This window comes from Bradyrhizobium sp. SPXBL-02, from assembly GCF_051853065.1.
Taxonomy (GTDB): Bacteria; Pseudomonadota; Alphaproteobacteria; order Rhizobiales; family Xanthobacteraceae; genus Bradyrhizobium.
This window is the reverse complement of the sequence record NZ_CP182474.1, coordinates 3,167,720-3,222,835: the sequence shown is the minus strand read 5'-3', so window position 1 is coordinate 3,222,835 and position 55,116 is coordinate 3,167,720. Positions and strand designations below refer to the sequence as shown.

General features: G+C 65.1%; 52 protein-coding genes, 2 tRNA genes and 1 pseudogene (2 of these 55 only partly in view). 27 read left to right on the top strand and 28 right to left on the bottom strand.

What is annotated here, in order from left to right; translation table 11 throughout:
* Positions 1 to 1,417, bottom strand: partial view of an ABC transporter substrate-binding protein gene (locus tag ACNJYD_RS14755; RefSeq protein WP_439366753.1) — the 5' portion only. The gene continues 191 nt to the left of window position 1, outside the view; only the first 1,417 of its 1,608 coding nucleotides appear in the window; it begins with the start codon at positions 1,415 to 1,417; the stop codon falls past the left edge of the window.
* Between ACNJYD_RS14755 and ACNJYD_RS14750 the strand changes: the two genes are divergently transcribed.
* The 9 genes from ACNJYD_RS14750 (at position 1,404) to ACNJYD_RS14710 (ending at position 12,050) form a co-directional block, all read left to right on the top strand.
* Entirely contained in the window at positions 1,404 to 1,682 is a 279-nt protein-coding gene (locus tag ACNJYD_RS14750) for a hypothetical protein (RefSeq protein WP_172783062.1), read from the top strand. The genes ACNJYD_RS14755 and ACNJYD_RS14750 overlap by 14 nt on opposite strands.
* Position 1,683: 1 nt before the next feature.
* Complete coding sequence (locus tag ACNJYD_RS14745; protein WP_439366752.1) at positions 1,684 to 2,814, top strand: M20/M25/M40 family metallo-hydrolase; 1,131 nt, start codon at positions 1,684 to 1,686, stop codon at positions 2,812 to 2,814.
* Positions 2,815 to 3,039: 225 nt separating this feature from the next.
* On the top strand, positions 3,040 to 3,981 hold the full coding sequence (locus ACNJYD_RS14740; RefSeq protein ID WP_172783060.1) for an ABC transporter permease: 942 nt from the start codon (positions 3,040 to 3,042) through the stop codon (positions 3,979 to 3,981).
* Positions 3,982 to 3,999: 18 nt separating this feature from the next.
* Positions 4,000 to 4,887 carry an ABC transporter permease gene (locus ACNJYD_RS14735; RefSeq protein ID WP_439366751.1) on the top strand — a complete coding sequence of 296 codons (888 nt, stop codon included), beginning with the start codon at positions 4,000 to 4,002 and terminating at the stop codon, positions 4,885 to 4,887.
* A 133-nt stretch (positions 4,888 to 5,020) separates the two neighbouring features.
* Complete coding sequence (locus tag ACNJYD_RS14730; protein WP_439366750.1) at positions 5,021 to 6,670, top strand: ABC transporter ATP-binding protein; 1,650 nt, start codon at positions 5,021 to 5,023, stop codon at positions 6,668 to 6,670.
* 214 nt (positions 6,671 to 6,884) lie between these two features.
* Complete coding sequence (locus tag ACNJYD_RS14725; RefSeq protein WP_439366749.1) at positions 6,885 to 8,390, top strand: M81 family metallopeptidase; 1,506 nt, start codon at positions 6,885 to 6,887, stop codon at positions 8,388 to 8,390.
* Positions 8,391 to 8,403: 13 nt separating this feature from the next.
* Positions 8,404 to 9,576: a M20 aminoacylase family protein gene (locus ACNJYD_RS14720; protein ID WP_260379807.1), complete on the top strand. Its 1,173-nt coding sequence runs from the start codon at positions 8,404 to 8,406 to the stop codon at positions 9,574 to 9,576.
* The gene (locus tag ACNJYD_RS14715) at positions 9,569 to 10,990 is read left to right on the top strand and encodes an amidase (protein WP_212258100.1); all 1,422 of its coding nucleotides are present in this window, start codon (positions 9,569 to 9,571) and stop codon (positions 10,988 to 10,990) included. Before ACNJYD_RS14720 ends, ACNJYD_RS14715 begins: the two co-directional genes overlap by 8 nt.
* A 169-nt stretch (positions 10,991 to 11,159) precedes the next feature.
* On the top strand, positions 11,160 to 12,050 hold the full coding sequence (locus ACNJYD_RS14710; RefSeq protein ID WP_439366748.1) for a crotonase/enoyl-CoA hydratase family protein: 891 nt from the start codon (positions 11,160 to 11,162) through the stop codon (positions 12,048 to 12,050).
* Positions 12,051 to 12,188: 138 nt separating this feature from the next.
* Here ACNJYD_RS14710 and ACNJYD_RS14705 read toward each other — a convergent pair whose 3' ends face one another.
* The 3 genes from ACNJYD_RS14705 to ACNJYD_RS14695 form a co-directional block, all read right to left on the bottom strand.
* Positions 12,189 to 13,166, bottom strand: coding sequence for an NADPH:quinone oxidoreductase family protein (locus tag ACNJYD_RS14705; RefSeq protein WP_212258098.1), 978 nt, complete (start codon positions 13,164 to 13,166; stop codon positions 12,189 to 12,191).
* Positions 13,166 to 13,774, bottom strand: coding sequence for a 2-hydroxychromene-2-carboxylate isomerase (locus tag ACNJYD_RS14700; protein ID WP_212258097.1), 609 nt, complete (start codon positions 13,772 to 13,774; stop codon positions 13,166 to 13,168). Before ACNJYD_RS14700 ends, ACNJYD_RS14705 begins: the two co-directional genes overlap by 1 nt.
* A 133-nt stretch (positions 13,775 to 13,907) precedes the next feature.
* The gene (locus tag ACNJYD_RS14695; RefSeq protein WP_212258096.1) at positions 13,908 to 14,609 is read right to left on the bottom strand and encodes a glutathione S-transferase N-terminal domain-containing protein; all 702 of its coding nucleotides are present in this window, start codon (positions 14,607 to 14,609) and stop codon (positions 13,908 to 13,910) included.
* A 145-nt stretch (positions 14,610 to 14,754) separates the two neighbouring features.
* On the opposite strand from ACNJYD_RS14695, the gene ACNJYD_RS14690 reads away from it, so the two are divergent.
* Entirely contained in the window at positions 14,755 to 15,777 is a 1,023-nt protein-coding gene (locus tag ACNJYD_RS14690) for a methionine synthase (protein ID WP_212258095.1), read from the top strand.
* A gap of 19 nt (positions 15,778 to 15,796) precedes the next feature.
* Here ACNJYD_RS14690 and ACNJYD_RS14685 read toward each other — a convergent pair whose 3' ends face one another.
* The 3 genes from ACNJYD_RS14685 to ACNJYD_RS14675 all read right to left on the bottom strand — a co-directional run bounded on the left by ACNJYD_RS14685 (position 15,797) and on the right by ACNJYD_RS14675 (position 17,873).
* Entirely contained in the window at positions 15,797 to 16,414 is a 618-nt protein-coding gene (locus ACNJYD_RS14685) for a hypothetical protein (protein WP_212258094.1), read from the bottom strand.
* A 157-nt stretch (positions 16,415 to 16,571) separates the two neighbouring features.
* Positions 16,572 to 17,099: a xanthine phosphoribosyltransferase gene (gene gpt / locus ACNJYD_RS14680; RefSeq protein ID WP_008562986.1), complete on the bottom strand. Its 528-nt coding sequence runs from the start codon at positions 17,097 to 17,099 to the stop codon at positions 16,572 to 16,574.
* A gap of 36 nt (positions 17,100 to 17,135) precedes the next feature.
* On the bottom strand, positions 17,136 to 17,873 hold the full coding sequence (locus tag ACNJYD_RS14675; protein WP_172783047.1) for a competence/damage-inducible protein A: 738 nt from the start codon (positions 17,871 to 17,873) through the stop codon (positions 17,136 to 17,138).
* Between the two features lie 277 nt (positions 17,874 to 18,150).
* On the opposite strand from ACNJYD_RS14675, the gene ACNJYD_RS14670 reads away from it, so the two are divergent.
* The 6 genes from ACNJYD_RS14670 to ACNJYD_RS14645 all read left to right on the top strand — a co-directional run bounded on the left by ACNJYD_RS14670 (position 18,151) and on the right by ACNJYD_RS14645 (position 23,694).
* The gene (locus tag ACNJYD_RS14670) at positions 18,151 to 19,569 is read left to right on the top strand and encodes a circularly permuted type 2 ATP-grasp protein (protein ID WP_172783046.1); all 1,419 of its coding nucleotides are present in this window, start codon (positions 18,151 to 18,153) and stop codon (positions 19,567 to 19,569) included.
* A gap of 4 nt (positions 19,570 to 19,573) precedes the next feature.
* Positions 19,574 to 20,518: an alpha-E domain-containing protein gene (locus tag ACNJYD_RS14665; RefSeq protein WP_172783045.1), complete on the top strand. Its 945-nt coding sequence runs from the start codon at positions 19,574 to 19,576 to the stop codon at positions 20,516 to 20,518.
* A 108-nt stretch (positions 20,519 to 20,626) separates the two neighbouring features.
* Complete coding sequence (locus ACNJYD_RS14660; RefSeq protein ID WP_439366747.1) at positions 20,627 to 21,475, top strand: transglutaminase family protein; 849 nt, start codon at positions 20,627 to 20,629, stop codon at positions 21,473 to 21,475.
* A 61-nt stretch (positions 21,476 to 21,536) separates the two neighbouring features.
* Positions 21,537 to 21,944: a carboxymuconolactone decarboxylase family protein gene (locus tag ACNJYD_RS14655; RefSeq protein WP_172783043.1), complete on the top strand. Its 408-nt coding sequence runs from the start codon at positions 21,537 to 21,539 to the stop codon at positions 21,942 to 21,944.
* Positions 21,945 to 22,150: 206 nt separating this feature from the next.
* Complete coding sequence (locus tag ACNJYD_RS14650; RefSeq protein WP_025037198.1) at positions 22,151 to 22,909, top strand: proteasome-type protease; 759 nt, start codon at positions 22,151 to 22,153, stop codon at positions 22,907 to 22,909.
* Positions 22,910 to 22,935: 26 nt separating this feature from the next.
* A complete protein-coding gene (locus tag ACNJYD_RS14645) occupies positions 22,936 to 23,694 on the top strand; it encodes an SDR family oxidoreductase (RefSeq protein ID WP_212258092.1) in 759 nt (252 codons plus the stop codon).
* 210 nt (positions 23,695 to 23,904) lie between these two features.
* Here ACNJYD_RS14645 and ACNJYD_RS14640 read toward each other — a convergent pair whose 3' ends face one another.
* Positions 23,905 to 25,143 carry an MFS transporter gene (locus tag ACNJYD_RS14640; RefSeq protein ID WP_439366746.1) on the bottom strand — a complete coding sequence of 413 codons (1,239 nt, stop codon included), beginning with the start codon at positions 25,141 to 25,143 and terminating at the stop codon, positions 23,905 to 23,907.
* A gap of 161 nt (positions 25,144 to 25,304) precedes the next feature.
* Between ACNJYD_RS14640 and ACNJYD_RS14635 the strand changes: the two genes are divergently transcribed.
* On the top strand, positions 25,305 to 26,555 hold the full coding sequence (locus ACNJYD_RS14635) for a NupC/NupG family nucleoside CNT transporter (RefSeq protein WP_439366745.1): 1,251 nt from the start codon (positions 25,305 to 25,307) through the stop codon (positions 26,553 to 26,555).
* 110 nt (positions 26,556 to 26,665) lie between these two features.
* On the opposite strand, the gene ACNJYD_RS14630 is transcribed toward ACNJYD_RS14635, so the two are convergent.
* Positions 26,666 to 27,865 (bottom strand): rhomboid family intramembrane serine protease, encoded by a 1,200-nt coding sequence (locus ACNJYD_RS14630; RefSeq protein ID WP_439366744.1) that lies wholly within the window; start codon positions 27,863 to 27,865, stop codon positions 26,666 to 26,668.
* Between the two features lie 151 nt (positions 27,866 to 28,016).
* Entirely contained in the window at positions 28,017 to 28,544 is a 528-nt protein-coding gene (locus tag ACNJYD_RS14625; RefSeq protein ID WP_212258089.1) for a cupin domain-containing protein, read from the bottom strand.
* A 280-nt stretch (positions 28,545 to 28,824) separates the two neighbouring features.
* Here ACNJYD_RS14625 and ACNJYD_RS14620 point away from each other — a divergent pair, with 280 nt between their 5' ends.
* Positions 28,825 to 30,954, top strand: coding sequence for a tetratricopeptide repeat protein (locus ACNJYD_RS14620; protein WP_439366743.1), 2,130 nt, complete (start codon positions 28,825 to 28,827; stop codon positions 30,952 to 30,954).
* Between the two features lie 123 nt (positions 30,955 to 31,077).
* Here the strand turns inward: ACNJYD_RS14620 and ACNJYD_RS14615 are convergent, their stop codons facing one another.
* Complete coding sequence (locus ACNJYD_RS14615) at positions 31,078 to 31,365, bottom strand: usg protein (RefSeq protein WP_036029809.1); 288 nt, start codon at positions 31,363 to 31,365, stop codon at positions 31,078 to 31,080.
* Positions 31,366 to 31,765: 400 nt separating this feature from the next.
* Here ACNJYD_RS14615 and ACNJYD_RS14610 point away from each other — a divergent pair, with 400 nt between their 5' ends.
* The 3 genes and pseudogenes from ACNJYD_RS14610 (at position 31,766) to ACNJYD_RS14600 (ending at position 34,198) form a co-directional block, all read left to right on the top strand.
* Positions 31,766 to 32,080: a co-chaperone GroES gene (locus tag ACNJYD_RS14610; RefSeq protein ID WP_025037205.1), complete on the top strand. Its 315-nt coding sequence runs from the start codon at positions 31,766 to 31,768 to the stop codon at positions 32,078 to 32,080.
* 45 nt (positions 32,081 to 32,125) lie between these two features.
* The gene (gene groL / locus ACNJYD_RS14605; RefSeq protein ID WP_194467474.1) at positions 32,126 to 33,766 is read left to right on the top strand and encodes a chaperonin GroEL; all 1,641 of its coding nucleotides are present in this window, start codon (positions 32,126 to 32,128) and stop codon (positions 33,764 to 33,766) included.
* A 146-nt stretch (positions 33,767 to 33,912) separates the two neighbouring features.
* Positions 33,913 to 34,198 (top strand): annotated as a pseudogene (locus ACNJYD_RS14600) (GIY-YIG nuclease family protein).
* Between the two features lie 112 nt (positions 34,199 to 34,310).
* On the opposite strand, the gene lepB reads toward ACNJYD_RS14600, so the two are convergent.
* The 6 genes from lepB to ACNJYD_RS14570 form a co-directional block, all read right to left on the bottom strand.
* Entirely contained in the window at positions 34,311 to 35,057 is a 747-nt protein-coding gene (lepB, locus tag ACNJYD_RS14595) for a signal peptidase I (RefSeq protein WP_439366742.1), read from the bottom strand.
* Positions 35,058 to 35,217: 160 nt separating this feature from the next.
* Entirely contained in the window at positions 35,218 to 36,351 is a 1,134-nt protein-coding gene (locus ACNJYD_RS14590; RefSeq protein ID WP_439367477.1) for a slipin family protein, read from the bottom strand.
* A gap of 365 nt (positions 36,352 to 36,716) precedes the next feature.
* Positions 36,717 to 36,782: transfer RNA gene (locus ACNJYD_RS14585), tRNA-His, on the bottom strand.
* 4 nt (positions 36,783 to 36,786) lie between these two features.
* Positions 36,787 to 36,856: transfer RNA gene (locus tag ACNJYD_RS14580), tRNA-Phe, on the bottom strand.
* A 203-nt stretch (positions 36,857 to 37,059) separates the two neighbouring features.
* Positions 37,060 to 37,347 carry a GIY-YIG nuclease family protein gene (locus tag ACNJYD_RS14575; protein ID WP_439366741.1) on the bottom strand — a complete coding sequence of 96 codons (288 nt, stop codon included), beginning with the start codon at positions 37,345 to 37,347 and terminating at the stop codon, positions 37,060 to 37,062.
* A 140-nt stretch (positions 37,348 to 37,487) separates the two neighbouring features.
* A complete protein-coding gene (locus tag ACNJYD_RS14570) occupies positions 37,488 to 38,321 on the bottom strand; it encodes a LysR family transcriptional regulator (RefSeq protein ID WP_439366740.1) in 834 nt (277 codons plus the stop codon).
* Between the two features lie 128 nt (positions 38,322 to 38,449).
* Here ACNJYD_RS14570 and ACNJYD_RS14565 point away from each other — a divergent pair, with 128 nt between their 5' ends.
* Both ACNJYD_RS14565 and ACNJYD_RS14560 read left to right on the top strand, forming a co-directional pair.
* Positions 38,450 to 39,043, top strand: coding sequence for a cysteine hydrolase family protein (locus ACNJYD_RS14565; RefSeq protein WP_439366739.1), 594 nt, complete (start codon positions 38,450 to 38,452; stop codon positions 39,041 to 39,043).
* 12 nt (positions 39,044 to 39,055) lie between these two features.
* Positions 39,056 to 39,694 (top strand): glutathione S-transferase N-terminal domain-containing protein, encoded by a 639-nt coding sequence (locus ACNJYD_RS14560; protein ID WP_439366738.1) that lies wholly within the window; start codon positions 39,056 to 39,058, stop codon positions 39,692 to 39,694.
* A 93-nt stretch (positions 39,695 to 39,787) separates the two neighbouring features.
* On the opposite strand, the gene ACNJYD_RS14555 is transcribed toward ACNJYD_RS14560, so the two are convergent.
* Positions 39,788 to 40,879 carry a DUF2778 domain-containing protein gene (locus ACNJYD_RS14555; protein ID WP_439366737.1) on the bottom strand — a complete coding sequence of 364 codons (1,092 nt, stop codon included), beginning with the start codon at positions 40,877 to 40,879 and terminating at the stop codon, positions 39,788 to 39,790.
* 667 nt (positions 40,880 to 41,546) lie between these two features.
* On the opposite strand from ACNJYD_RS14555, the gene ACNJYD_RS14550 reads away from it, so the two are divergent.
* Entirely contained in the window at positions 41,547 to 42,071 is a 525-nt protein-coding gene (locus tag ACNJYD_RS14550) for a FecR domain-containing protein (RefSeq protein WP_439366736.1), read from the top strand.
* 60 nt (positions 42,072 to 42,131) lie between these two features.
* On the top strand, positions 42,132 to 44,021 hold the full coding sequence (locus ACNJYD_RS14545) for a CHASE2 domain-containing protein (RefSeq protein WP_439366735.1): 1,890 nt from the start codon (positions 42,132 to 42,134) through the stop codon (positions 44,019 to 44,021).
* A gap of 218 nt (positions 44,022 to 44,239) precedes the next feature.
* Here ACNJYD_RS14545 and ACNJYD_RS14540 read toward each other — a convergent pair whose 3' ends face one another.
* The 4 genes from ACNJYD_RS14540 to ACNJYD_RS14525 all read right to left on the bottom strand — a co-directional run bounded on the left by ACNJYD_RS14540 (position 44,240) and on the right by ACNJYD_RS14525 (position 47,789).
* Positions 44,240 to 45,742, bottom strand: coding sequence for a glycosyltransferase family 39 protein (locus ACNJYD_RS14540; protein ID WP_439366734.1), 1,503 nt, complete (start codon positions 45,740 to 45,742; stop codon positions 44,240 to 44,242).
* Between the two features lie 6 nt (positions 45,743 to 45,748).
* On the bottom strand, positions 45,749 to 46,876 hold the full coding sequence (locus ACNJYD_RS14535) for a glycosyltransferase family 2 protein (protein ID WP_172783026.1): 1,128 nt from the start codon (positions 46,874 to 46,876) through the stop codon (positions 45,749 to 45,751).
* Between the two features lie 241 nt (positions 46,877 to 47,117).
* A complete protein-coding gene (locus tag ACNJYD_RS14530; protein ID WP_439366733.1) occupies positions 47,118 to 47,321 on the bottom strand; it encodes a hypothetical protein in 204 nt (67 codons plus the stop codon).
* A gap of 87 nt (positions 47,322 to 47,408) precedes the next feature.
* Positions 47,409 to 47,789, bottom strand: a complete 381-nt coding sequence (locus tag ACNJYD_RS14525) for a hypothetical protein (protein ID WP_439366732.1) — start codon at positions 47,787 to 47,789, stop codon at positions 47,409 to 47,411.
* Between the two features lie 99 nt (positions 47,790 to 47,888).
* Between ACNJYD_RS14525 and ACNJYD_RS14520 the strand changes: the two genes are divergently transcribed.
* Together ACNJYD_RS14520 and ACNJYD_RS14515 are read left to right on the top strand one after the other, a co-directional pair.
* Complete coding sequence (locus ACNJYD_RS14520; RefSeq protein ID WP_439366731.1) at positions 47,889 to 48,725, top strand: DUF72 domain-containing protein; 837 nt, start codon at positions 47,889 to 47,891, stop codon at positions 48,723 to 48,725.
* 7 nt (positions 48,726 to 48,732) lie between these two features.
* Entirely contained in the window at positions 48,733 to 49,194 is a 462-nt protein-coding gene (locus tag ACNJYD_RS14515) for a DUF488 domain-containing protein (protein WP_260379831.1), read from the top strand.
* Between the two features lie 126 nt (positions 49,195 to 49,320).
* Here the strand turns inward: ACNJYD_RS14515 and ACNJYD_RS14510 are convergent, their stop codons facing one another.
* The 6 genes from ACNJYD_RS14510 to ACNJYD_RS14485 all read right to left on the bottom strand — a co-directional run.
* Positions 49,321 to 50,235, bottom strand: a complete 915-nt coding sequence (locus ACNJYD_RS14510) for a PhzF family phenazine biosynthesis protein (protein ID WP_172783021.1) — start codon at positions 50,233 to 50,235, stop codon at positions 49,321 to 49,323.
* Between the two features lie 151 nt (positions 50,236 to 50,386).
* Positions 50,387 to 51,694 carry an adenylate/guanylate cyclase domain-containing protein gene (locus ACNJYD_RS14505; protein WP_172783020.1) on the bottom strand — a complete coding sequence of 436 codons (1,308 nt, stop codon included), beginning with the start codon at positions 51,692 to 51,694 and terminating at the stop codon, positions 50,387 to 50,389.
* Between the two features lie 29 nt (positions 51,695 to 51,723).
* The gene (locus ACNJYD_RS14500; protein ID WP_439366730.1) at positions 51,724 to 52,887 is read right to left on the bottom strand and encodes an ABC transporter permease; all 1,164 of its coding nucleotides are present in this window, start codon (positions 52,885 to 52,887) and stop codon (positions 51,724 to 51,726) included.
* Complete coding sequence (locus tag ACNJYD_RS14495) at positions 52,884 to 53,816, bottom strand: ABC transporter ATP-binding protein (RefSeq protein ID WP_172783018.1); 933 nt, start codon at positions 53,814 to 53,816, stop codon at positions 52,884 to 52,886. Before ACNJYD_RS14495 ends, ACNJYD_RS14500 begins: the two co-directional genes overlap by 4 nt.
* On the bottom strand, positions 53,813 to 54,601 hold the full coding sequence (locus tag ACNJYD_RS14490) for an HlyD family secretion protein (RefSeq protein ID WP_212258071.1): 789 nt from the start codon (positions 54,599 to 54,601) through the stop codon (positions 53,813 to 53,815). Before ACNJYD_RS14490 ends, ACNJYD_RS14495 begins: the two co-directional genes overlap by 4 nt.
* On the bottom strand, positions 54,598 to 55,116 hold the 3' portion of the coding sequence (locus ACNJYD_RS14485; protein WP_212258070.1) for a TetR/AcrR family transcriptional regulator. The gene runs 174 nt beyond the window's last position; the window shows 519 of its 693 coding nt (coding positions 175-693); the start codon falls outside the window, past its right edge; it ends in the stop codon at positions 54,598 to 54,600. Before ACNJYD_RS14485 ends, ACNJYD_RS14490 begins: the two co-directional genes overlap by 4 nt.

Here is a 55,116-nt window from a genome sequence, read left to right as displayed (position 1 = left end):
CGTCCTTGAGCTGCTCGATCTTGGCGTCCTCCGCCCAGCCGAACCAGCCTTTCTTGCCCTGCCCGCCGATCGAGAGATTGGCGATCGGGTTGGACACGTCGGCCGCGACCCAGTTGGTGAAGAACATGTTCCAGCCGCCTTCCTTCGGCGGCTTCTGGCTCGCACGGCGGCTCACCACCGTCTGCCAGTCGGTCGCCTGCAGGTCGACCTTGAAGCCGGCTTCGCGCAGCAGCTGGGCCGCGACGATCGGCTGCGCCTTCAGCGTCGTGACGTCGCCCGGGGCCATGATCACGATCGGCGTGCCGTCATAGCCGGACTCGGCGAGCGCCTTCTTGGCTTCCGCCATGCCGTTCCCCTTCACCAGGGTCTCGGAGCCTGCATCGGTCGCGAGCGGCGTGTCGCAAATGAAGAAGGCGCCGCAGATCTTCTGATATTTGGCATTGCCGACCAGCGCGTCGAGCACGTCCTTCTGATTGATCGCCAGCAACGCTGCACGCCGCACCTTCACGTTGTCGAACGGCGGATGAAGGAAGTTCATCCGGCCGAGAGTCTGAAAGCCGAACTTGTTCAGGACCTGGATCGTGAGCTCCTTGTTCGCTTCCAGCACCGGCAGCATGTCGAACGGCAGGTTCTCCATGAAGTCGATATCGCCCGACTGCAGCGCATTCACCGCGGTCTGCGAGTCCGGCATGGTGAGCCACTCGACGCGATCGACCTTCACCACCTTGCCGCCGGAGGTCCAGCTCGCCGGCTCCTTGCGCGGAATATAATCGGTGTTCTTGACGTAGACCGCCTTCACACCGGGCTGGAATTCTCCCTGCACGAACTTGAAGGGGCCCGAGCCGATCTGCTCGGGAATCTGCTTATCCGCCGGCGTCTCGGCAAGGCGCTTCGGCATCATGAAGGCGACGCGCGAGGACGGCTTGCCGATGGAATCGAGGACGAGGCCGTAGGGCTCCTTCAGCTTCAGCGTGATGGTCTTGGCGTCGGTCGCCTCGATGCTGGCGGTGAAGTCCATGAGCTTCTGGCCCATGCCGTCGACCGCGGCCCAGCGCTTCAGCGAAGCGACGCAATCTTCCGCCGTAACCGGCGCACCGTCATGCCACTTCAGACCGTCGCGCAGCGTGAAGGTGTAGGTGAGCTTGTCGTCGGAGATCTTCCAGTCCGCCATCTGCGGCTGGACCTTGAAGTTGGAATCGGTGGCCACCAGCGTGTCGTAAACCATGTAGCCATGGTCACGCGTGATGTAGGCCGTGGTGAAGATCGGGTCGATGATGCGCAAATCCGAGTGCATCACTGCGGTGAGGGTCTTGCCGGCCGCAAGCACTGGCGAGGCCAGCGCGGTCGAAAGCGCGACGACCGACAGCGCAAGTGTGGAGGCGAACGCACGAGGCCCCCGGCGCATGAAGTGGAACATAGAAAGTTCTCCTGACGTGAAACTGTTCAAAGGCGGATTATTGGTTGAGCATCCGGTTCGTTCTTTGGGCGAACTAACCATATGCAATGCCTTTATCTTTTCGAGACTTGCAGACAGTGCCGAGCGCGTCAATCCGGTTTCGTTGCAAGCCCTTGCGGCGCATGCACGGGCTCCACCGGGATCGATTTGGCTCTACAACACCTCCACTTGTCCTGACCGCGCCGATGCAATGCGCGTTCCATCTTTCCAGCTCGAGAGACATTGAGATGAATCCTGCCAATCTCCCCTTTGATTCCGAGGCCATGCTCGAGGGCTTGCGCGGCTGGGTCGAATGCGAAAGCCCGACCTGGAACGCAGGCGCCGTGGACCGCATGCTCGATATCGCGGCGCGGGATATGGCGATCATGGGTGCGACGATCGAGCGCATCGCCGGCCGCCAGGGTTTTGCCGGCGTCATCCGCGCGCGCTTTCCCCACCCGAAGCAGGGCGAGCCGGGCATCCTGATCGCCGGCCACATGGACACCGTCCACCCGGTCGGCACCATCGAGAAGCTGAAATGGCGGCGCGAGGGCAACAGATGCTACGGCCCCGGCATCTACGACATGAAGGGCGGCAATTATCTCTCGCTGGAAGCGATCCGGCAGCTGGCGCGCGCATCCTTCACCACGCCGCTGCCGATCACGGTGCTGTTCACGCCGGACGAGGAAGTCGGCACGCCCTCGACGCGCGACATCATCGAGGCTGAGGCCGCGCGCAACAAATACGTGCTGGTGCCGGAGCCCGGTCGCGCCGACAACGGCGTCACCACCGGACGTTACGCCATCGCACGCTTCAACCTCGAGGCGACGGGCCGGCCGAGCCACGCCGGCGCCACGCTGTCGGCGGGACGCTCGGCGATCCGCGAGATGGCGCGGCAGATTCTCAGCATCGACGCGATGACGACGGAGGATTGCACCTTCTCGGTCGGCGTCGTGCACGGCGGCCAGTGGGTCAATTGCGTTGCCACCACCGCGACGGGCGAAGCGCTGTCGATGGCCAAGCGCCAGGCCGATCTCGATCGCGGTGTCGAGCGGATGCTGGCGCTGTCGGGCACCAGCAACGATGTCACCTTCAAGGTCACGCGCGGCGTGACGCGGCCGGTCTGGGAGCCGGATGCCGGCACCATGGCGCTGTATGAGAAGGCGCGCGGCATCGCCAAATCCCTTGGCATGGAACTGCCGCATGCAAGCTCCGGCGGCGGCTCCGACGGCAACTTCACCGGCGCGATGGGAATCCCGACGCTCGACGGCCTCGGCGTGCGCGGCGGCAATGGCCACACGCTGGAGGAGTATATCGAAGTCGAAAGTCTCGTTGAGCGTGGTCGGCTGATGGCGGGGCTGCTGGCGACGCTGGAGTGATCGCGAAGCTATTCCGCAGGGTGGGCAAAGGCGCAAAGCGCCGGGCCCACCGTTTTTCCTGAGTGAAAGGAGGTGGGCACGCTCCGCTTTGACCACCCCATCAGGACTGGCTGCACCGCAAAAACTGTGGCCCTCATGGCACGGGAATTGCTGAAATGTTAGGCTGGTGGCAGAACTGACCTCTCGCCGCTGCCGCCGATTTGACTCTAAACTGACGGATCCACCTTGCTCGGATATCTCCTTCGCCGAATTCTCGCCGCCGTGCCCGTGATGGGCGTGGTCGCGCTGTTCGTGTTCCTCCTGCTCCGCCTCACCCCCGGCGATCCCGCCGCGATCCTCGCCGGCGACAACGCGACGCCGGAACGGCTCGAGCGCATCCGCGAATCGCTCGGTCTCAATGAGCCGCTGATCGTGCAGTTCATCACCTGGGTGAACAAGCTGCTGCATGGCGATCTCGGAACCTCGCTGATCTCCAACCTGCCTGTCATGAAGATGATCGGCCAGCGCGTCGAGCCGTCGATCTCGATCGCGCTGTGCACCATCATCCTCGCCGTCATCGTCGCAGTTCCCTTGGGGGTGATCGCGGCGTGGAAGCACGGCACCTGGATCGACCGTTTCGTGATGGGTCTGTCGGTGCTCGGCTTCTCGGTGCCGGTGTTCGTGGTCGGCTATGTCCTCATCCAGGTCTTCGCGATCGAGCTGCGCTTGGTGCCGGTGCAGGGCTTCCGTAGCATCTTCAACGGCTTCGGTCCGTTCTTCGAGCGCATGATCCTGCCGACCTGCGCGCTGTCCTTCATCTACATCGCACTGATCGCGCGCATGACGCGTGCGGCGATGCTCGACGTGCTCGGCGAGGACTACGTGCGAACGGCGCGCGCGAAGGGCATCAACGAGGTCGCGGTGATGATGCGCCATGCGCTGCGCAACGCCGCCGTGCCCGTGATCACCGTGATCGGCACCGGCTTTGCGCTCTTGATCTCCGGCGTCGTCGTGACCGAGAGCGTGTTCAACATCCCCGGCATCGGCCGCCTCACCGTCGATGCGGTGCTGGCGCGCGATTATCCGGTGATCCAGGCGATGATCCTGCTGACCTCGCTGATCTACGTCGTGGTCAATCTTCTCATCGACGTCGCCTACACCCTGCTCGATCCCCGGATCCGGTACTGAGGCAAGGACAAGAACAAAATGTCGGTCGATACCCTTCCCCAGTCCTCCATTCCGATCACGTCGCCGCTGCGGCCGCACTTCGGATTCCTCACCTCGACGCCGATCATCGCCGCGGCGACGGTCCTGCTCGCCTTGATCGTGCTGATCTCGATCCTGGCGCCGCTGATCGCGCCGCACGATCCGATCCAGCTCGCCCCGTCGCAGCGGCTCAAGCCGTCCTCCGCGCAATTCCTGCTCGGCACCGACGCCTACGGCCGCGACCTGTTGTCGCGCGTGATCTATGGCGGCCGCGTCTCGCTCTTGATCGGCATCGGCGCGGCGATCCTGTCGATCGCCATCGGCCTTGCGATCGGCCTCGTCTCCGGCTTCTTCAAGCTGGTCGATTCCGTGATGATGCGCGTCATGGACGGCCTGATGGCGATGCCGAGCATCCTGCTCGCGATCGCCGTGGTGTCGCTCTCCGGCGCCAGCCTCTGGACCGTGCTGATCGCGATCACGATCCCCGAGATTCCGCGCGTGGCCCGCTTGGTCCGCTCCGTCGTGCTGTCGGCGCGCGAGGAGCCTTACGTCGAGGCCGCGATCTCGGTCGGCTCGAGCCTGCCGAAGATCATGTGGCGCCATTTGATGCCCAACACGATCGCGCCGCTGATCGTCCAGGGCACCTATATCTGCGCCAGCGCCATCCTGACCGAGGCCATCCTCTCCTTCCTCGGCGCCGGCATCTCGCCGGAGACGCCGACCTGGGGCAACATCATGGCCGAGGGCCGCCAGTACTTCCAGATCAAGCCGTCGCTGATCTTCTGGCCGGGCCTGTTGCTCTCCATCGCCATCCTCAGCATCAACCTGATCGGCGACGCCGCCCGCGACGCCCTCGATCCGCGCATGAAGCAGCGGGAGGGGAAGTGAGGATCCTTCGTTTCGTCATTCCGGGGCGCGACGAAGTCGCGAGCCCGGAATCCATCTCACCACTTGCATCGCGGCTCAATGGATTCCGGGTTCGCGCTACGCGCGCCCCGGAATGACGGCGGAGAGAATTGACGTGACCAACACCATCCTCGACATCAACAACCTCGTCGTTTCCGTCGGCAACAAGCCGAATGGGCCAAAGATCATCGACGGCATTTCGATCCAGGTGCGCGAGCGCGAGACGCTGTGCCTCGTCGGCGAAAGCGGCTCGGGGAAGTCGGTGACCTCGCTCACCACGATGGGCCTGTTGCCGAAGGGCACGCTGGTGCCGACCGCCGGCAGCGTGAAGCTGGTCGGCGAGGAGCTGCTCACCGCCACCGACCGCCGCCTGCGCCAGCTGCGCGCGACCAAGATGGCGATGATCTTCCAGGAGCCGATGACCGCGCTCAATCCGGTGGTGCCAGTCGGCCGCCAGATCGACGAGGTGCTGCGCGCGCACACCAAGCTCGATGCCAGGGCGCGCAAGAAGCGCATCCTCGACATGATGGAGCAGGTCCGCCTGCCCCAGGTCGAGCGCATCTTCGCCTCCTACCCTCACCGCCTCTCCGGCGGCCAGCGCCAGCGCATCATGATCGCGATGGCGCTGGTGCTGGAGCCGAAGCTGCTCATTGCCGACGAGCCGACCACCGCGCTCGACGTCACCACGCAGAAGCAGATCCTGACCCTGATCCGCGACCTCCAGCGCGATCACGGCACCGCCGTGCTGTTCATCACCCACGACATGGGCGTGGTCGCCGAGATCGCCGACCGCGTCGCGGTGATGCGGCAGGGCCGCCTGGTCGAGACCGGCGCGCTCGAGACCGTGCTGCGCAACCCGACCATGGAATACACGCGCAACCTGCTCGCCTCGGTGCCGAGCCTGGTGCCGCGGGCGCCGCGCGAGGAAACCCGCGAGCCGGTGGTGCTCGAGGCCAACGAGCTCAGCAAGGTTTACAAGGAGCGCGCCTTCTTCGGCAAAGGCCGCGAGGTCGTCGCTGCCGACAAGGTCACGTTGACGCTGCGCAAGGGCCGCACGCTCGGCATCGTCGGCGAAAGCGGCTCGGGCAAGTCGACGGTGGCGCGCTGCATCGTGCGCCTGATCGACCCGACCTCCGGCGGTGTGCGCCTCGCCGGCCGCGAGATCGCCGACATTTCGCGCCGCCTGCTGCAGCCGCACCGGCAGAAGATCCAGATCGTGTTCCAGGATCCCTACCGCTCGCTCAACCCACGCGTCACCGTCGGCGAGAGCATCGCGGAAGGCCCGATCAATTACGGCACTTCGCATGCCGACGCGATGAAGCGCGCGCGCGAGCTGCTCGAGCTGGTCGGCCTGCCGCCCGACGCCGTGTCGCGCTATCCGCACCAATTCTCCGGCGGCCAGCGTCAGCGCATCGCCATCGCCCGGGCGCTCGCGCTCGATCCCGACGTGCTGGTCGCGGACGAAGCGGTCTCCGCGCTCGACGTCTCCGTGCAGGCGCAGGTGCTGGAACTGCTCGACGAGATCCAGAAGCGGCTCGGCATCGCCATCCTGTTCATCACTCATGACTTACGCGTCGCAGCCCAGATCTGCGACGAGGTCGTGGTCATGCAGCACGGCCGCGTCGTCGAACAAGGACCGGCCGCCGAAGTGCTCACCCATCCGAAGGAGGCCTACACCAAGGCCCTGCTGGATGCAGCGCCGGGACGCAACTGGGACTTTGCGAACTTCCGGCCGGTGGCGGAGGGCGTTGCGGCGAGCGCGTAGGTCTATCCGCTCGTCATTGCGAGCGCCGCGAAGCAATCCAGCATCCCTCCGCGGAGAAAGTCTGGATTGCTTCGCTACGCTCGCAATGACGTGTGCGCGGCACGCATTCCCAAAACAGCTTGAGGCCATGCACGGCGCGATGGCCTCTCACCTTGCTCTCTCCGCAGGGCCAAGGCTAACGTCGCGCACTTTCAAAACGCTGGACCTGAACTGAATGACACGCATCGCCGTCGGCGGCTTCCTGCACGAGACCAACACCTTCGCTCCGACCAAGGCGACCTTCGCCGACTTCCAGCATGGCGGCGGCTGGCCGGCGATGACGCAAGGCCAGGACGTCTTGAAGGTGATGCGGCGCATCAATGTCGGGCTCGCCGGTTTCGTCGACAGTGCTGAAGCGAACGGTTGGGAACTCGTTCCGACCATCGCCTGCGGCGCGAGCCCCTCCGCGCACGTCACCAAGGACGCCTTCGAGCGCATCGTGAAGGTCATGGTCGACGGCATCGCCGCCGCCGGGCCGATTGACGCGGTCTATCTCGACCTGCACGGCGCCATGGTGACCGAGCATCTCGACGACGGCGAAGGCGAGATCCTGGCGCGTGTGCGCCGCGTCATCGGCAAGGATGTTCCGCTGGTCACCAGCCTCGATCTCCATGCCAACGTCACGCCCGAGATGATGGAGCACGCGGACGCGCTGATCGCCTACCGCACCTATCCCCATGTCGACATGGCCGAGACCGGACGCGCCTGCGCGCGGCACCTCGCGCTGCTGCTGCAGACGAAGCAGCGCTTCGCAAAAGCGTTCCGGCAATTGCCGTTCCTGATCCCGATCAGCTGGCAATGCACCAACGACCAGCCCACCAAGGGCATCTATGAGAGGCTCGCCGCGCTGGAGAGCGATGCCGTCCCGACCCTCTCCTTCGCGCCCGGCTTCCCCGCCGCCGATTTCCGCGACTGCGGTCCGAGCGTGTTCACCTATGGCAAGACGCAAGCAGACGCGGATCGTGCGGTGGACGCGCTTCTGAAGCTGATCGAAAGCCATGAGGACGATTTCGACGGCACGATCTGGTTGCCCGACGACGGCGTGCGCCACGCCATGGAACTTGCCAAGAGCGCCAGCAAGCCGATCATCATCGCCGACACCCAGGACAATCCCGGCGCCGGCGGCGATTCCGACACGACGGGCATGCTGCGCGCGCTGGTGCGCAACAGAGCGAGTGCGGCAACCGGCGCGATCTACGATCCGGAATCGGCCAAGGCCGCGCATGCGGCCGGCGTCGGCGCCACCGTGACGCTGTCGCTCGGCGGCAAGTCCGGCATTCCCGGCGACGCGCCCTATCGCGAGACTTTCGTGGTCGAGCAGCTTTCCGACGGCCGCTTCATCGCGCCCGGACCGTATTACGGCGGCCGCGAGATGGAGATGGGCCCGTCCGCAGCCTTGCGCATCGGCGATGTCCGCGTCGTCGTCTCCTCGCACAAGGCGCAGCTCGCCGACCAGGCGATGTACCGCTATGTCGGCATCGAGCCGACCGAACAGAAGATTTTGGTCAACAAGAGTTCGGTGCATTTCCGCGCCGACTTCGAGCCGATCGCCGAGAAGCTGATGATCTGTGCCGCGCCCGGCGCGATGCCGGCCGACACTGCTTCGCTGCCCTGGACGCGCCTGCGACCCGGCATCCGCATCAAGCCGAACGGCCCCGTTTTCAATCCACCTTCACGCTAACCGGACAGGACACATGCCCACGATCGATCGCATCGACGGCTACGCCGACGAACTCACCGCCATCAGGCGCGACCTTCACGCCCATCCCGAGATCGGCTTCGAGGAAGTGCGCACCTCCGGCATCGTTGCCGACAAGCTGAAGAGCTGGGGCATCGAGGTGCATCGCGGCCTCGGCGGCACCGGCGTGATCGGCGTCATCAAGGGCAAGGGCTCCGGCAGCAAGCGCATTGGCCTGCGCGCCGACATGGACGCGCTGCCGATGGAAGAGAACACCAACCTGAAGTGGAGCTCGAAGATCCCGGGCCGCTTCCACGGGTGCGGCCATGACGGCCACACCACCATGCTGCTCGGCACCGCGCGCTACCTCGCCGAGACCCGGAATTTCGACGGCACCGTGCACCTGATCTTCCAGCCGGCCGAGGAAGGCCTCGGCGGCGCCCGCGCCATGATCAAGGACGGCCTGTTCGAGAAATTCCCCTGCGACGAGCTCTATGGCCTGCACAACGCGCCCGACCTCAACCACGGCGAGATCGCGATCCTGCCCGGGCCGGCGATGGCCAGCGCCGACTTCTTCGACCTCCGCATCACCGGCTACGGCGCGCATGGCGCGATGCCCGAGCGCTCCAAGGATGCGGTGGTCATCGCGACCACGCTGGCGCAGGCGATCCAGACCATCGTCAGCCGCAACGTCGACCCGCTGCAGGCTGCGGTGGTGTCGATCACCCAGATCCATGCCGGCTCCGCCTACAACGTCATTCCCGGCGACGCGCATCTGTGCGGCACCATCCGCACCTTCTCGAAGGAAGTGCGCACCCTGGTCAGCGAGCGCATCCGCACCATCTGCGCCGGCATCGCGAGCGCCTATAATTGCGCGATCGACGTCGACATCCGCGACACCTTCAACGTGCTGGTCAACCAGGTCGAGCAGTCCAAGGTGGTCGAGGAGGTCGCGCGCACGATCGTCGACCCCGCCAACGTAATCACCCGCACCCAACCGAAGATGGGCAGCGAGGATTTCGCCGACATGCTGGAGACCATTCCCGGCGCTTACTTCTGGGTCGGCCATGACGGCTCGGTGCCCGTGCACAATCCCGGCTTCGTGCTCGACGACAAGATCCTGCCGATCGGCGCCAGCATGTTCGCCCGCATCGTCGAGACGCGCATGCCGGTGGGTGGCAATGCATAAAAAGAGCGTCGAGGAAGCGGTCACCTCGCTGCACGATCTGTCCGCGGTCGACCTGATCGCGGGCTATCGCGCCAAGCAGTTCTCGCCGAGCGAGGTGCTGGAGGACGTGCTCGCGCATGTCGCGGCCTGGGAACCGCATCTGAAGGCGCTCTATGCGTTCGACCCCGACGGCGCGCGCGAGGCCGCAAAGGCCTCGACCGCGCGCTGGAGCGGCGGCGAGCCGTCCGGCGCGCTCGACGGCGTGCCCGTCACGGTGAAGGACAACATCGCGACCAAGGGCGTGCCGGTGCCGCTGGGCGCGGCCAGCGTGAAACTCGTGCCGGCGGAGAAGGATGCGCCGCCCGCCGCGCGGCTGCGCGAGGCAGGCAGCATCATCTTCGCCAAGACCACCATGCCCGATTACGGCATGCTGTCCTCCGGGCTCTCCTCGTTCCATGCGCTCGCGCGCAATCCGTGGGACCTCAGCAAGAATCCCGGCGGTTCGAGCGCCGGCGCAGGCGCCGCTGCTGCGGCCGGCTATGGCCCCTTGCATCTCGGCACCGATATCGGCGGCTCGGTCCGTCTGCCCGCCGGCTGGTGCGGCCTCGTCGGCCTGAAGCCCAGCTTCGGCCGCGTGCCGATCGATCCCACCTATGTCGGCCGCGTCGCAGGCCCCATGACCCGCACGGTTGATGATTGCGCGCTGATGATGAGCGCGATCGCCAAGCCCGACCGGCGCGACGGCATGAGCCTGCCGGCGGAGCCGCTGAACTGGAAGGGACTGGAGAAGTCGCCCCGCAAGCTGCGCATCGGCTTGATGCTCGATCCCGGCTGCGGCCTGGCGCTGGAGAAGCCGGTGCGCGAGGTCGCGGTGAAGGCCGCGAAGGCGTTCGAGTCCGCTGGCAGCGTCGTCACCGAGGTCGACGGCATCCTGACGCGCGAGATGCTCGACGGCCTCGACAATTTCTGGCGCGCGCGGATGTGGGACGATCTGTCCAGGCTAACGGCGACCGAGCAGGCCAAGGTGCTGCCCTATATCTTCAGATGGGGCGAGTCCGGCGCGAAGCTCTCGGGCGTCGATGTCATCCGCGGCTTCAACCAGACCATGGCGATCCGGGCCGCGGCCTCGAAGCTGTTTTGCGAGCTCGACTATGTGATCTCGCCGACCGCGCCGAACGTGAACTTTCCGGCGGAATGGGCTTCGCCGACCAACGATCCCATGAAGCCGTTCGAGCACATCGCCTATACCGTACCGTGGAATATGTCGGAGAACCCGGCGATCTCCCTCAACGGCGGCTTCGACGCCAAGGGCTTTCCCATCGGCGTGCAGATCGTCGGCCGCCGCTTCGACGACATCGGCGTGCTCGGCATGGCCAAGGCGTTTGAAGGTCTCCGCGGCCCGCAGCGGCCCTGGCCGAAGCCGCCGGCGAAGTAGAGATCTTCCGTCATTCCGGGGCGTCGCGAAGCGACGAGCTATGGTGCGCAATTGCGCACCTGAGAATCCATAACCACGATAATGAGTATGGATTCCGGGCTCGCGCCAAGAGGCGCGCCCCGGAATGACGTGCTAAAGAGAGAATAAGAAACAAAGGAAGGAAATCACTATGGCGTATGAGACGATCAAATACGAGGTCGCCGAGCAGATCCTCACCATCACGCTGAACCGGCCCGACAAGCTCAACGCCTTCAACGCGCAGATGCAACGAGAGCTGATCGACGCGTTCGACGCCGCCGACAAGGATGACAATGTCCGCGCCATCATTGTCACCGGCGCCGGCCGTGGCTTTTGCGCGGGCGCCGATCTGTCGTCCGGCGCCGACACGTTCGACCGCGACGCGCGGCGCGGGCCGGTCAAGCGCTTCGCCGACGGCAAGGTCGACTATAGCGACCCGCAGGTGCGCGACGGCGGCGGCCAGGTGACCTTGCGCATCTTCAAGTGCCTCAAGCCCGTGATCGCCGCGGTAAACGGCCCGGCGGTCGGCATCGGCGTCACCATGCAGCTGGCGATGGACATCCGCATCGCCTCGGAGGCGGCGCGCTTCGGCTTCGTGTTCTCCCAGCGCGGCATCGTCCCGGAGGCGGCCTCGAGCTGGTTCCTGCCGCGCATCGTCGGCATCTCGCAGGCGCTGGAGTGGTGCTATTCGGGCCGCGTCTTCCCGGCCCAGGAAGCCCTTGCCGGCCGCCTCGTCAGCAAGGTGGTCGCGCCGGACGATCTGCTGCCGACCGCACGTGCGCTGGCAAAGGAGTTTTGCGCCAAGACCGCACCGGTGTCGGTCGCGCTGATCCGGCAGATGATGTGGCGCATGATGGGCGCCGACGATCCCATGGAGGCCCACAAGGTCGACAGCCGCGGCATCTACGCCCGCGGCCGCTCCGAGGACGTGAAGGAAGGCGTGGTGTCTTTCCTGGAGAAGCGTCCGGCGCAGTTCAAGAACAAGGTGTCGACGGACATGCCGGATTATTTCCCGTGGTGGACGGAGCGGGAGTATAAGTGACACTCTCGTAGGGTGGGTTAGCCGAAGACGTAACCCACCTCTTTGAATATCCGCGGTAACAGACGTGGTGGGTTACGCCGAGCAGATGCGCTTCGCGCATCTGCAGGGCTAACCCACCCTACAAGGCAAACGGCACCGTCACTGCATCAGCAGCGCGACCCGTCCGATCGCCTTGCGGTCGATCAACAGCCGCATCGCCTTCGCATAATCCTCCAGCGGCAGGCGGTGCGAGACGTTGGGGCGCAGCTTGCCCTCCTCCGCCCATTGCAAGAGCGCCTTCAGGCGGACCTCGCCAAGTGCAGGATTCTTGCGCACCGCTTCGCCGGCGCGCACGCCAAGCACGCTGGCGCCCTTGATCAGCAGGAGATTGGTCTTGGCCGAGCCGATGCCGCCGGTGAAGCCGATCACCAGCAGCCGCGCGCCCCAGGCGATGCAGCGCATCGAATCTTCAAAGACCTGGCCGCCGACCGGGTCGAACACGACGTCGGCGCCGCGGCCATCGGTGATGCGCTTGACGGCATCGCGAAACGGCTCGCGGTCGTAGCGGATAAGATGATCGGCGCCGCGCGATCTCGCGATCTCAAGCTTCTCGTCGCTGGAGGCGGTCGCGATCACGGTCGCACCCAGCATCTTGCCGATCTCCACGGCGGCAAGGCCGACGCCGCCGCCGGCGCCGTGGACCAGCAGCACCTCGCCCGGCGCGACCCGGCCGCGATCAATCAACGCATGATAGGCCGTGCCGTGGCCGGCGAGATAGGTCGCAGCCTCGGCATAGTCGAAGGTGGACGGCATGGGGGTGAGCTGCGACGGCGTCACCACGGCTTCATCGGCAAAGGCGCCATGGCGCATCTTGACGATGACCTTGTCGCCGACGGCAACGCCGCTCGCCTCCGCGCCCAATTCGGTGACGTCACCGGCAGCCTCCATGCCAGGCGTGAACGGCAGCTCCGGCTTGAGCTGGTATTCGCCAGCGGCCATCAACACGTCGGGAAAGTTCAGCCCGGCGGCGCGGATGGCAACGCGTACCTCGCCCGGCTTCAGCGCGCGCGACGGAAATTCTTCCAGCCGCAAAGTCTCGGGCGCGCCGAGTTCGCGGCAGATGACGGCGCGCACCATCAGGCCGCGCTCGCGTTGCTGCGCTGAAGCGCTTCGCGGATCAGCGGCAGGCGGTCATTGCCGAAATACATGTCAGTCTTGTTCACGAAGATGGTCGGCGAGCCGAAGCCGCCGCGCGCCATCACCTCCTCAGTATTGGCCTTGAGCTGGTCCTTGATGCCCTGCTCGGCAATGCCGGCGAAGAACTTCTGCTCGTCGATACCGACTTTCCTGCAGATCTCCGCGAGCACCGCGTCTTGCGAGATGTCCTTGTCTTCGCCCCAATAGGTCTCGAACACAGATGTCGCGAACGGCACCATGTCCTGACCGAGCCAGAGGCAGCCGCGCATCGCCTTGACGCTGTTCACCGGAAACACCGTCGGCGGCATCTTGATGGCAAGGCCCGCCGAACGCGCCCAGTCGGCGAGGTCCTTCTTCATGTAGCGCGCCTTCAGCGGCACCGGCTTCTCGCGCTGCGCGTAGACGCTCGGATTGACCGTGTTGAAGATGCCGCCGACCAGGATCGGACGCCAGGTGATGGCGGCGCCGAGCTCTTTGGCGAGCGGTTGGATGTTGTGGAAGGCGAGATAGGTCCAGGGGCTGGAGCAGTCGAAGAAGAATTCGATCATGGGGGTTCCTTGTGGCTTGTTTGTCTCGATCTCTCCCCGTCATTGCGAGCGAAGCGTAGCAATCCAGAATCTTTCCGCGGAACCAGTCTGGATTGCTTCGCTTCGCTCGCAATGACGAGGAGGGAGCGGAGGCCTACTTCCTTCCCAACACTTCCTTCGCACGCTGGCCGAACATGATCTTGCGTGATTCCTCGTCGAACGGCTCTTTCACGAATTTTCCGATCGCGAGCCCCGCCTGCACCTGCGGTCTGGCGCGGACCTCGGCATACCAGCGTTTCACATTGGGATAGTCGTCGAGCGTAAAACCCTGCGCCTTGTGGGTCATGGTCCAGGGGAAGCAGGCGATGTCGGCGATGGAATAGTCGCCGGCGACATAGGCGCCGGTCTTGGCCAATTGCCGGTCGAGCACGCCGTAGAGCCGCGCCGCCTCGTCGCGATAGCGTTCGATCGCGTAAGGGATCTTCTCGGCCGCATAGAGCGCGAAATGGCCGTGCTGGCCGAGCATCGGCCCAAGGCCCGCCATCTGCCACATCACCCACTGGATCGTGGTGGAGCGGCCGCGCAAATCGGACGGCAGCAAGCGACCGGTCTTCTCCGCAAGATAAACCAGGATCGCGCCGGTCTCGAACACCGAGAACGGCGCGCCGCCATCAGCGGGATCGTGATCGACGATGGCGGGAATGCGGTTGTTCGGAGAGATCGCCAGAAACTCAGGATTGAACTGCTCGCCGGCGCGGATATTCACCGGGATCACCTGATAAGGCAACCCGAGTTCCTCCAGCATGATCGAGATTTTCCAGCCGTTCGGCGTCGGCGCGTAATAGAGGTCGATCATGACCTTTCCGTTGGCCTTTCCTCTGGCCCTTGCTTGGGCCTTCCCTGTCGCCGCTGCTGGAATGGAGAGCGACTTTCGTTGTTCTGTACCTCGACGTTAGGACATGGCAGGAAGGGGCGCAACTCAACCTGCCGGGAGGGCCGCCATGCTGTTTCCAACCACGATCGCCGGCTCCTTGCCGAAGCCGGAATGGCTCGCCGAGCCCAACATGCTCTGGGCGCCCTGGAAGTCCGAAGGCGACCAGTTGCTCCGCGCCAAGCGCGATTCGACGCTGATCTGGCTGAAGATCCAGGAGGACGCCGGCATCGACATCGTCACCGAAGGCGAGCAGGCCCGGCAGCACTTCGTGCACGGCTTCCTGGAGAAGATCGAGGGCATCGATTTCGCCCACAAGGTCGAGATGGGAATCCGGAAAGATCGTTACAAGGCGATGGTGCCGCAGGTGGTCGCGCCGCTCCGGCTGAAGGGCCGCGTCCATGCCTTCGAGGCGCGCGTCGCGCGCACGCACACGAAGAAGCAGCTGAAATTCACCCTGCCTGGTCCGATGACCATCATCGACACCATTGCCGATCGCTACTACGGCGATCGGGTCAAGATGGCCTTTGCCTTCGCAGAGCTCTTGAACGAGGAAGCCAAGGCCTTGCAGGCCGACGGCGTCGATCTCGTGCAGTTCGACGAGCCCGCCTTCAACGTCTACATGGACGAGGTCAACGATTGGGGCATCCAGGCGCTGGAGCGCGCCGCGCAGGGCCTGACCTGCGCCACCGCCGTGCACATCTGCTACGGCTACGGCATCAAGGCCAACACCGACTGGAAGGAGACGCTCGGCAGCCAGTGGCGGCAATACGAGCAGATCTTCCCCGCGATCGATGCCAGCCCGATCCAGCAGGTCGCGATCGAGTGCCGCAATTCCAAGGTGCCGCTCGACCTGCTCGCGCTGCTCAAGAACAAAATCGTGCAGGCCGGCGTGATCGACGTCGCCAGCGACACGGTGGAGACGGCCGAGGACGTCGTGAAGGTGATCGAGGCGGTGTCGCAATTCGTGCCGAAGAGCAACATCATCGCCACCACCAATTGCGGCATGGCGCCGATGCGGCGCGAGATCGCCGAAGCCAAGCTGATGGCGCTCGGCGCGGGCGCCGCGGTGGCGCGCGAGAGGCTGGGCTGATCACGAGGATGTCGGCGCTTCAGCCCGACGCCGTCGGATGCAGCACGGGCCGATAACCGGCCATGATCGCGCGCAACGTGGAAGGCGGCGTCAACAACATCGCCCGATCGACCATACGTGCATGCGACGCGTAGCCCGCCGGCGACCACAGCCGCGTCTGTCCCTGCATCACCAGAAAGCTGTCTTCGCCCTGCTGCACCATCGCGCCGTCGGGCAGGTCCGCCAGCGGCATCGTAAGCGGGTGCAGTTGCTTGCGGCCGTGATCGAGACGCTCCCGATGCAGGACGGCATCCATCGCCTTGGCGCTGATGTTGCTCGCACCATTGCCCTTCTCCCACGCCGCGCGAAATCGTTTGGCGTCGTCGCGCCGGCAAAAGAAGCAGGGCCGGTGCCCTGCCGCGAAGGCGGTGGCCTCGTCGAGGAAGAACAGCTCGGTCCAGCTCCGCCGCGCCATCACCGGACGACGCCAGCCGCGGAATTCGCACAGGCATGTGATCCAGGCCGGCGTCGACCAGCGCTTCTTCAGCAGCGTCTTCGTCGCGGGATCGTGGATGATGCCGCGATTGCCGGTGAACAGACCGCGGTGTGGCGTGGCGATGATGTCGCCGGTGGGGGTGATGCGGTTTTGGAGGGGCATGGCTGCGGGTCCACTCCCTCTCCCCGTTCTTACGGGGAGAGGGTTGGGGTGAGGGGCTGCTTCCGCAAATTCGGTGACAGTGGGACTCGCGGAGAGTCCCCCTCACCCGCGCCTTCGGCGCGACCTCTCCCCGCAAGCGGGGCGAGGTGAAGAAAGCTCACGCCGCCCCGTCGCGTAGCGGCGGGTGGTAGGACAGCGCGGTGTCCCAGGGGAAGAAGATCCAGGTGTCCTGCGACACCTCGGTAATGAAAGTGTCGACCAGCGGGCGTCCCATCGGCTTGGCGTAGACGGTGGCGAAATGCGCATCGGGGAGCATCTCGCGCACCAGCTTGCCGGTCTTGCCGGTGTCGACGAGGTCGTCGACGATCAACAGGCCCTTGCCGGTGCCGCCGCCGAGCTTCATGGCCGCCTCGGAAATGCCCTTGAGCACCTGGAGGTCGCCCTGCTTGTTGTGGTCGTAGCTGGCGATGCAGACCGTATCGATCACGCGCACCCCCAGCTCGCGCGCCACGATCGCGGCCGGCACCAGGCCGCCGCGGGTGATCGCGATCACCGCATGGAACGGACCGACCTCGTTGAGCCGCCAAGTCAGCGCCCGACAATCCCGGTGGAACTGATCCCACGAGACGGGGAAGGCCTTGCCTGCCCGCTCCTGCGCACTCAGTTCCGGTGCTTCACCAGCCATCGCCTTTCTCCTGCAATCTCGTCCGGCAATTCTCTGCTAGCGGTTGACGTTCAATCCCGCCAGCATTTCCTTCACCGCGGCCATTGCCGCCCCGAGCTTCTCCGGATCGCGCGAGCGCACCACCAGGTTGGTGTTGGGCTTCTGCTCCTCGTCCATGAAGGGATAGCTGCCAATGATGGTGTCGGGATGGGCGGCGGCGATCGCCCGCAGCGGGCCGCCGATGTCGCCCTCGCGTGCGTTGGCGCGGACCGACTCGGACAGCATGCGCACGCCCGACTTCAGCTTGGGCGCGACGATGTCCATCATCGCCTGCATGATCGACGGCACGCCGGCCATGACGATGACATTGCCGATCTTGAAGCCGGGCGCGAGGATGGTCGCGCTCTGGATCAGCTCGGCGCCGTCGGGGATGCGGGCCATGCGCAGGCGGGCCTCGTTGAGGTCCTGCTCGCTCCAGCGCTCGCGGAAGCGGGCGACCACCTCCGGGTGATGGTCGATGCCGACGCCGAACGCCTTGGCGACGCTATCTGCGGTGATGTCGTCATGGGTCGGCCCGATGCCGCCGGTGGTGAAGACGTAGGTGTAGCGATGCCGCAGTGCATCCAATGCGGCGATGATGTCGGGCTCGTCGTCGGAGACGACACGGACCTCCTTCAGGTCGATGCCGATATTGGTCAGGTATTCGGCGATGAAGCCGATATTCTTGTCCTTGGTCCGGCCGGACAGGATTTCGTCTCCAATGACCAGAATGCCCGCCGTGACGATCTCGCTCATGCCTTAAGTCCCTCACCTGTGACGCCGACTTTGCCGAGGTAACGCGTTGAAGTCACGCGGTTTTGCTTCTGAAATAAGCAGTCTTCAGCCATTTTTTCAGGCACGCCACCGGCCATCGGCGGCAAATGCCCCTTCTCCATGCTTATCGCGCTGGCCCGGCCCTTGCTACCACATGAAAGTCATGCACTGTTGACGCGTGGCCAGGACGTTGCGGTCTTCACCAAGGCCTGACGATCTGTCGAATGGCGCAACGCCTTGCGGAGACAAGTCGGGATCTATGGCAGTCGCGTTTGATGAAATGAACATTCCCGGCGGGGACCTTCGCCCCGCCTATCAGGAGCTGGCACGCTGGCTCAAGGAGACGCCTCCCGAGGCGCTTGAATATCGCCGCCAGGAAGCCGAGCTCCTGTTCCGCCGGATCGGCATCACCTTCGCGGTCTACGGCGATTCCGAATCCACCGAGCGCCTGATCCCCTTCGATGTGATTCCACGGATCATGTCCGCCAAGGAATGGGGCGTCCTGGAGAAGGGCCTGAAGCAGCGCGTGCGCGCGCTCAACATGTTCCTGCGCGACATCTATCACGGCCGCGACATCCTTCGCGCCGAAATCGTGCCCGACGATCTGATCTTCCAGAATCCGGTGTTCCGGCCCGAGATGAACGGCCAGCAGGTGCCGCATGACGTCTACGTGCACATCGCCGGCATCGACATCGTCCGGGTCGACGCCGAGGACTTCATCGTGCTGGAGGACAACGCCCGCACGCCGTCGGGCGTCTCCTACATGCTGGAAAACCGCGAGATCATGATGCGGCTGTTTCCGGATCTGTTCGCCCGCCACAGGGTGGCGCCGGTCGAGCGCTATCCGGACGAGTTGCTCGCCGCGCTCCGCTCGGTCGCGCCGCAGAGCGCTTCGGGCGAGCCGACGGTGGCCCTGCTCACCCCGGGCGTCTACAATTCGGCCTATTACGAGCACTCCTTCCTCGCCGACAAGCTCGGCATCGAGCTGGTGGAAGGCCGCGACCTCGTCGTCAAGAACAACGAAGTGTTCATGCGCACGACGGAAGGGCTGAAGCGGGTCGACGTGATCTATCGCCGCGTCGACGACGACTTCCTCGATCCCCTCACCTTCCGTCCCGATTCCGTGCTCGGCGTGCCCGGCCTGATGTCGGCCTATGCGGCCGGCAACATCACGCTCGCCAACGCCGTCGGCACCGGCATCGCCGATGACAAGGCGATCTACTCCTACATGCCCGACATCGTGAAATTCTATTTGGGCGAGGAGCCGATCCTGAAGAACGTGCCGACCTGGCGCTGCCGCGAGCCGAAGGACCTCGCCTATGTGCTGGACAATCTGAGCGAGCTCGTCGTCAAGGAAGTGCACGGCTCCGGCGGCTACGGCATGCTGATCGGTCCCGCCGCGACCAAGGCAACGATCGAAGCGTTCCGCGACAAGCTCAAGCGCGAGCCGGAAGGTTTCATCGCCCAGCCGACGCTTGCGCTCTCGACCTGCCCGACCTGCACGGCGTCGGGCCTCGCGCCCCGTCACGTGGACCTGCGGCCGTTCGTGCTCACGGGCAGCAAGAGCACAACGATCGTGCCGGGTGGCCTCACCCGCGTCGCGCTCAAGGAAGGCTCCCTGGTGGTGAACTCGAGCCAGGGCGGCGGCACCAAGGACACCTGGATTTTGGACGAGTAGAGAGATGCTGTCGCGTACTGCCGAAAACCTCTACTGGCTCGCCCGCTACGTCGAACGGGCCGAATATCTCGCGCGCACCATCGATGCGACGCTGCGCGTCACCGCGCTTCCCGCCGCCTATATCGGCAAGACCAATGAATGGGATTCGGCGCTGCTCACCGCCGGCGTCGCTGCGAGCTTCTATCAGGCCTATGAGGAAGCCAACGAGCACAATGTCGTCGAGTTTCTCTCGTTCTCCCAGAACAACCCCTCCTCGATCCGAAACTGCATCGAAGCGGCGCGGCTGAACTCGCGCTCCGTGCGCACGGCGCTCACCAGCGAGATGTGGGACACCATCAACTCGGCGTGGATCGAGCTGCAGGCGGTGTGGAGCAAGGGCACCTCGACGCGCGAGGACCTCGCAAAATTCCTGCGCTTCGTGCAGGAGACCTCGCTGCGCTTCGACGGCTCGGCCTACCGGACCATGCTGCGCAACGACGCCTATTGGTTCTCGCGCATGGGCGTGCATCTCGAGCGCGCCGACAACACCGCGCGCATTCTCGACGTGAAGTACCACGTGCTGCTGCCCGAGGAAGAGCATGTCGGCGGCCCGCTCGACTTCTACCAGTGGAGCTCGATCCTGCGCTCGGTCTCGGCGCTGACGGCCTATCACTGGGTCTATCGCGAGACGCTGAAGCCCTGGCTGATCGCGGACCTCCTGATCCTCAACGACACGCTGCCGCGTTCGCTCGCCAGCTGCTACGGCAACCTCGTGCGCAACCTCGACCAGATCGGCGTCGCCTATGGCCGCCAGGGCCCGGCCCAGCGCCACGCCCGCGGCATCCGCAACCGACTGGAACACAGCAACATGAACGACATTTTCCAGCATGGCGTGCATGAATTCATTCAGGAATTCATCGCGGACAATTCCAGGCTGGGCGAAATCATCACGAAGCAGTATTTGATTTGATCCACGCTGTCGTTCCGGGATGGTCCGAAGGACCAGACCCGGAATCTCGAGATTCCGGGTTCGATGCTGGCGCATCGCCCCGGAATGACGCCAGAACAACGGTCCACCATGCGCCTGCGAATCCAGCACACCACGACTTATCGCTACGAGCCGCCGGCCACCAGCGTGATCCAGATTCTGCGCATGACGCCGGGTAGCCATGACGGGCAGTACGTCGCGGAATGGCAGATCGACGTCTCCACCGACACCAAGCTTGAGATGCATGAGGACGCGTTCGGCAACGTCACCCACGTGCTGTCCTGCGGGCCCGTCGGCGACATCCAGATCATTGCCGATGGGCTGATCGAGACCCACGACACCGGCGGCGTGCTGCGCGGCGCCGATGAGCGTTTTCCCGCCGGCATGTTCCTGCGCGCCACCGATCTCACCTCCGTCAATCCGGCGATGGCGGCGGTCGCGCGCCAGTTGCGCAGCGAGGCCGAGAGCGACACGCTGGGCTTCCTGCACACGCTGATGACGCAGGTTGCCGATCACATGACGTTCGACGAGGACCCCACCAACAGCGGCACGTCCGCGGCGGAGGCGTTCACGCTCAAGCGCGGGGTCTGCCAGGATTACGCGCACATCTTCATCGCCTGCGCCCGCGCCGGCGGCGTGCCGGCGCGCTTCGTCTCCGGGCATTTCCTGCGGGCGGACGACACGGTGCACCAGGACGCCGGCCATGCCTGGGCGGAGGCCTACGTGGCCGATCTCGGCTGGGTCGGCTTCGATCCCGCCAACAGCATCTGCGCCACCGACGCCCATGTCCGCGTCGCCATCGGGCTCGACTATCTCGGCGCCGCCCCGGTGCGCGGCACGCGCTACGGCGGCGGCACGGAAACGCTGACGGTGGCGGTGAAGGTCGAGCAGGCCGGCCGCGGCGGGCAGTCGCAATCGCAGTCCCAGCGGCAGGGCTAGGCGCGGCCGTCGGGCCACGTCGGCCGTGGTACACTCGCGGATCAGATACCGCGAGGTACCCATGGCCACCGTAAAACTGCTTTCGGACGATGAGCTCTCCAGCGAGGCGCGCGCCGTCTTCGACGATATCCGCAAGGTGCGGAAATCGGACTTCGTCAACAATTTCTGGCGCGCGCTGGCGCATGATCCGAAGACGCTGCGGCGAACCTGGGAGAGCATCAAGGAGGTGATGGCTCCCGGCGCGCTCGATCCCAAGGTCAAGGAAATGCTCTATGTCGCGGTGTCGATCGCGCATGGCTGCAGCTATTGCATCCACTCCCACACGGCGGCGGCGCGGGCCAAGGGCATGACCGAGGCCGAATATGGCGAGCTGCTCGCCATCGTCGGCATGGCCGCGGAGACGAACAGGCTGGTCACGGCGCTCGGCGTGCCCGTCGACGAGGCGTTTCTGGTCGATGCGGCGGATTGAGGCCTGAGCGGAGCGCTAAGCCGATTCCTCGTCATTCCGGGGCGCGCGTAGCGCGAGCCCGGAATCCATTCATCCACCAACTCTGCGGCCCGATGGATTCCGGGCTCGCGACTTCGTCGCGCCCCGGAATGACGGCCGGAATCGGGGGTTGGAGTGGCCCCTGAAATTGGCTAGTAATTCCGCGCAAACGCGTTCGGGGACTGGAAATGACCTATTGCTGCGGAATCCTGGTTCGGGACGGTCTGGTGATGATCGCCGACACCCGCACCAATGCCGGCCTCGACAACGTCTCGACCTTCCGCAAGCTGCACATCTTCTCCAAGCCCGGCGAGCGCATCATGGCGATCGCCAGTGCCGGCAACCTCGCCATCAGCCAGTCGGTGCTGTCGACGCTGACCGAGGGCCTCGAAGACCCCAACACGGGCGAGATCGAGACGCTGATGAACGCGCCGACCATGTTCCAGGCCGCCCAGCGCATCGGCCGTGCGATCCGGGCGGTGCATGCCACCGAAGGGCCGGCGCTGAAATCCGAGGACGTGTCCTTCGACGTCTCCTTCCTGTTCGGCGGCCAGATCAAGGGCGCGCGCATGCGCCTGTTCATGGTCTACACCGCCGGCAATTTCATCGAGTGCACCACCGACACGCCCTACCTGCAGATCGGCGAGCACAAATACGGCAAGCCGGTGCTCGACCGTGCCATGCACTACGACGTCGAGCTCTACGAGGCGCTGAAGACGGGCCTGATCTCGATGGACTCGACGATGCGCTCGAACCTCGGCGTCGGCCTGCCGATCGACGTGCTGGTGGTGCGCACCGACGCCTGCGAAGCCGATCTCAACCATCGCATCGAGGCGGGCGAGCCTTATTTCCACGACCTGCGCTCACGCTGGTCGGCGGCCTTGCGCGCGGCGCACCAGAACATTCCGCGCCCGCCCTACAAGAACGACAAAGAACCCAAAACCTGACAGCAGAAGAGAAAAGGCAGGAAACGATGAGTGACGCGAAAAAGATCGCATTGGTGACGGGCGCCGGCACCGGCGTCGGGCGAGCGGCGTCGCTGGCGCTGATGAACACCGGCTTCACCGTGGTGCTCGCAGGGCGCCGGCTCGACATGCTCGAGGAGACGGCGAAGCTCGGTCCCGCCGGGAAAAGCCTCTGCGTCACCGCCGACATGACCAAGCCGGACTCCATTGCCGCGCTGTTCGACAAGGTGAAGGCGACCTATGGCCGGCTCGACGTGCTCTTCAACAATGCCGGCATGGGCGCGCCGGCCGTGAACTTCGAGGACCTCAGCCTCGAGCAATGGCAGGCGGTGGTGAATACCAACCTCACCGGCCCGTTCCTGTGCACCCAGCACGCCTTCCGCATCATGAAGGACCAGACCCCGCGCGGCGGCCGCATCATCAACAACGGCTCGATCTCGGCCCACGCGCCGCGGCCGTTCTCGGCGGCCTACACCTCGACCAAGCACGCCATCACCGGCCTCACTAAGGCCAGCAATCTCGACGGCCGCATGTACGACATCGCGGTCGGCCAGGTCGATATCGGCAATGCCGCGACCCCGATGACCGACCGCATGGTCAACGGCCCCGGCGTGCTGCAGCCCGACGGCACCACCAAGCACGAGCCGCGCATGGATGCGAAAGCGGTCGGCGATGCCGTCGCCTACATGGCCGGCCTGCCGCTCGATGCCAACGTGCTGACCATGACGGTGATGGCGACGAAGATGCCGTTCGTGGGACGGGGCTGAACTGAAAACTGCGAAAACAACCCCATGCACAGTAGGCGGCGTGGGGTTGCAACGGGCTTCGGCGCGCGAGGGTGACGTCAGCTAAATCCCGGCGCTGCCTCCACTATCGTCATTGCGAGCGCAGCGAAGCAATCCAGGCTGCCTCCGCGGTGACATTCTGGATTGCTTCGTCGCAAGGGCTCCTCGCAATGACGTGGAGAGAGCGGAGGCCTACTCTAGGGTCTCCACCTTCCGCAGGGTCGGAAACAGCTTCATCCAAAGCAGCGCCACGGCCACCGTACAGACGCCGCCGAGCACGGCGGCGGGCATGACGCCGAACAGGGCGGCGGTGAGGCCGCTCTCGAACTGGCCGAGCTGGTTCGAGGCGTTGATGAACAGGAAATTCACCGCCCCGACCCGGCCGCGCATCTCGTCGGGCGTCGACAGCTGCACCAGCGAGAAGCGGATCACGACGCTGATCGTGTCGGCCGCACCGAGAATCGCGAGCGACAGCACCGACAGCCACATCCAGGACGACAGCGCGAACACGATGGTGGCGAGGCCGAACACGATCACCGCCTGGAACATGCGCAGGCCGACATGGCGCGAGATGGCGTGTCGCGCCAGCACCATGGTCATCAGCAAGGCACCGACCGCGGGCGCGGCGCGCAGCACCCCAAGTCCGACCGGGCCGGTCTGCAGGATGTCGCGGGCATAGATCGGCAGCAGCGCCGTGACGCCACCGAACAGCACGGCGAACAAATCGAGCGAGATGGTCCCGAGGATTGCCGGGTTGCTGCGAATGAAGCGGACGCCGGCGAAGATGTTGTCGGAGTCCATCCCCTCCCTTGCGATCGCCTGCGGGCGCGGACGGATGAAGCCGGTCAAAATCATCCCCAACACCCAGAACAGGACCATCACGGCATAGGCCAGGTGCGGGGCGATTGCGTAGGCGATGCCGCCGAGCGCAGGTCCCGTGATGGTCGCGACCTGCGCCGCCCCACTGGAGACGGCAGTGGCGCGCTGGAGCGAGCCCTGCGGCGCGATCAACGGCAGCAGCGCCGCCGTGGTCGGGCTCTCGAACGCGCCGGCGATTCCGAGCAGAAAGGTCGCGATGAAGATCTGCACCTCGCTGACCGCGCCGAGATAGGTGATGGTCGCGAGATAGAGCGCGGTCGCGGCCTCCACCAGCTGGCAGAGCTGGACCACGCGCTTGCGCTCGTAGCGGTCGGCGGCGTGGCCTGCGACGAACACCAGAAGCGCCGTGGGCAGGAACTGGACGAGGCCGACCATGCCGAGGTCGAAGGCCGAGCCGGTGAGATCGTAGATCTGCCAGCCGATCGCAACCGCCGCGATCTGGCTGGAGAAGCGCGACAGGCTGCGCGAGAGCAGGAAGAACAGGAAGGCGCGGTGGGCGAGAAGCGCGCCGGCGCTGACCGGTCGATGTCCGGATATTGGCTGCTCTGGCATCGCCTGTCGGGTCACCCTCGGACCGCTCTTTCCCTCGATGTCGAAGGCCTCCCGCGTGGCCGAGGTGGCCCCGCTTGTCAACACTGGGGCGTTTCCGGCCGGTCCCGGCATTGCCTTTGCAGCGCAGGCGCGGCCATAATCATTGAGGGTTTGAGGACACCATGCTGCGCTTGCAATCGGCACTCGGCATTTTCGCATTGCTGTTGATCGCCTTCGCGCTGGCGGAGAATCGCCGCGCCGTGTCGCTGCGCCAGGCGGCGATCGGCCTCGCCGCGACCTTCGTCACCGCCCTCGTGCTGCTGAAGCTGCCGGTCGTCGCCCATGCCTTCGGTGCCATCAACGACGCGGTCGGCGCGATCTCGGCGGCCTCGCGGGCCGGCTCCGCCTTCGTGTTCGGCTATATCGGCGGCGGAGCCCTGCCCTTCGACCTGAAGGCGCCGGGCGCGGACTTCATCCTGGCGTTCCAGGCGCTGCCGATCGTGCTGGTCATGAGCGTGCTGACGACGCTGTTGTTCTATTGGCGCGTGCTGCCACCGATCGTCCGCGGCATGGCCTGGCTGCTGGAGCGTACGCTCGGCGTCGGCGGCGCGGTCGGTCTCTCGACCGCCGCCAACATCTTCCTCGGCATGGTCGAGGCGCCGCTGTTCGTGCGGCCGTATCTGGCACAGATGACGCGCAGCGAGTTGTTCCTGGTCATGACCGGCGGCATGGCCGGCATCGCCGGCACGGTGCTGGTGCTCTATGCGACGCTGCTGGCCCCGCTCATCCCCGACGCCGCCGCGCATTTCGTCATCGCCTCCGTGCTCGGCGCGCCAGCGGCGATCCTGGTCAGCCTGATCATGGTGCCCGAAACATCCGACAAGCGCACCGGCGGCGCGCTGGAGGATCCGGAGATGGAGGTCGCCAGCACGATGGACGCGATCGTGAAAGGCACCAGCGCGGGGATCGAGCTGCTGATCAACATCGTCGCGATGCTGCTGGTGCTGGTGGCCCTGGTCTATCTCGTCAACGCAATGCTCGGCCTGCTTCCGCACATCGGCGGCGCCGCGATCTCGCTGCAGCGGCTGCTCGGCCTCGTCATGGCGCCGGTGTGCTGGCTGATGGGGCTGCCGTGGGATCAGGCGATCACCGCCGGCAGCCTGATGGGCACCAAGACCGTGCTCAACGAATTGATCGCCTATGTCGACTTCTCGAAGCTGCCGCCCGATACGCTCGATCCGCGCTCGCGCCTGATCATGCTTTATGCGATGTGCGGCTTCGCCAATTTCGCCAGCCTCGGCATCATGATAGGCGGCTTAGGGGTGATGGCGCCGGAGCGGCGCGAGGAGATCAACGCGCTGGGCCTGAAGTCGATCGTGTCGGGGACGCTGACGACGTGCCTGATGGGGGCGGTGGTGGGGGTGTTGGCGTAGGCTATCTCTACCGTCATTGCGAGCGAAGCGAAGCAATCCAGGCTGTTTCCGTAGAAACATTTCTGGATTGCTTCGCTTCGCTCGCAATGACGGCGGAAGGAACGTACGGCTCAACCGCATAGTTTCGATTTCTGCAGGATGCGGCGCACCTCGGGCATCTTGGCACGGCACGGCTCGGCCGCCATGGCCTTCGCTTCGCTGGTTCGCCCCTGCGCCCACAGCAACACCGCCATCAAGCCCTGCGCCCCGGCACGCACCGGCCCGCCCGCCACGTCCGAAGCTGCGAGCGCCATGGCGGTTCGCGCTTCCGTCTCGGCGGCACTAAGGTTCGCTTTTTCCAGGAAGAAGACCGCACGGTACACGTGAGCCCGCGCGTCTTTCGGGTAGCGGGTGACGAGATCGAGCGACCGTGAGACCATCTCGTCAGCCTTCACCGGCACTTCCGAGGCGCGGATATAGTGCGCGGCGTCGGCCATGTAAGCCGAATAATGCGCGGCGGCGAAGCCGGCGCAGATGAGAGATCCGACGGAGCCTGCAAGCAAGGTCATGCTCGCACTCCGCGGCAGGCTGTCATAGGACCAGAAGGCCAGCCACGGCGTGACGGCGAGCGCGGCGCCGGCCACGGCACCGCCTGCATGCGCATAATAGTTGACGTTGCCGGACGCGCCGAAGGCAAGCGGCAGCAGCGCGGGAACCCCGAAGAACAGCGAGGTCTTCAGCCTCGATATGGTTTGATCGGCGTCCGCTTCTGGATCGAAGCTCGCGACGAACAGCGCGGCGATCAGCCCGGTGATGGCGCCGGACGCACCGACGCCGACCGTGCCGGGACCGTTGCCCAGCAGCGAGCCGGCCTCGCCGGCCAATGCACTGGCAACGAAGATCAGCGCGAACCAGCCGCGGCCGATCAGCGACTCCAGCCTGACGCCGACGATGAACAGCGCCACGCAATTGCTCACGAGGTGCCACCCGCTGCCATGCAGAAGCGGCGCAAGGCCGATCCGCCACCACTCCCCCCTTCCGATGACGAGATCGTAGCCGGAGGCGCCCTGAGCGATCAGCGAGCGGACATCGAGGTCGCCGTCCCGCGCAATGTCGACGGCCAGACTGCGTTGCAGAGCGAAGATCAGGAGCAGAGCGAAGATCAGGCCAAGGGTGAGGAAGGGGATATCGGCCAGAAGCTTGTTGTCGGCAAAGAGCGTCTCCTCGCTTGAAGAGTGCTTCTCACCAGCGATCGGCGCGGTGGCGGGTTGAAACGACGCTCTTGGAGCTGGCGCTACGGTGCCGCGTCGGCCAAAAGTGTTGGTCGCCATGAAAGCATTTCCCGCGTTGTCACAGCCTTGAGTTGACGCGAGAGGTATTTTCGACTGGTTAGCGCCGAGGTTGCGGGGCGGCCGAAATCATCACGATTGCTGACCGCCCGGTTTCGCGGATCGACCGCATTTTAGCGATCAAGGGTCGCGCTTACGCCTTCAACTCCACCGTCTTGAACTCAGCGGGGAGGATCACCTCCAGCAGCTCCACGTCGTCCGAATAGTCCAGGATCATGTGCCTGATCTTCGGCGGCTGGGTCCAGGCGCTGCCTTGCTTCATCAAGGTCTCGCCCTGTCCGTCCATATAGGTCTTCACCCACCCCTTGAGCACGTAGACCATCTGGAATTCGACGTCGTGATAGTGGAGCTTGGAGACCTCGGCCGGATTGCAGGGGCCTTGCAAGCGGATCACATGCGCCTGCGCCAGGCCATGGGTCGCCTCGGCGATGCCGAGATCGCGGTACTTCGCGTAGGTGCGCAGGCCGTCGGCCTTGAAGTCTTCCTCGCGGTGATGGCTGACGGCGATGCGCTGCTTCGGACGTGCGGGCTTCTTCGGGGCGGCAGTGCGCGCCTTCGCCTTCACGGCCTTGCGTGCAGAGGATCGCGCCGCCGCCTTGGCGCCGCTCCGCTTCTTGACCGCGGTCTTCATTGCAGGCCTCGATGCCTTTTGCTTGGCCATTGTCTGCCTCCCTGTTCTGAGCCGCGCCCGTCGCGCCGGTGTGGCCCGAACGCCAGATTACCCAGTCGTGGGCGAAGCGGCAATTGCGGGCTGATTGTGCTGAGTAGCGCCGCATCTGCGCTTACCCTCCCCTGGAGGGGGAGGGTAAGAGGCTGTTGGCCAGTCACGCAATCACCGCATCGATCGTAGCTTGCCCCAGGCTGGCGTGGCGAGCGGCTGTCGTCTCGTCTTCGTTCTCGCGCTGAACTAGTCTCGTCGGGGAAATCCGGGGGAATGATTCATGGGCAGCAATGTCGGTCAGCGTGCATTTCATCATGCCCGGCTTCAGAAACGGCAAAAGGCCGAATCGCTACCCTTGCTCGGGCAAGCGCTCGAATTGCACAAGAAGGGACGCCTGCCCGAGGCCAAGGCTGCCTATCGCCAGCTCCTGCAGATCGCACCCAATCAATTCATCGCCCTGCATATGCTCGGCGCCCTGGAGTCCGATGCGAAGAACTATCAGCAGGCCGAGATCCTGCTGAGCCGGGCGGTTGCCGCGGATCCGCGATCGGCCGAAGCCCATATGAGCCTGGGCGTCGCGCTGAACGGGCTGAAACGTCACGCTGAGGCCCGCGAGATTTATCGCAAGGCCCTCGCCTTGCGGCCCAACTACGCCCTGGCCCTGTCCAATCTCGGGAACGCGAGCGCAGCCCTTGATCGCCACCAGGAAGCGCTCGAGAGCTACGATCGGGCGCTCGCCATCGACGGAAACCTGGCCGAAGCCCACAACGGCCGCGGCTCCGCGCTCTGCCGTCTGCGCAACTACGACGAGGCGCTCGCAAGCCTGAACCGCGCGCTCGCGATCAAGCCCGACTATGCGGCGGCGCTGGCGAACCGCGCCGTTGCACTCCGGGAGCTGCAGCGATTTGACGAGGCCATGGCGGATTGCAATCGGGCGATCGCCCTAGCCCCTGACGACGTGAACGGATGGCTCTGGCGCGCCAATGTCTTGCTCCAGACCCAGCAGATGGCCCAGGCATTGGCCGATTGCGAAAAGGCGCTCGCGATCGCGCCCGATTCCGATCAGGCTCACCTGGTGCTGGGCCTCTGCCTTGCCGGGCTCGGCCGGGTCGACGAAGCCCTGGCCAGTTTCAACAGAGCCCTCGACATCCGGCCCGACCTCGAGAGCGCGATCTCCAGCAAGATCTTCGCGCTCGACTTCGTGCCGGACGCGAGCGTCGCGCAGCATCAGCAGGCGCGACGCGTATGGTGGGAGCGGATCGGCGCGAAACTCGCGTCAGAAGCGGCGGCACCGCATGACAACAGCCGCGATCCGGATCGCCGCCTGGTGCTGGGCTACGTCTCGTCGGACTTCAACGCGCATTCGGCCGCGTTCATTTTCAAGCCCGTGCTGCAACACCATGATCGGGCCCAGTTCGAGATCGTGTGCTACTCGTGCTCGTCGAAAGTGGACGCGACGACACGCGAATTTCAAGCCATCGCCGATCGCTGGCGTGATGCCTCGCAATGGAGCGACGATCGCCTTGCCGCCCAGATTCGCGACGATCGCATCGATATCCTGATCGATCTGTCCGGCCATACCAGAGGAAACCGCCTCGGTGTATTTGCGCGCAAGCCGGCACCGATCCAGGCGCACGGCTGGGGCCACGGCACCGGCACCGGACTGCCGACGATCGACTATCTGTTCTCGGATCCGGTCGGGATTCCTTCGGCGGTTCGGCCTCTGTTTGCAGAGACGGTCGTCGACCTGCCGTGCTTCGTGACCCTGGCGGCGCTGCCTGCCGGAATTGCGCAGGGCAAGACGCCGGCGCTCTCGAACGGCTTCGTCACATTCGGTGTCTTCAACCGCATCAGCAAGATCTCGGACGAGGCAGCGGCAGTCTGGTCCAGGATTCTCGCGCGGGTGCCGGGCTCGCGACTGCTGATCAAGGACGTTGCGCTCGACGATCAACTGGTCCGCGACAAGCTGCTGGCGCGATTTGCGGCGTGCCGATTGCCGGCCGAACGCGTCGATCTGCTTGGAGCCACCTTGCGGGACGAGCATCTGGCATCGTTCAACCGCATCGACATTGCCCTCGACCCGTTCCCGCAGAACGGCGGCGTCAGCACATGGGAAGCCCTGCAGATGGGCGTGCCCGTGGTGGCGAAGCTGGGGAGCAGCCTGCCCGGCCGCGCTGCCGGCGCCATCCTCACCGCGCTTGGCCTGCCGGACTGGGTCGCCGACAGCGAGGAGGCCTATGTCGAGATCGCGGCCAGCCGTGCGGCCGTGATCGGCGAGCTCGACCAATTGCGCCGCGAATTGCCCGCAACGATCAACGCCGCGGCCGCGGGCAACCCCGTCTCATATGCGCAAGCGGTGGACGAGGCCTATCGCGCGATGTGGACGCGCTATTGCAACAGCGGCGTCTGATTGGGAGATCTCGTAGGGTGGGCTAAGCGTAGCGTGCCCACCATTACTGGATATCACGGAGAGATGGTGGGCACTGCGCGCGAAGTGCGCGCCTTTGCCCACCCTCCGAGACCGCTGCGCTGTTCAATGCAGCCGGAACACGCCGTCGACGGCGCGGAGCTCGGCCGGCTTGATCAGCTTGCAATGTGCCACCGTGACCGAGTGGAGGGGACCGTCGAGCTTCTCCTGCCAGAACGCCAGGAAATCGGTCAGCGCGGGGAATTTCGGAAACATGTCGTAGTTCTGCCAGACATAGGTCTGCAGCAGCGAGGGATGATCCGGCATCCGATAGAGAATTTGTGCCGTCGTCAGCCCGTAGCCCAGCATCTGTTTCCGGAATTCCTCGGAAACGCCCCCAACGCGCAGTCCCATGCCAAACCTCCTTTGCAGGAGCGCATTTGCGGGGGGTGGCCTGTCCGTGCCCCGGGAGCCACCCGGAAACGATGCGCTCACATGAGAGAAATGTGACGCAAACTGACAACTCATCTCAAGCCCAAAAGTTTAACAAGCTGTTGAAATTCAATGCTTTAGCAGCAGAGACGACTCCGTGCTAATACGGCCTCCCAAGCGGCCTCAAAGAGGCCTCCGAGGCTGGTTAACGATGGAAAAGGGTTTCTGGCAGTCCGCGCTTTCGGCTGCTATTTTTTCTGCTACAAACCCTTGCCCCCGCAAAATTCCTGTCCTATTTCAGCGTCGCCCGTGCTAGCACTCACGGGCAACGATTGCTAACAATCTCAAAACCTCAACCCGAGCAATTGCTTAGGAGGACTGCATGAAATTCCGTCCGCTTCACGACCGCGTCGTGGTCAAGCGCATCGACGCCGAAGAGAAGACCGCTGGCGGCATCATCATTCCCGACACTGCCAAGGAAAAGCCCTCCCAGGGCGAAGTCGTCGCCGTTGGCCCCGGTGGCCGCGACGAAGCTGGCAAGCTGATCCCGATCGACCTGAAGGTCGGCGACCGCGTGCTGTTCGGCAAGTGGTCCGGCACCGAGGTCAAGATCGACGGCCAGGACCTGCTGATCATGAAGGAGAGCGACGTGATGGGCGTTCTCGAAGTCAGCGAGTCCAAGAAGAAGGCGGCTTAAGAGCCCCTCTCCTCCCTCCAGTCAAACCCTCAAGGAAAAATTCAGATGGCAGCCAAAGAAGTCAAATTCTCGGTTGAAGCGCGCGACAAGATGCTGCGCGGCGTCGACATCCTCGCCAACGCGGTGAAGGTCACGCTCGGTCCGAAGGGCCGCAACGTCGTGCTCGACAAGTCGTTCGGCGCTCCCCGCATCACCAAGGACGGCGTCACCGTCGCCAAGGAGATCGAGCTCGACGACAAGTTCGAGAACATGGGCGCGCAGATGGTGCGCGAAGTCGCCTCCAAGTCCGCTGACGCGGCCGGCGACGGCACCACCACCGCGACCGTGCTCGCGGCCGCGATCGTGAAGGAAGGCGCCAAGTCGGTCGCCGCCGGCATGAACCCGATGGACCTCAAGCGCGGTATCGACCTCGCGGTCGAAGCCGTCGTGGCCGACCTCGAGAAGAACTCGAAGAAGGTCACCTCGAACGACGAGATCGCCCAGGTCGGCACCATCTCGGCCAACGGCGATGCCGAGATCGGCAAGTTCCTCTCCGACGCCATGAAGAAGGTCGGCAACGAGGGTGTCATCACCGTCGAGGAAGCCAAGTCGCTCGAGACCGAGCTCGACGTGGTCGAGGGCATGCAGTTCGACCGCGGCTACATCTCGCCCTACTTCGTCACCAACGCCGACAAGATGCGCGTCGAGATGGACGACGCCTACATCCTCATCAACGAGAAGAAGCTCTCCTCGCTGAACGAGCTGCTGCCGCTGCTCGAGGCCGTGGTGCAGACCGGCAAGCCGCTGGTCATCGTCGCCGAGGACGTCGAAGGCGAAGCGCTTGCGACCCTGGTCGTAAACCGCCTGCGCGGCGGCCTGAAGGTCGCGGCCGTCAAGGCTCCGGGCTTCGGCGATCGCCGCAAGGCCATGCTGCAGGACATCGCGATCCTGACCGGCGGCCAGGCGATCTCGGAAGATCTCGGCATCAAGCTCGAGAACGTCACGCTCAACATGCTCGGTCGCGCCAAGAAGGTGATGATCGACAAGGAGAACACCACGATCGTCAACGGCGCCGGCAAGAAGGCCGACATCGAGGCGCGCGTGGCCCAGATCAAGGCGCAGATCGAGGAGACCACCTCGGACTACGACCGTGAGAAGCTCCAGGAGCGTCTCGCCAAGCTCGCGGGCGGCGTCGCGGTGATCCGCGTCGGCGGCGCGACCGAGGTCGAGGTGAAGGAGCGCAAGGATCGCGTTGATGACGCGATGCATGCGACCCGCGCGGCCGTGGAAGAAGGCATCGTTCCGGGCGGCGGCGTCGCCCTGCTCCGTGCCTCCGAGCAGCTCAAGGGCCTGCGCACCAAGAACGACGACCAGAAGACCGGCGTCGAGATCGTGCGCAAGGCGCTGTCGGCGCCCGCTCGCCAGATCGCGATCAACGCCGGTGAAGACGGCTCGGTGATCGTCGGCAAGATCCTGGAGAACAAGGCCTACAATTACGGCTTCGACTCCCAGACCGGCGAATATGCCGACCTCGTCAAGAAGGGCATCATCGACCCGACCAAGGTGGTCCGCACCGCGATCCAGAACGCAGCCTCGGTGGCCGCGCTCCTGATCACCACGGAAGCCATGGTCGCCGAGCTGCCCAAGAAGGGCGGCGCCGGCCCCGCGATGCCCCCGGGCGGCGGCATGGGCGGCATGGACTTCTGATCCAGCCTCTCAGGCAAAGTCGAGACACGCGAAACCCCGGCAGCGATGCCGGGGTTTTTGTTTGGGCGATGCACGTCAAAGTGGTAAAATGGTCATTCCGGGGCGCGACGAAGTCGCGAACCCGGAATCCATTTCACCACTTGCTCATGGCCTACTACGTCTATCTCCTCGCCAGCAAGAAATACGGCACGCTCTACATCGGCGTGACGAACGACATCGTTCGCCGTATCCATGAACATAAGAGCAAAGCCGTCGCCGGTTTCAGCAAGAGATACTCTGTCGACAGGCTCGTTTGGTTCGAAATCTACGACGATCCCCTAACTGCCATCGCGCGAGAAGGAATTGAAGAAGTGGCGACGGGAATGGAAGGTCCGGCTTATTGAGGAGAAGAATCCCCAGTGGATCGACCTATATCCACAAATCGCGAGCTGAGCTTGCAGATTGATGGATTCCGGGCTCAGCGCTTCGCGCTGCCCCGGAATGACAGCCCGGATAGAGCGCGCGCAACCAGGCGCTGCGCGCTGCCCCGCAATGACGGCCCCCCTCACTCCACCTTCCCGATCCGCTCGAAGCGTGGCTCGCCGTCTTCGTCGAGCGACCAGAAAATCCGCGTCACCTTGCCGATGAGATTGTCCATCGGCACGAAGCCGAATGTCGACTGCATGCGGCTGTCGGTGGAATTGTCGCGGTTGTCGCCGAGCACGAAGAAGTGGCCCGGCGGCACCGTGAAGGCGTTGGTGTTGTCGAGGGTGCCGTCGTCGGCGCAGTCGTAGGTCACATAGGACGCGCCGCTCGGCAGCGTCTCGCGCCAGCGCTTGACGGCCGCGCGGTCGTCGACACCGCAGGCCTCGCCGGCGGGTGTCGCCTCCAGGGCGACGCGCGTCACCGGGCGGCCGTTGAGGATGAGCTGGCCCTGCCGCATCTGGATGCGGTCTCCGGGCAGGCCGACGACGCGCTTGACGTAGTCGACAGAACTGTCCTTCGCCGTCCGGAACACGACGATGTCGCCATATTCGGGATCGGCGGCGAGGATGCGGCCCGAGATCCAGGACGGCGCGAACGGAAGGGAATAGCGGCCATACCCGTAGGCATATTTCGCGGCGAAGACGTAGTCGCCGACCATCAGCGCCGGTGCCATCGAACCGGAGGGGATGTTGAACGGCTGGTACAGGACGAAGCGAAACAGGATCACCGGCGACCACAGCACCGGGATCATCAGGATCAGGACAACGATCGCCTTCCAGTCGCTGGATCGCGCCGCGGGGCGGATCGATTCCTGAAGAACGGTCATGTGCCTTCCCTGATCAAGACGTTGCGGCCCCAAGATGACGCAACCTGCGAGCGCGCTCAATCCCCGACCAGCTCAAATTGGTCGCGCCGCGCGCCGATCGCGTTCATCGCAGACGGCGGCAACGCAGATGTGAAGGGCCGCCCGTGGGCGGCCCTTCGGTTCATGCGCTCTCGGGCGCCTTCAGGCGCACGAGCCGGGTCAGCAGCGCATCGAGGCCCTGGCCGTCACCGGCATGGAGGTCGATGCGGCCGACCTTCTCGACCAGCCGCTCCAGCGACTCCAGCTCCTTGAGCCGCAGCAGCAGGGGGTTCTCCTCCATCAGGCGGGCAGTGTTCAGGAGCGAACGCGTCGCCGCGGTCTCCTCCTGCCGGCGGATCAGGTTCGCCTTCGCGACCCGCTCCGCCTCCACCACCTTGTTCACCAGCTCCCGGATCTCGCCGGGCAGGATCACGTCCTTGACGCCGAGCTCGGTGACCTCGACGCCGGACTCCGCGACGCGTGCCCGCACATAGTCGCGCAGCTCCGCATCCAGCGCCGCCTTCGCCGACAGCACCTCGTCCAGCGTCCGGCCAGCTACCGCCTCGCGGATCGCGAACTGCACCAGGCGGTACAGCCACGCATCCACGTCGGGCACGGTCGCAACCGTGCGCTCGGGATCGACCACCTTACGGAACGCCGTCAGCGTCACCCGCAGCGCGATGCGATCCTTGGTCAGCATCTCCTGCGCGGTGATCTCGACCGCCTGGGGCCGCAGGTCGAGGCGCTTCACCTCGATCTTGCGGCCGACGGTCCAGAAGGCGTGCCGGCCGGGCGCGAGCCGCTCGGTGAGCCGGCCCTCGACATAGAGCAGGCCCGCCTCGTGGTTCTCGACCACCGTCTCCGACGTCACGGCCGAACGGTTGCGCTCGATCATGGCCAGATGTCGCGCGCTGACCTTGGGATCAGCGGACACATCGATGCGCTCGACATCGATGCGGGTTGCGACCTTCCAGTAGACGCGCACCTGCCAGGGCGTCATCAGATGCACGGGCCGGCCGTCGAGGCTGACGATGGCGATCTCGTCCGCCTTGGTCTCGACCGCCTCGAACAGCTCGGCGGCCAGATCAGGCCGCGCGGCCTTCAGCACCGCGTAGCGCTCCGCAGGAAATTCGCTGCGGACCACGTCGAGCACCTCGGCGCTCAGCTCGTGCAGGGGATCGAACAGGCGATGCTTGCCGGGCGCGAGCACGCGCACGAGCTGCCCGTTGCGCGTCAGCAACGCACGCTCGCCATCCTTCACCGTCACGTTCAGCATCAGCAAGTGCCAGCCCTTGTTCAAAGTCATGGCACGCCTCCTTCATTTGCGCCCGGCCGAATGCCGGACGACAGGTTTCGTTTGCAAAGGACTTGAGGACGCGGACGACGCTTCCCATGAAATCGGCGGGCCGGGGCTTGAGCTTGCACGATGACGGGCGCACGCGCGCGATCGCGCGACTGACGTCGCGCGGTCATGCGGAGCCACCCGGCATCGGCGCAAGCGGTATCGACCCGCGGCGCAAAGCCGGTCTCACAGTGTCGTTGTTCGGACGAAAGCCTTTTGGGCAATGCGGCCGGACGGCGACTGAAGCGCGCGTCCGGTCCCCTTCAGAGGTATCAGCTTATGAGGCTGAAACGGAGCGCTGGAGCGGGATTCGAACCCGCGACAGGATGAGTCACAATCATCTGCTCTACCAAACTGAGCTATCCTTTGTGCAAGAGACCGGAATCGAACCGATGCCTTCGGGCTTTCAACCCGACGCTCTCCATGAGCTACGTCCTGCGTTTCTCCTTCATTCGGCGGGACACGAAACCGGAAGACCGGCCCGCGCCAGTCGGGATCTCAACGAGCCCGAACCCACGGCCTAGCGAAGGACGGCGCTAATAGACCAGGCACGTTCGGGTTGCAAGGGGGTGATGCAAGATTTTTCATCCGTCATTCCGGGGCGCGGCGAAGCCGCGAGCCCGGAAGCCATAACCACAAGTCCTAGTTGGAGATCCCGTTGTTGAGATCATCCCAGTTGGGATTCTGTTCGTCGATCAATCGCGTCTTCCAATCCCGACGCCATTTCTTCAGTTCTTTTTCTCGAGCAATCGCACTCGCGGGGTCGTCGAAAATCTCAAACAGAACCAGCTTGTCGACGCCGTATCGCTTGGTGAATCCCGGGACGACTTTGGTCTTGTGCTGGTAAACGCGTCGAACGAGGTCGCTGGTTACGCCAATGTAGAGCGTGCCGTATTTTCTACTCGCCAGGATGTAGACGTAGTACGCCATTCCATCGGCCTGTGATTATGGATTCCGGGCTCGGCGCTTCGCGCCGCCCCGGAATGACGAGCGGATGTTAGGATGAAGCGGAGAGTACATCAACCAAAAGCTGTAGTCGCAGTATTGCGATCGTTGCTCCGCGAAGCGCCTCAACCGCGCGACATCGCCTGGAAGCACGCCCTCACCCAGTCGATGGTCACGCGCGCTGCAGCGTCGCGCTTGAGATGGTTCTGCACCAAGAGCCAGACGTCGCGGCGCTTCGGTAGCAGCGTGGCGCGCAGGCGGCGATCGCCGAGCAAGTCCGCGCAAACATACTCCGGCAACACGCCTGCGGCCTGATGCGCGCGGATCAGGTTACGGATGACACGAACGTTGTCGGTGACGCAACGCGCGCGGGCTTTCTTGGTGCGCAGGAATTGCATCTCGGGAATGGCACCGAGCTCGTCCGGATAGACGCAGAGCATCGGCTCGCCTTCGATCCTCGCAGGCTCGAAGTAATAGAGCTTGATGTCGCCGACCCTGGAGATCGCGAAATCGCCCTTGTCGGGCTTGCGCAGGCGGATGGCAAGATCGGCCTCCCAGCGCGAGAATTTGACGTTCTCGCTCGAGGTGAGGAATTGCAACGTCAGGCCGGGATGAGCGCGCAGGAAGTCGCTCGTGCGCGGCGACAGCACCGCCTCGGCGACCGTATTGGTGGAGGCGATGCGCAGACGTCCGACCGGACCTTCCAGGCTCTCGCTGAGGCGACCGATCTCGGCGGCATGTGCGGCCATCGCCTCGACATGCGCCAGCACCGCCTCGCAACTCCGCGTCGGCCGGCGGACGCCGTCGGCGGCCTCGAACAGACGCAAACCGAGCGCACGCTCGATGCGCGACAGCCTGCGTCCGACCGTCGTTTCGTCGATGCGCAGCCGCGCGCTGGCGCCGGCGTAGGTGCCCTCCTCCCTGACGGCAGCGATGATGCGCAGATCGTCCCAGTTCATTGCGCGAGGCTATACCGGCCCCGAGCGGCCTGCAATATCGCAGCCACCCGCTGCAATATCCCTGCATATCGGCAGGCCTCCGCGGCGCTATGTTTCGTTCAGCCTTTGCCCCGGAGATTCCCAAGACCATGACGACCGCGAAGACCCTGCTGCAGCTCGCCGGCGCCGATCTCAACCCGCCGCGCCTTGCCGACGCCGCGCTGGTGCTGATCGATATCCAGAACGAGTATCTCGAAGGTCCTCTCGCTTTGCCCGAGGCGAGACCTGCGATCGCGCGGGCGGCTGCGCTCCTGGCACGGGCTCGCGACAGCGGCGCCGCGATCTTCCATATTGCCCATCGCGGCAAGGCCGGCAGCCTGTTCGATCGTGGCGCTGAGCGCGGCGCCATCGTCGCCGAACTGAGCCCCCGTGCCGGCGAGCTGGTGATCGAGAAGGAGTTGCCGAATGCGTTCGCCGGCACTGATTTGCAGGCGCGCCTTGCCGCAACCGACAGGAAGAACATCGTGCTGGCCGGCTTCATGACGCATATGTGCGTCAGCTCCACCGCGCGCGCCGCGCTCGACCTCGGTTTTCGCACGACGATCGATGCCGATTCCTGCGCCACGCGCGACCTGCCGGACGGCCGCGGCGGCACGCTGGACGCTCGAACCATCCATGAGGTTGCACTCGCCGAGCTATCCGACCGCTTCGCCATCATCGCGCGCGGCGACGCACTGAAATAATGGAGCAACGCGATGCTGCAACTCTATTTCTCGCCGATGGCCTGCTCGCTTGCGAGCCGCATCGCGCTGATGGAAGCAGGCCTCGAGGCGCACTATCATCTGGTGCATCTCAGGACCAAGCAGGTCGTGGACGACGACAGCGACTTTCGCGACGTAGCGCCGAAGGGAGCGGTGCCGGTCCTCGTGCTGGAGAACGGCGATCGGCTGACGGAGAGCGCGGCGGTGCTGCAATACATCGCCGATCTGAAACCGGAGACGGGTCTTGCGCCGCGGTTCGGCGATCCCGATCGCTATCGCCTGCAGGAATGGCTGAGCTTCGTCGGCGCCGAGATCCACAAGGCGTTCCTGTTTCCGACCTTCTGGTACAAGGACGACGGCTCGCTCGCCAAGCCGCGTGCACGGATCCCGCAGACCCTGTCGGTGCCGTCAGCGCATCTGGCAGACCGCGAATTCCTCGTCGGCAACGGCTTCACCGTGGCAGATGCCCATCTCACCTGGGCCTTGCTGCTGCTCCGTCCGGCGGGGGTAGACATCACGCAATGGCCGCCGCTGGCGGCCTATCTCGAACGCATGCAGGCGCGGCCCGTGGTGCGAGAGGCGATCGCCACCGAGATGGCGCTGCGCAAGACCATGCCCGCCAATGCCGCGTAGCAGGTCACCGATGCGGGCAATGGCGCTGGCAAAGCGAAAAAACAAAAGGGCCGCAGTGAGCGGCCCTTTTGCGTTACCGGGAATTGACTGAGATCACTCCACCCGCGCCAGCACGGCGAGCTTGCGGATGCCCTTGTTGCGGTAGGCGTCGAGGAACGCGTAGTAGTCCTTGAACGACACGCAGCCGTTGGAATCACCGTTCGGCCCGAGCATGAAGGTGTGAGCGAGCAGGCCGTCGCGGCCGTAGATCGCACTCTCGCCGCCGATCGGGGTCAGGCGCAGCGCCGGCACGCCGTGGAACAGCGCCTCGCGCGGCTTCAGCGTGTAGATGTGCGGGGGCGTCACGCCGCGCATGCGGATCTTCGAGGAGCGCGGATCGTCGAGATTGGAGCCGAGGCCGGAATGCGCCTCGAGCCTGGTGCCGTCGGGCAGATACACCGTTTTGGCGGTGATGTCGTAGACCGCGGTGTCGCGCTCATAGGGCGGCGCGCCGCCGAGCATGGGGTTCTGCTCCTTCGGCGCGATGGATGCCGTCACGCTGGCATCGGCCGAGGCGTAGGCGAGCAGTCCACCCGACGGCTCGCGCTTGCCCCAGAGCTTTTCGACCATCGACTGGCGCGGAGCGGTGATCGACATCACCGCGGCCTTGGCGCGATCGGCGAAGGATTTCGGTTTCGCTTCGGGCGCCGGCACGATCTCGGCCGGGTCGGCCGAGGCCAGTTGCATCTGGCCCTCGCGCTTGGCCTTGTCAGCAGGCTTGTCGATGGTCTTGTCAGTGGATTTGGCCGCCGGCTTCAGCGCGTCCGCGACCTTGGCGATCACGCTCTGCTTCGGGGCGTCCTTCGAAGTTTCCTTGGTTGCCGCAACCTGGGCTGCGGGTGCGCTCGCGGCATTCGACGGCACGCCTTGCGTCGCCGCCGCGGCAAAGCGCTCGTTGAACATCTCGCGCGAGATCGGAGCTGCGACCTGCAGCCGGTCGGGCAGCAGCGCGAAAGTTTCCTTGATGGCTTCGCCCGCCTCACGCAGTGCCACCCTGGGCGCGCGCTTGATCACCGGCTCGTCGTAGCCGATGCTGCCCACCGTCGGATAGACGCTCGCGCCGAAGATGTTGCTGTGGATGGTCCAGCCGGCGCCCATCACGACGCAGCCGATCGCCGCGGCGCCAAGCCAATTGGTCGTTGTCATTTTCCGGGAAGATTTCCGCGAATTGTTCTTGGAGAAATTCTTGGACTTCCGTGCCGCGTTACTCTGCGCAGCGATACTCGTACTCATTCGCCTTGCGTCCAGGACGGTGTCACTCAGTCCCCCTTCGAAGCGCCGCTGGTCACGATCCGGGAACAGCATCTCGCAGAGGGTCGGAGCGTCATTAAGGCGACTTTTAGTTAAATGCGGATTAAGTTCGGGCGGATCTGGGGCAACTCGTTAACGTTGTCCCGTTTTGAGAAAAAAGCCCGCAGAACTACGGACTTAGTCGGGTCTGTTCACCATAATTCTCGGCCGATTCAGCACGCTCTGCGGACGTCCTCGGCCACATCCATGACGCACTCAACAACGTCATTTTCGTGATCCTCGACTGCCCCCAAAACGTAATGCGCAAGCGTTGCGCGAGGCTGGTGGAGCACGCGTCCGATAGGCCTCTTCCGCCGGCCATGCGGCACCGGCCCAGGCGCATGACGCGTCACGCGACCTCACGCGGCACGGCGCCGTGACTGAAAGTTGATCGCGTCGGTTCTGGACATCGCCACCGCGAGAAAATAGCTGCCACGTCGGCACTTCTCAGCAGCCTCTGCGTGTGATACGGTACCGTATCGTCCCGCCCTGACCTGTGCCGAGCACGCAAACGGAGGCTGGCATGAGAGGGATCGCGCGCGCAGGGCTTTTCGCCCTGGCGGGGTCGCTTCTGTTGATTGGATCTGCGATGGCGCAGCCTGCGGCCGATGCGGGCTGCACGGCATCGCCGTCGGCTGCCGGGACGCAGACCTGGCGCTGCGACAACGGCATCACCATCGTCGCGGAAAACGGCGCCAAGTTTGAACTGAAGGACGCCAACCGCGACGGACATATAGACTCGGTCGAATTGAGCAGCAAAGCCTTGCTGCTCGAGGTGCCCAAGAAGCCGCGGGGCAATCCCTTCAAGGTGCTGACGCCGCAAGCGATTGCCGCGGTGCGCGGCACCAAATGGGCGGTCGATGTCGCTGACGCCAAGACCGCCGTGTTCGTCGCAGACGGCCGGGTCGGCGTGAGCCGCAGGGCTCGTGGACGCGGCGTCGTGCTTGGGCCCGGCGAAGGCGTCGATGTCGAGGCAACCGGCCCCCTGATCGTCAAGACCTGGGGCCAGCCGCGCGTCGATGCGCTGATGGCAAGACTCGGGCAATGAGCCCCTGGTCGACCAGGCCCGGCCCATGAAATTTGGACAATAGGATTGCAAGACGACCGCATGCGCAGCCGACGCGTTCAGATCCTGGTGGCACTCGTCCTCACCGCGCTGTGGGGCGCGGGCATCTATGCCACGCATGCCGACGGCCATCTGCGCTTTCTCGACCGCCTCGAAGCGACGCTGACAGACTGGCGGACGCAGGCCCGCGGCGTGCAGCGTCCGCCGGATCTCGTCACGATCGTCGCGATCGACGACACCGTGGTGAAGCGGGGCGGCAGCTATCCGCTGCCGCGCGCCGATCTCGCCCGCGTCGTCGACACCATCGTGCAGTTCAAGCCGAAGGTCGTGGCGATCGACCTGCTGCTGGTCGATCGCAGCGCAGCGATCGGCGATGCGACGCTCGCCAACACGCTCGCCACCGGCCCGATGGTGCTCGCCGCCGCGGCGATCTTCCCCTCCGCCAGCGAAACCGTGGCCCCCAGCAGCGAAGGTCCGCTGGCCGTGCTGCCCGAGGCCGAGCGCTTCCTGCAGCCATTGCCCGCATTCGCCGTTCACGCCGAGGTCGGCGTCGTCAACGTCGCGACAGGGCAATCAGGCTCGCCGCTCGCGGTGCCGATGCTGTTCCGGACCCGCGACAAGGTCGAGCTGTCGTTTCCGTTGCGCGTCGCGGCCCGCGCGCTCGACAAGCCGCTGACCGTCGCGCCGGGCCATCTCATGCTCGGCGATCGCCTGGTGCCGACCGACAGCAATCTGGCATTGCCGATCACCTATTACGGCCCGCGCCGCACCATCCGTACCGTCAGCGCACAGAGCATCTTCGACGGCACGCTCGATCGCGCGGCCATCGAGAACCGGATCGTCGTGATCGGCGCCTCCGTCGCCGGCGGCGGCGATTTCTATCCGACGCCGTTCGATTCGCTGATGCCCGGCGTCGAGGTGGTCTCGACCGCGATCACGCATCTCGTTGCCGGCGACGCCATCTTGCGCGACCACAGGGTCCGCATTGCCGACGCGCTCACGGCGATCCTGCTGCCGATGCTGCTGGTCGGCCTGCTCGCCTGGCAGCGCATCGCGCTCGGCACCATGGCCGCGGCCGCGGTGATGATCGCCTGGGCCGGGCTCAACCTGTTCGCGTTCATGCATGGCGTCTGGCTGAACGCCGCGACCACGCTCGTCGCGGCGGTACCGCCGGTTGCGGTCTTTGCCGGCGTGCAGCTGTGGGCCGGGGGCCGCCGCACGCAATATTTCGCCGCCCGGAGCAGGTCGCTCGCGCAATTCCAGGCTCCGGCGCTGCAGGATTGGCTGGCGCGAGATCCGAACTTCCTGTCGAAGCCGGTGCGGCAGGACGCAGCCGTGGTGTTCGTCGATCTCTCCGGTTTCACCGGTCTGAGCGAGCGGATCGATCCGGACGAGCTCACGGATATCCTGAAGGCGTTTCATGCGCTGATCGACCGGACCGCGATCGATTGCGGCGGCATGATCACGGGCTTCCTCGGCGACGGCGCCATGATCCTGTTCGGGCTGCCGCGCGCGATGCCCGACGATTCGGCACGCGCGCTGAAATGCGCGATCGATCTGCATCGCGGCCTCGCAGGCTGGATCGCCTCGCTGCCGCCGGCGATCGCAGGTCAGCTCGGCTTCAAGATCGGCGCGCATTGCGGCCCGATCGTCGCCTCGCGGCTCGGCGAAAGCCATCAGCACATCACGGCGACAGGCGATACCGTCAACGTCGCAAGCCGGCTGATGGAGATTGCCGCCCAGAACGATGCGCGCCTCGCGCTGAGCGACACGCTGCTGGATGCGGCCGACTTCCAGGGCGCGCCCGACGGCGTTTTGTCCGGCCCCCTGCTCGCTCAGGTCCGCGGCCGCTCCGGCGTCGTGACCGTCTGGTTCTGGCGCGACCGGGATGGACCAGGCCAGGATGCGGCCAAGGCCGAGATGATGGGCTAAAGCGCGATGAAGTGAGGCTCGATCGCTGCAAAGACGGAGGTGCGCTCCCTCTCCCGCTTGCGGGAGAGGGTTGGGGAGAGGGTGTTTCCGCAATGGGACAATCCCCTGGAGGAGAAAACCCTCACCCGCGCCTTCGGCGCGACCTCTCCCGCAAGCGGGAGAGGTTGCACCGAGCCCGCGGCAATCGATTCGACCTAGAGCCATTCCGCTCTAAGGCGCTACCGCGCTTCCGGCGGCGGCGAGCGGTCCAGCACCTCGCCCTTGGCACCTTCCAGCAGGTCGATGCCGTAGGTCTCGACCACGAGCGGCCCGCGCTTGCGCTGCAATTGCGCCACCTGCGTCACCTGCGCAAAGAGAGCATTGAGGGCGGGATTTCCGTCTGCGCGTAGCTCGTCGACATAGAGCAGCCTGCCGGCGAGCAGCTTGGGATCGGGCTCTTTCATGTTGATCCAGCGGATGCGCTGGCTTTGCTGCGCGACGCAGGTGCCGCGCGGCAGATAGAATGCGAGCCAGCTCGTGGTGCCGTAATCCTGCGCGAGCACACAGGTCGCGCCACTGCGCACGCGCACCGCCTCGATCTCTGCCGCGAGCTCGCGCCAGCCGACACCGACACTGCGCACGGTGGCATCGCGGCGATATCCGGACAACCAGCCGGTATTGGCCTGCACGATCAGGGCTGCGAACATGACGATGCCCACCGGCGCGGCCCAGCGCAGGCAAAAGTCGACGAGGCGCCGCTGACGCGGCTTCCACTGCGCGAGATTGGCGGCGGCGGCCGCGGCTATGACAAACGGCGGATACACCGGTGCGAACCAGTTGGCCTCGACGCGGGCATGCAGCGAATGCCAGACGAAATAGGCGACGATGGTCCAGAACATCGTCTCGATCAGCACCCGCGAGGCCAGCGCGCCGGCGCGCTGCCAGGTCAGCGCGTGCAGGCCCATTGCGCCGAGGATGAAGACCAGCGGCGTTGCGAACGCGATCTGGGTCGGGATCAGCTCGGCGATGAAGACGGGGCGGAAGTCCTCGATCCTGGCGCGGCCGAGCTGCTTTGCGAACGAGACCCATTGATGGTCTGCATTCCAGAGGATCACCGGCGAGAACAGCGCCAGGGCCACGAGGCCGCCGAGATAGGGCCAGGGCGAGAGAAACCAGCGCCGGAGTTTTGGCACGGATGCGAGCCAGATCAGGATCGCCGGCCCGAAGAACATCGCGGTGTATTTCGACAGCAGCGCCGCGCCGACCGCAACGCCAACCGCGAGCCACCAGGCGCCCCGTCCCGTCTCCAGCACCTTGGCGAGGAAGAACAGCACGAAGCTGGAGGCGACCAGCAGCGGCGCATCGGGCGTGACGATCAGTGTGCCGACGGAAGCAAGCAGCGTCACATTGAGCAGGATGGCGCTGGTCGCGGCCACGCGTGCGCCGCCGAACAGGATCGCGGCGGAGCGATAGACCGCGTAGCTCATCGGCAGCGCCAGCAGGATCGAGACGAGGCGGACGCCGAGCTCGGTATCGCCCGCGATCATGGTGCCGGCGCGGATCACATAGGCGACCATCGGCGGATGGTCGTAATAGCCTCCGGCGAGGCTCTTCGACCACATCCAGTAATAGGCTTCGTCGAACGTGATCGGGGTGAACGCGGCTGCAACGAGCCGCAATCCCACCAGCGCGAGAATCAGCAGCGCGGTATTGCGGACGATCCGCGCGTCAGCTCCGCCCATGTCGCGCTATTTCTTGCGCCAGACGAACAGTCCGGACATCGCGTAGTTCCACACCACGCCCATCAGCGCGCCGGCCATGCCGGCCAGCCACCAGATCGGCTCCTGGTCGTAGACCGAGAAGGCGACGCCGACATTGGCGAGCAGGCCGACGCTGCACACGATGTAGAAGGCGATCAGGCCGCGCAGCAGCGCAAAGCCCTTCAGCCGCTGGTCGCGATAGGTGAGGAAGTTGTTGAGGATGAAATTGCTGGTCATGGCGACGATGGCGCCGGCGGCCTGCGCCTCCGCGAATGGCGCGTTGAACAGGCGAAGCGCGATGAACAGCGTGGTCAGGTGCACCACCAAGCCGAAGCCGCCGACCATCGCGAACAGGATGAAGCGCAGCGAGACGACGTCGTTGGTCAGCTTGGCGAAGACGAGACCGAGGAAGTCGAGCGCGACCATGGAATCGAGCTTGCTCTCGCCGTGCTGGCGGGCGCCGAAGGTGTAGGGAATCTCGACCGCCCGCAAGCTGCCATGCGCGGTCGCGACGATGTCGAGCAGGATCTTGAAGCCGTGCACGGAGAGCTTCGGTGCGAGCTGCTCGAAGCGGTCGCGGCGGATCATGAAGAAGCCGCTCATGGGATCGGCAATCTCGACCCGCAGCATCTTCTTGGCGACCTCGGTCGCGAGCGCGCTGGCGCCGGCGCGCTGCTTGTTGAAGCCTTCGCTCTTGTAGCCCTCGATGTAGCGGCTGCCAACGACGAGGTCGGCCTGATCGCTTGCTAGCAGCAACAGCATCTTGGGCAGCTGCGTCTCGTCGTGCTGGAGGTCGGCATCGATCACGGCCACATAGGGCGCGCTGGAGGCGAGGATGCCCTCGATGCAGGCGCCCGACAGGCCGCGGCGGCCGATGCGGCGGACGCAGCGCACGCGGCTGTCGCGCTGCGCCAGTTCGCGCACGACGTCCCAGGTGCCGTCGGGCGAATTGTCATCGACGAACACGACTTCCCAGGCGACGTTGGCGAGCGTCGCCTCCAGGCGCCGGTACAGCACCGTGACGTTGTCGCGCTCGTTGAAGGTCGGGACGATGACCGACAGTTCCGGCCCCTCTTGAGCCTGGTTGTCGATGCCCGGTCTGATCGCTTCGTTCATGACGGCAGCGTATATCCGCCGCATCCTGCGCTGCCAAGCCGGGGTTCTGGGGAATGGCCGAAAAGGGCCCTAAAATGCCAACGACCCCGGAACGGCGGGCCGCGCGTACATCCGGCGCAGGCCTTAAGCTATTCCAAGGTCGTTCCGGCGATGGAGATCTTTACGCTCAACGTCGCCGTTAGAAGCTAAATGGGGACGGCAATGGCGTTCCGCAAGGGGCCGAAACCCGGATTTTCATGCCCTATTGGTTGGGCACTTCCCGGATGATCGGCCCGCGTGGCGCGGGCGCGGCGGGGGCTGCCGGTGCCGCCGCTGGGGCCGGCTCGGCCTTCGCCGGCTTGGGCGGCTTGCCGTACTGGCCGATCGGCCCGAACACGACGGCAACCGCAAGCACGACCGCCGCGACGATCGCCCCCAGAATGCCACCCACCGACTCAGACGACATGCAAGTCCATCCCCGCTCCAGACCGGCCCACTGATACCACGGATGCGCGCGCGGCCGGAAGAGCTCACAGACAGCACTAGCGACGGGCTACTTCGCCGGCGGCCGATGCTTGACGAAGGCCATCACGATGTCCTTCTGCGCCGCCTCCACCGCCCTGTTCGCGGTGGCGAGATGGGCGCCGGCATCGATCTTTGGATACTGCGTGGTGAGATAATCGAGCAGCGCCACCCGGTAATATTGCCGCTCAGAAGGACAGGCGCCCGCAACCGAGCGGCCGAAATCCTGCTCCGACAGGCCCTGATTGGAGTCGCGCGAATATTCCCGCGCCAGGCAATGCCAGTAATCGTCGCGGCCCTGCTGGGCGAGCTTCTGCGCGCCCTTCGCGTCATCGTCATCCGCCACGGCAGAACTTGTCATGGCAGCAGATGTCATCAGGACGAGCGCTATTCCCACCAGCAGCATCCGCATCTTGTTCTCCTTCTTCGCGGGTCCGGTCGCGAGCTTAGACGGGGCCGGCCAACTGGCCAATCACATCTGGTTTGATTAGGATGAGATCCCTCCCCGTCGATGCGAGATCCTCCCGTGGCCAAAGCAAAAACTGCGTCCAAAAAATCCGGCAACATCTTCATCGGCATCGGCGGCTGGACCTTCGAGCCCTGGCGCGGCGTGTTCTATCCGGAGAAGCTGGCGCAGGCGAAGGAGCTGTCCTATGCCGCCTCCAAGCTGACCTCGATCGAAATCAACGGCACTTACTACGGCTCGCAGAAGCCGGAGAGCTTTCGCAAATGGGCGAGCGAGGTGCCTGAGGGCTTCGTGTTCTCGGTGAAGGGACCGCGCTTCGCGACCAACCGCCGCGTGCTCGCGGAGGCCGGCGATTCCATCAAGCGGTTCTACGATTCCGGCGTACTGGAACTCGGCGATCATCTTGGGCCGGTGCTGTGGCAGTTCGCGCCTACGAAAAAGTTCGACGGCGCCGATTTCGGCAAGTTCCTGGAGCTGTTGCCGCGCAAGCTGGAGGGGCGCGCGCTGCGCCATGTCGTCGAGGTCCGCCACGACAGCTTCTGCACGCCGGACTTCGTGACGCTGATCCGCGAGTTCGAGACGCCCGTGGTGTTCGCCGAGCACGGCAAATATCCTGCCATCGCTGACGTCGCCGGCGATTTCGTCTATGCGCGGCTGCAGAAGGGCAATGACGAGATCAAGACCTGCTATCCGCCGAAGCAGCTCGATGCCTGGGCCGAGCGCTTTCAGGCCTGGGCTTCGGGCGGTGAACCCGACGACCTGCCGAAGGTTGACAAGGCCAGGCCGGAGAAGGAGCCGCGCGACGTGTTCGCCTATGTCATCCACGAGGGCAAGGTGCGCGCGCCCCACGGCGCCATGGAATTGATCGCGCGGGTGAGCTGAGGTTCACATGGCAAAGGCGAAGAAGCTGTTCACCATCGGCTATGAGCAGACGCCGCCCAAGGCCGTGCTGGACGAGCTGGAACAGGCCGGCGTCAAGCTCGTGGTCGACGTGCGCGCGGTGACGTCGTCGCGCCGGCCGGGCTTTTCCAAGAAGCAGCTGTCGGCAGGCCTCGACGAGCGCGGCATCGGCTATGTCCATCTCGCCGCGCTCGGCACGCCAAAGGAAGGCCGCCTCGCCGCGCGCGGCGGTCAATACGACGTGCTCGAGAAGATCTATTCAAAACACCTGAAGACGCCGCAGGCGAAAGAAGAGATGGACGAGCTCTCGGCGCTGGTGAAGAAGGCCGGCCCGGTGTGCCTGCTCTGCTACGAGCGCGACCACACCCACTGCCACCGCCAGATGATCGCGGAGATCATCGAGGAGCGCGACGGGGTTGCGGTGAAGAATTTGGCGGGGCGGCAGGTGTAGGGGTCGCAGTCATTCCGGGGCGCGCCTCTTGGCGCGAACCCGGAATCCATCGAGCGGCAGAGGTGGTGGATGAATGGATTCCGGGCTCGCGACTTCGTCGCGCCCCGGAATGACACGTGGGGAGGCTCAGCCCTCCCCCGCCAACCTAAACGTCCCCTCCATCATCGGCACGCAAGCGCCGCCGACGTGAGCGGACACGCCCTTGCCATCCTGCTTGCGCACGCGCGTCGAGAGGATGCTCGGGCGGCCCATGTCAAAACCTTGGCCTACAGTGAGCTTCAGCTCACCGTCGCGCGCGGGATCGAGGTCGGCGAACAGCGCGGCGGCGGCAACCGTGGCGCTGCCGGTGGCGGGATCCTCGACGAGACCGCTGGCACCACGCATGAACATGCGCGCCTGCCGCTCGCAAGGCGCCTCCGCCGGGGGCACGTCGCGGGTATAGAACCACACCGAGCGAGCACCTTCGCGCGGCAAGACCTTGCTGAAGGCTGCCGCATCGGGCCGGGCCCGCTTCAGCGCCTCGCGCGAATGCAGCTCCATCACCAGAAACGCGTTTCCGACGGTGACGATCTCAGGCTCGTGATTGTCGGTCTTGATGTCGTCGGCAACGAGTGAGACGCAGCTCGCAGCTTCGGCAGCCGACAGCCGCGACAGCCGCTGCAGCGGCTGCGGCGCGGTGAGCTCGGTTCTGATCACCCTGCCCCGCTCTCGCACGATCTCGACCGGGACGAGCCCGGCCTTCTCCTCGAACAGCAGGCGCGGCTTCGGCTCTTTCGCCATCGAGGCGAGCACGAAGGCGGTGCCGACATTGGGATGGCCCGCAAAGGCAATCTCCTGGACCGGCGTGAAGATGCGCACCTCCGCATCATTGGCCTTGTCGCGCGGAGGCAACACGAAGGTGGTCTCGGAATAGTTGAACTCGGTCGCGATCGCCTGCATCTGCGCGGTCGTGAGCCCGCCGGCATCGAGCACCACGGCAAGCTGGTTGCCGCCGAAGGCGCGGTCGGTGAACACGTCGACGGTGATGTAGCGGCGCTGCATCGTCACTTCCCCATGCAAGTCGCGGCCACGACCGGCCGCATCGCGCGGCACTCTACAGGCCGACAACATCGCTCGTCATGCCCCAAAATTGAGTGCAATCGGAGCAATCGCTTGGATGAAAGAGAACTGCGCACACCGATTTGTGAGCGCGCTACCCCAGCTGATACACGGGTACTTTCTCGTCATAGCCGCGCACTTCAACCTCGCCGAGCGCGACGGCATCGTTGCCGTCATCGCCCAGCGCCTCGCGCACGGATGCGGAGATCAGGAGCTGCGAGCCGAACTCCTTGTTCAGCGCCTCGAGCCGCGAGGCGAAGTTCACGGTGTCGCCGATGACGGTGTATTCCTTGCGCCGGGGCGAGCCGATATTGCCGGCGACGACCTCGCCGAAATGGATGCCGATGCCGATCCGCAGCGGCCAGCTGCTCTCCGCGTTGATGCGATCCATCGCCCGCAGCATCTCGCGGCCGGCGGCGACCGCGCGGTGCGCGGCGTCGGATGCTTCCAGCGGCGCGCCAAACAGCGCGAGAAAGCCGTCACCCAGGAACTTGTTCACGATGCCGCCCTCGCGGTCGAGAATGTCGACCAGCACGGCGAAGGCGCCGTCGAGCCGGTCGACCACCTCCTGCGGCGTACGCGACTGCGCACCGGTCGTGAAGCCGCGGAAATCGACGAACATCACCGCGACGCGGCGGACATCGCCGCCGGTGCGCGGCCCCGCCGTCATCAGCCGCTCCACCACCTGCGGCGACACGTGCTGGCCGAACAGATTGGTGACGCGGTCGCGCGCGGTGGCGGCCGCGATGCTCGCGGCGAACTGCCGCCGCAATTGCGCGCCGACGGCGCCCGCGAGCACGCCGCAGATCAGGATGATGGTGCTGCGGACGGCGTGAAAATAGAGCTGGGGCTCGCCGACGCTGCTCGAGGGATCGTAGACCAGTGCGACCGCGAACAGCTCGGCAGCAGCGACGAAGCCGGTGAAGGTCGAGAGCCAGAAATCGAGCCGCAGCGTCGAGAGGATGACGAAAATGAAATACATCAGCGGCACGGCGAAGCCGAGGGCCTGGGTCGCGCCCATGGTCCGGATCTGCAGGATCAGGATCACGGTCGGCAGCGACGTCTCGATCAGCGTGCCGATATAGCGCCTGGCCACCGGCACGTCGCGATCGAGGCGGAGGTTCTTCCTGATCTGGGTATGGACCCAGACCTCGAACAAAATGAAGCCGACGAGCAGGCCGTAGACTTCGGCGAGCCCTTCGGTGCCGCGCCAGACCCGGTTCACCACGGCGGGATCGACCAAATAGACCGCGGTGAGGAACAGCGTCATGACGCAGCCGGTCGCGATCAACGCCCGCACCCGCAACAGCTCGGTGCGCAGCACCTCCCGCGTCAGCTCGCGCTCGAAGTCCTCCGACAAGGCGGCATGCTGCCGCGCCTTCCTGCTCGCAAACTTGGCCATTCCACCCCTCGATTCCGGGGTATTGTGCCTCAATCCAGCGTACGGCGGAAGCGCGTCACGGCGACGGTCATGGCGAGCAGCATCAGGGCCGCCAGCGCCAGCGCGTCGAAATGCAAATTCTGCATGGTCGCGCCCTTCAGCATGATGGCGCGGACGATTCGCAAATAATGGGTCAACGGCAAGGCCTCGCCCAGATATTGCGCCCAGGCCGGCATGCCTGCGAACGGGAACATGAAGCCCGAGAGCAGAATGCTCGGCAGGAAGAACATCATCGACATCTGCATGGCCTGGAGCTGGTTCTGCACCAATGTCGAGATGGTGTAGCCGATCGACAGATTGGTGGTGATGAACAGCGTCGAGAGCAGCGCCAGCAGAACGAGATTGCCGAGCACGGGCACGCCGAACAGGCCGACGCCGATGCCGATGATCAGGAAGGCCTGGACGAAGCCGACCAGCACGTAAGGGATGATCTTGCCGAACATCACCTCGACCGGCTTGATCGGCATCGACAACAGGCTCTCCATGGTGCCGCGCTCGACCTCGCGCGTCACCGACAGCGCGGTGAAGATCAGCATGGTCATGGTCAGGATGGTGCCGACGAGGCCCGGCACGATGTTGAGGCTGGAGCTAGCTGCCGGGTTGTAGCGGGCATGGGCGCGGATCTCGAACGGCATCTCAGGGGGATCGCCGATATAGAGGTCGTGCTTGAGCGCGGTCTGCACGACCATGCCGAGCGAGCCGATCGCCGAGCTCGCCGCCACCGGATCGGTGGCGTCGGCGGCAACCAGCAGCGCCGGCCTGTCGCCGCGCCGCACCGCCCGCTCGAAGCCGCGCGGGATCTCGACCCCGAACAGCACCTTGCCGGACTTCAGGAGGTTGTCGAAATCGTCGACGTCATGAACCTCGTAGAGGAAGCGGAAATATTTGGTGTTTTCCAGCGCCTTCAGGATCGAGCGGGCGAGATCGGAATCCTCCTGGAGCAGCACCGCGCTCGGCAGATGGTGCGGCGTGGTGTTGATGGCATACCCGAACAGCATGAGCTGCATCACCGGCAGCATCACGATCATCGCGAACGACACGCGGTCGCGCCTCAGCTGGATGAACTCCTTGATCAGCATCGCGTAGGAGCGCCGCAAAAAGCCGAAGCGCTCGCGGATTTCGCGCCGTGGTGCAGGATCGTCGACTGCGCTCATTGGAAATTATCCTTGGAGCGCCCCATCAGCTCAATGAACACGTCTTCGAGTGAGGGCTGCGACTTCTGCCAGTGCAGTCCGCTTTTCTCGCGCCAGGGCGCGATGCTGGCTTCGAGCGCCGGGACGTCGCGACCGGACACATGCAGCGAGGTGCCGAACGGCGCCACCATGTCGATGCCGGGCTTCCCCGTGAGCGCGCTGCCGAGCTCGTTCAGGTCTTCGCCCGTGACGGTGTAGGTCGTCAGCGCCGATTTCGCGATCACCTCCTCCACCGTGCCGTGCGCCAGCAGATAGCCATAGGCGATGTAAGCGATCTCGTGGCAGCGCTCGGCCTCGTCCATGTAATGGGTCGAGACCAGCACGGTGAGGCCCTCGGCGGCGAGGGCGTGGATCTCGTTCCAGAAATCGCGCCGCGCCTTGGGGTCGACGCCGGCCGTCGGTTCGTCCAGCAGCAACAATTGTGGATTGGGCAGCGTGCAGGCCCCCAGCGCCAGCCGCTGCTTCCAGCCGCCGGAGAGCTCGCCGGCGAGCTGCTCCTCGCGCCCCGAGAGCCCGAGCCGCTTGATCATGTCGCGCGCGGCGCCGCGCGCGTCGGTGAGGCCATAGAGCCGCGCGACGAATTCGAGGTTCTCGCGCACCGAGAGGTCCTGGTACAGGCTGAAGCGTTGCGTCATGTAGCCGACCTGGCGCTTGATCTTCTCGGCATCGCGGCGGATGTCGTAGCCGAGGCAGGTGCCCTCGCCGCTATCCGGCGTGAGCAGGCCGCAGAGAATGCGGATGGTCGTGGTCTTGCCCGAGCCGTTGGGACCGAGGAAGCCGTAGATCGAGCCGCGCTTCACCTGCATCGACAGATCGTGCACGACCTCGCGGCCGCCGAATGATTTCGTCAGGCCTTTGACGTCGATGGCGATGCCGTTGCCGTTGCTCATCGCTTGTCCGCCACCGGGGTCTTCGGATTAAGGTAGATGTCGATCGGCTGTCCGACGCGCAAGGCATCGGGCCGCGAGGGTCGCGCCTGGATCAGATAGACCAGCTTGTTGCGCTCCTCGAGGCTGTAGATGACGGGCGGCGTGTATTCGGCCGAGGTCGCGATGAAGTAGATCTTCGCGGTGAGATCGGCGGCGCAATTGTCGCAGGACACGCGCACCGTGTCGCCGATCGCGAGCTTCGGCAACTCGGTCTCCGGCACGAAGAAGCGCAGCTTCATGTTGCCGGGCGGCATGATCGAGAGCACCGGCCGCTGCGCCGCCACCATCTCGCCTTCGCGGAAATAGATCTGCTGGATGGTGCCGGCGACGGGCGCGAAGCCCTTGCGCCTCGCCATCCGCGTCTCCGAGGTCGCCACCCGCGCCTCCGCGACGCGCAGGGCGGACACGGCGGAATCGAGATTGGCCTGCGTGCCGGAGCCGGTCTTGTTCAGCGAAGCCGCACGGTCATAGGTCTGCTGCGCGTTCGCGAGCGTCGCCTTCTGCTGGTTGAGGTCGGCAAGCTGAAGATCGTCATCGACGGAATAGAGATGATCACCGACCTTGACCTCGTCGCCCTCGCGGACGTTGAGCTTGGTGACCCGCCCGGCTTCGTCCGGGCTGACGAAGATCATGTCGGCCTCGACCCAGCCCTGGAAGCCGGGATCGCGCTTCTCCTTGCACCCGGCAAGCCCGGTTGCGAGCACAGCGAGCAATGCCAGAACAGAAATTGTTTGCGACGACCTCATGTCGTCCTCCGTTCGCCAAAAATCAAATCGAGATGCACGCGCAGCATCTCCTGCGCGTCGAGCGGCGCATGCCGCGCAAACAAGCTCTGCCAGATCACGGCGATCATCGCGGGCGCGACCAGGATCTGCGGATAGCGCGCGAGGTCCTTCTGCCGGATCTCGCCGCGGGCGATGCCGAGCTCGATCAGCGCGCGCATCGCGGCGACCCCGCGCGAGACCACCTCGCGGTAGTAGAAGTCGGCGACCGACGGAAAGCGCGGCCCCTCCGCCACGATCAGGCGCACCAGATCGCCGCGCCTGGTGCCGATCACCTCCTTCAGGAAGTTGCCGGCGAAGGTCTCGACGAGGTCGCGCACCGAGCCCGCCGGCGGCGGCAGCGTGGTCAGCCGTGCGACCACGGGAACGATGACGATGCGCACCAGCTCCTCGAACATCGATTCCTTGTCCTTGAAGTGAAGGTAGATCGTGCCCTTGGCGACGCCGGCGCGCTTGGCGATGTCGTCGAGCCTGGTCGC

Excerpts from the sequence above, each read along its gene's own strand:
- ACNJYD_RS14750 (WP_172783062.1), top strand. The coding sequence starts at position 1,404 with ATGAAGTGGAACATAGAAAGTTCTCCTGACGTGAAACTGTTCAAAGGC.
- ACNJYD_RS14745 (WP_439366752.1), top strand. The coding sequence starts at position 1,684 with ATGAATCCTGCCAATCTCCCCTTTGATTCCGAGGCCATGCTCGAGGGC.
- ACNJYD_RS14735 (WP_439366751.1), top strand. The coding sequence starts at position 4,000 with ATGTCGGTCGATACCCTTCCCCAGTCCTCCATTCCGATCACGTCGCCG.
- ACNJYD_RS14725 (WP_439366749.1), top strand. The coding sequence starts at position 6,885 with ATGACACGCATCGCCGTCGGCGGCTTCCTGCACGAGACCAACACCTTC.
- ACNJYD_RS14720 (WP_260379807.1), top strand. The coding sequence starts at position 8,404 with ATGCCCACGATCGATCGCATCGACGGCTACGCCGACGAACTCACCGCC.
- ACNJYD_RS14715 (WP_212258100.1), top strand. The coding sequence starts at position 9,569 with ATGCATAAAAAGAGCGTCGAGGAAGCGGTCACCTCGCTGCACGATCTG.
- ACNJYD_RS14710 (WP_439366748.1), top strand. The coding sequence starts at position 11,160 with ATGGCGTATGAGACGATCAAATACGAGGTCGCCGAGCAGATCCTCACC.
- ACNJYD_RS14705 (WP_212258098.1), bottom strand. The coding sequence starts at position 13,166 with ATGGTGCGCGCCGTCATCTGCCGCGAACTCGGCGCGCCCGAGACTTTG.
- ACNJYD_RS14700 (WP_212258097.1), bottom strand. The coding sequence starts at position 13,774 with ATGATCGAATTCTTCTTCGACTGCTCCAGCCCCTGGACCTATCTCGCC.
- ACNJYD_RS14695 (WP_212258096.1), bottom strand. The coding sequence starts at position 14,609 with ATGATCGACCTCTATTACGCGCCGACGCCGAACGGCTGGAAAATCTCG.
- ACNJYD_RS14690 (WP_212258095.1), top strand. The coding sequence starts at position 14,755 with ATGCTGTTTCCAACCACGATCGCCGGCTCCTTGCCGAAGCCGGAATGG.
- ACNJYD_RS14685 (WP_212258094.1), bottom strand. The coding sequence starts at position 16,414 with ATGCCCCTCCAAAACCGCATCACCCCCACCGGCGACATCATCGCCACG.
- gpt (WP_008562986.1), bottom strand. The coding sequence starts at position 17,099 with ATGGCTGGTGAAGCACCGGAACTGAGTGCGCAGGAGCGGGCAGGCAAG.
- ACNJYD_RS14675 (WP_172783047.1), bottom strand. The coding sequence starts at position 17,873 with ATGAGCGAGATCGTCACGGCGGGCATTCTGGTCATTGGAGACGAAATC.
- ACNJYD_RS14670 (WP_172783046.1), top strand. The coding sequence starts at position 18,151 with ATGGCAGTCGCGTTTGATGAAATGAACATTCCCGGCGGGGACCTTCGC.
- ACNJYD_RS14665 (WP_172783045.1), top strand. The coding sequence starts at position 19,574 with ATGCTGTCGCGTACTGCCGAAAACCTCTACTGGCTCGCCCGCTACGTC.
- ACNJYD_RS14660 (WP_439366747.1), top strand. The coding sequence starts at position 20,627 with ATGCGCCTGCGAATCCAGCACACCACGACTTATCGCTACGAGCCGCCG.
- ACNJYD_RS14655 (WP_172783043.1), top strand. The coding sequence starts at position 21,537 with ATGGCCACCGTAAAACTGCTTTCGGACGATGAGCTCTCCAGCGAGGCG.
- ACNJYD_RS14650 (WP_025037198.1), top strand. The coding sequence starts at position 22,151 with ATGACCTATTGCTGCGGAATCCTGGTTCGGGACGGTCTGGTGATGATC.
- ACNJYD_RS14645 (WP_212258092.1), top strand. The coding sequence starts at position 22,936 with ATGAGTGACGCGAAAAAGATCGCATTGGTGACGGGCGCCGGCACCGGC.
- ACNJYD_RS14640 (WP_439366746.1), bottom strand. The coding sequence starts at position 25,143 with ATGCCAGAGCAGCCAATATCCGGACATCGACCGGTCAGCGCCGGCGCG.
- ACNJYD_RS14635 (WP_439366745.1), top strand. The coding sequence starts at position 25,305 with ATGCTGCGCTTGCAATCGGCACTCGGCATTTTCGCATTGCTGTTGATC.
- ACNJYD_RS14630 (WP_439366744.1), bottom strand. The coding sequence starts at position 27,865 with ATGGCGACCAACACTTTTGGCCGACGCGGCACCGTAGCGCCAGCTCCA.
- ACNJYD_RS14625 (WP_212258089.1), bottom strand. The coding sequence starts at position 28,544 with ATGGCCAAGCAAAAGGCATCGAGGCCTGCAATGAAGACCGCGGTCAAG.
- ACNJYD_RS14620 (WP_439366743.1), top strand. The coding sequence starts at position 28,825 with ATGGGCAGCAATGTCGGTCAGCGTGCATTTCATCATGCCCGGCTTCAG.
- ACNJYD_RS14615 (WP_036029809.1), bottom strand. The coding sequence starts at position 31,365 with ATGGGACTGCGCGTTGGGGGCGTTTCCGAGGAATTCCGGAAACAGATG.
- ACNJYD_RS14610 (WP_025037205.1), top strand. The coding sequence starts at position 31,766 with ATGAAATTCCGTCCGCTTCACGACCGCGTCGTGGTCAAGCGCATCGAC.
- groL (WP_194467474.1), top strand. The coding sequence starts at position 32,126 with ATGGCAGCCAAAGAAGTCAAATTCTCGGTTGAAGCGCGCGACAAGATG.
- lepB (WP_439366742.1), bottom strand. The coding sequence starts at position 35,057 with ATGACCGTTCTTCAGGAATCGATCCGCCCCGCGGCGCGATCCAGCGAC.
- ACNJYD_RS14590 (WP_439367477.1), bottom strand. The coding sequence starts at position 36,351 with ATGCTGAACGTGACGGTGAAGGATGGCGAGCGTGCGTTGCTGACGCGC.
- ACNJYD_RS14575 (WP_439366741.1), bottom strand. The coding sequence starts at position 37,347 with ATGGCGTACTACGTCTACATCCTGGCGAGTAGAAAATACGGCACGCTC.
- ACNJYD_RS14570 (WP_439366740.1), bottom strand. The coding sequence starts at position 38,321 with ATGAACTGGGACGATCTGCGCATCATCGCTGCCGTCAGGGAGGAGGGC.
- ACNJYD_RS14565 (WP_439366739.1), top strand. The coding sequence starts at position 38,450 with ATGACGACCGCGAAGACCCTGCTGCAGCTCGCCGGCGCCGATCTCAAC.
- ACNJYD_RS14560 (WP_439366738.1), top strand. The coding sequence starts at position 39,056 with ATGCTGCAACTCTATTTCTCGCCGATGGCCTGCTCGCTTGCGAGCCGC.
- ACNJYD_RS14555 (WP_439366737.1), bottom strand. The coding sequence starts at position 40,879 with ATGACAACGACCAATTGGCTTGGCGCCGCGGCGATCGGCTGCGTCGTG.
- ACNJYD_RS14550 (WP_439366736.1), top strand. The coding sequence starts at position 41,547 with ATGAGAGGGATCGCGCGCGCAGGGCTTTTCGCCCTGGCGGGGTCGCTT.
- ACNJYD_RS14545 (WP_439366735.1), top strand. The coding sequence starts at position 42,132 with ATGCGCAGCCGACGCGTTCAGATCCTGGTGGCACTCGTCCTCACCGCG.
- ACNJYD_RS14540 (WP_439366734.1), bottom strand. The coding sequence starts at position 45,742 with ATGGGCGGAGCTGACGCGCGGATCGTCCGCAATACCGCGCTGCTGATT.
- ACNJYD_RS14535 (WP_172783026.1), bottom strand. The coding sequence starts at position 46,876 with ATGAACGAAGCGATCAGACCGGGCATCGACAACCAGGCTCAAGAGGGG.
- ACNJYD_RS14530 (WP_439366733.1), bottom strand. The coding sequence starts at position 47,321 with ATGTCGTCTGAGTCGGTGGGTGGCATTCTGGGGGCGATCGTCGCGGCG.
- ACNJYD_RS14525 (WP_439366732.1), bottom strand. The coding sequence starts at position 47,789 with ATGCGGATGCTGCTGGTGGGAATAGCGCTCGTCCTGATGACATCTGCT.
- ACNJYD_RS14520 (WP_439366731.1), top strand. The coding sequence starts at position 47,889 with ATGCGAGATCCTCCCGTGGCCAAAGCAAAAACTGCGTCCAAAAAATCC.
- ACNJYD_RS14515 (WP_260379831.1), top strand. The coding sequence starts at position 48,733 with ATGGCAAAGGCGAAGAAGCTGTTCACCATCGGCTATGAGCAGACGCCG.
- ACNJYD_RS14510 (WP_172783021.1), bottom strand. The coding sequence starts at position 50,235 with ATGCAGCGCCGCTACATCACCGTCGACGTGTTCACCGACCGCGCCTTC.
- ACNJYD_RS14505 (WP_172783020.1), bottom strand. The coding sequence starts at position 51,694 with ATGGCCAAGTTTGCGAGCAGGAAGGCGCGGCAGCATGCCGCCTTGTCG.
- ACNJYD_RS14500 (WP_439366730.1), bottom strand. The coding sequence starts at position 52,887 with ATGAGCGCAGTCGACGATCCTGCACCACGGCGCGAAATCCGCGAGCGC.
- ACNJYD_RS14495 (WP_172783018.1), bottom strand. The coding sequence starts at position 53,816 with ATGAGCAACGGCAACGGCATCGCCATCGACGTCAAAGGCCTGACGAAA.
- ACNJYD_RS14490 (WP_212258071.1), bottom strand. The coding sequence starts at position 54,601 with ATGAGGTCGTCGCAAACAATTTCTGTTCTGGCATTGCTCGCTGTGCTC.